At 31.0% G+C, this 57,671-nt stretch carries 65 protein-coding genes (2 of these 65 only partly in view); 49 read left to right on the forward strand and 16 right to left on the reverse strand.

The features are described from left to right. The 14 genes from ACQKNX_RS07985 to ACQKNX_RS08050 form a co-directional block, all read right to left on the reverse strand. A protein-coding gene (locus ACQKNX_RS07985; RefSeq protein WP_427428425.1) for an ATP-binding protein crosses the window boundary here: on the reverse strand, positions 1 to 56 show its 5' portion. It extends 1,084 nt beyond the left edge of the window; only the first 56 of its 1,140 coding nucleotides appear in the window; it begins with the start codon at positions 54 to 56; its stop codon lies off the left edge, out of view. A 125-nt stretch (positions 57 to 181) separates the two neighbouring features. Continuing rightward, positions 182 to 730 (reverse strand): hypothetical protein, encoded by a 549-nt coding sequence (locus tag ACQKNX_RS07990; protein ID WP_427428426.1) that lies wholly within the window; start codon positions 728 to 730, stop codon positions 182 to 184. A gap of 42 nt (positions 731 to 772) precedes the next feature. Beyond that, positions 773 to 1,183: a hypothetical protein gene (locus ACQKNX_RS07995; protein WP_427428427.1), complete on the reverse strand. Its 411-nt coding sequence runs from the start codon at positions 1,181 to 1,183 to the stop codon at positions 773 to 775. A 459-nt stretch (positions 1,184 to 1,642) separates the two neighbouring features. Further along, complete coding sequence (locus ACQKNX_RS08000; protein WP_427428428.1) at positions 1,643 to 2,275, reverse strand: hypothetical protein; 633 nt, start codon at positions 2,273 to 2,275, stop codon at positions 1,643 to 1,645. A gap of 78 nt (positions 2,276 to 2,353) precedes the next feature. Beyond that, positions 2,354 to 2,716, reverse strand: coding sequence for a hypothetical protein (locus tag ACQKNX_RS08005; RefSeq protein ID WP_427428429.1), 363 nt, complete (start codon positions 2,714 to 2,716; stop codon positions 2,354 to 2,356). A 37-nt stretch (positions 2,717 to 2,753) separates the two neighbouring features. Continuing rightward, positions 2,754 to 2,924, reverse strand: a complete 171-nt coding sequence (locus ACQKNX_RS08010; protein ID WP_427428430.1) for a hypothetical protein — start codon at positions 2,922 to 2,924, stop codon at positions 2,754 to 2,756. 37 nt (positions 2,925 to 2,961) lie between these two features. Beyond that, positions 2,962 to 3,147, reverse strand: a complete 186-nt coding sequence (locus tag ACQKNX_RS08015) for a hypothetical protein (protein ID WP_427428431.1) — start codon at positions 3,145 to 3,147, stop codon at positions 2,962 to 2,964. 39 nt (positions 3,148 to 3,186) lie between these two features. After that, a complete protein-coding gene (locus ACQKNX_RS08020; RefSeq protein WP_427428432.1) occupies positions 3,187 to 3,312 on the reverse strand; it encodes a hypothetical protein in 126 nt (41 codons plus the stop codon). A 58-nt stretch (positions 3,313 to 3,370) separates the two neighbouring features. Next, on the reverse strand, positions 3,371 to 3,898 hold the full coding sequence (locus ACQKNX_RS08025) for a hypothetical protein (protein WP_427428433.1): 528 nt from the start codon (positions 3,896 to 3,898) through the stop codon (positions 3,371 to 3,373). Between the two features lie 14 nt (positions 3,899 to 3,912). Further along, positions 3,913 to 4,296, reverse strand: coding sequence for a hypothetical protein (locus tag ACQKNX_RS08030; RefSeq protein ID WP_427428434.1), 384 nt, complete (start codon positions 4,294 to 4,296; stop codon positions 3,913 to 3,915). Between the two features lie 262 nt (positions 4,297 to 4,558). Then, positions 4,559 to 4,765: a hypothetical protein gene (locus ACQKNX_RS08035; protein ID WP_427428435.1), complete on the reverse strand. Its 207-nt coding sequence runs from the start codon at positions 4,763 to 4,765 to the stop codon at positions 4,559 to 4,561. Positions 4,766 to 4,834: 69 nt separating this feature from the next. Next, positions 4,835 to 5,047 (reverse strand): hypothetical protein, encoded by a 213-nt coding sequence (locus ACQKNX_RS08040; RefSeq protein ID WP_427428436.1) that lies wholly within the window; start codon positions 5,045 to 5,047, stop codon positions 4,835 to 4,837. Between the two features lie 31 nt (positions 5,048 to 5,078). Next, positions 5,079 to 5,396 carry a hypothetical protein gene (locus ACQKNX_RS08045; RefSeq protein ID WP_427428437.1) on the reverse strand — a complete coding sequence of 106 codons (318 nt, stop codon included), beginning with the start codon at positions 5,394 to 5,396 and terminating at the stop codon, positions 5,079 to 5,081. A 438-nt stretch (positions 5,397 to 5,834) separates the two neighbouring features. After that, positions 5,835 to 6,161 (reverse strand): hypothetical protein, encoded by a 327-nt coding sequence (locus ACQKNX_RS08050; protein WP_427428438.1) that lies wholly within the window; start codon positions 6,159 to 6,161, stop codon positions 5,835 to 5,837. Positions 6,162 to 6,876: 715 nt separating this feature from the next. Here ACQKNX_RS08050 and ACQKNX_RS08055 point away from each other — a divergent pair. The 12 genes from ACQKNX_RS08055 (at position 6,877) to ACQKNX_RS08110 (ending at position 13,243) form a co-directional block, all read left to right on the forward strand. Continuing rightward, a complete protein-coding gene (locus ACQKNX_RS08055) occupies positions 6,877 to 7,494 on the forward strand; it encodes a DNA-directed RNA polymerase subunit alpha C-terminal domain-containing protein (protein WP_427428439.1) in 618 nt (205 codons plus the stop codon). 109 nt (positions 7,495 to 7,603) lie between these two features. After that, positions 7,604 to 8,068, forward strand: coding sequence for a hypothetical protein (locus ACQKNX_RS08060; RefSeq protein ID WP_427428440.1), 465 nt, complete (start codon positions 7,604 to 7,606; stop codon positions 8,066 to 8,068). A gap of 39 nt (positions 8,069 to 8,107) precedes the next feature. Continuing rightward, the gene (locus ACQKNX_RS08065; RefSeq protein WP_427428441.1) at positions 8,108 to 8,299 is read left to right on the forward strand and encodes a hypothetical protein; all 192 of its coding nucleotides are present in this window, start codon (positions 8,108 to 8,110) and stop codon (positions 8,297 to 8,299) included. A gap of 94 nt (positions 8,300 to 8,393) precedes the next feature. Continuing rightward, the gene (locus ACQKNX_RS08070; RefSeq protein WP_427428442.1) at positions 8,394 to 8,630 is read left to right on the forward strand and encodes a hypothetical protein; all 237 of its coding nucleotides are present in this window, start codon (positions 8,394 to 8,396) and stop codon (positions 8,628 to 8,630) included. A gap of 71 nt (positions 8,631 to 8,701) precedes the next feature. Then, positions 8,702 to 9,133 carry a hypothetical protein gene (locus tag ACQKNX_RS08075; RefSeq protein ID WP_427428443.1) on the forward strand — a complete coding sequence of 144 codons (432 nt, stop codon included), beginning with the start codon at positions 8,702 to 8,704 and terminating at the stop codon, positions 9,131 to 9,133. Then, positions 9,126 to 9,275: a hypothetical protein gene (locus ACQKNX_RS08080; RefSeq protein WP_427428444.1), complete on the forward strand. Its 150-nt coding sequence runs from the start codon at positions 9,126 to 9,128 to the stop codon at positions 9,273 to 9,275. Before ACQKNX_RS08075 ends, ACQKNX_RS08080 begins: the two co-directional genes overlap by 8 nt. A gap of 351 nt (positions 9,276 to 9,626) precedes the next feature. After that, entirely contained in the window at positions 9,627 to 10,292 is a 666-nt protein-coding gene (locus ACQKNX_RS08085; RefSeq protein WP_427428445.1) for a hypothetical protein, read from the forward strand. Positions 10,293 to 10,294: 2 nt separating this feature from the next. Then, complete coding sequence (locus tag ACQKNX_RS08090; protein WP_427428446.1) at positions 10,295 to 10,537, forward strand: hypothetical protein; 243 nt, start codon at positions 10,295 to 10,297, stop codon at positions 10,535 to 10,537. Between the two features lie 3 nt (positions 10,538 to 10,540). Further along, entirely contained in the window at positions 10,541 to 10,861 is a 321-nt protein-coding gene (locus ACQKNX_RS08095) for a hypothetical protein (RefSeq protein WP_427428447.1), read from the forward strand. Positions 10,862 to 11,011: 150 nt separating this feature from the next. Beyond that, complete coding sequence (locus tag ACQKNX_RS08100; protein WP_427428448.1) at positions 11,012 to 11,212, forward strand: hypothetical protein; 201 nt, start codon at positions 11,012 to 11,014, stop codon at positions 11,210 to 11,212. Between the two features lie 149 nt (positions 11,213 to 11,361). After that, positions 11,362 to 11,805 (forward strand): hypothetical protein, encoded by a 444-nt coding sequence (locus ACQKNX_RS08105; protein ID WP_427428449.1) that lies wholly within the window; start codon positions 11,362 to 11,364, stop codon positions 11,803 to 11,805. Positions 11,806 to 12,106: 301 nt separating this feature from the next. Next, positions 12,107 to 13,243: a hypothetical protein gene (locus ACQKNX_RS08110; protein ID WP_427428450.1), complete on the forward strand. Its 1,137-nt coding sequence runs from the start codon at positions 12,107 to 12,109 to the stop codon at positions 13,241 to 13,243. A gap of 1,611 nt (positions 13,244 to 14,854) precedes the next feature. Here the strand turns inward: ACQKNX_RS08110 and ACQKNX_RS08115 are convergent. Continuing rightward, on the reverse strand, positions 14,855 to 15,061 hold the full coding sequence (locus tag ACQKNX_RS08115) for a hypothetical protein (protein ID WP_427428451.1): 207 nt from the start codon (positions 15,059 to 15,061) through the stop codon (positions 14,855 to 14,857). Positions 15,062 to 15,448: 387 nt separating this feature from the next. On the opposite strand from ACQKNX_RS08115, the gene ACQKNX_RS08120 reads away from it, so the two are divergent. The 23 genes from ACQKNX_RS08120 (at position 15,449) to ACQKNX_RS08230 (ending at position 36,247) form a co-directional block, all read left to right on the forward strand. Further along, positions 15,449 to 15,685, forward strand: a complete 237-nt coding sequence (locus ACQKNX_RS08120) for a hypothetical protein (protein ID WP_427428452.1) — start codon at positions 15,449 to 15,451, stop codon at positions 15,683 to 15,685. Between the two features lie 201 nt (positions 15,686 to 15,886). Then, the gene (locus tag ACQKNX_RS08125) at positions 15,887 to 18,535 is read left to right on the forward strand and encodes a hypothetical protein (RefSeq protein WP_427428453.1); all 2,649 of its coding nucleotides are present in this window, start codon (positions 15,887 to 15,889) and stop codon (positions 18,533 to 18,535) included. A gap of 228 nt (positions 18,536 to 18,763) precedes the next feature. After that, positions 18,764 to 19,111, forward strand: a complete 348-nt coding sequence (locus tag ACQKNX_RS08130) for an HU family DNA-binding protein (protein ID WP_427428454.1) — start codon at positions 18,764 to 18,766, stop codon at positions 19,109 to 19,111. A gap of 205 nt (positions 19,112 to 19,316) precedes the next feature. Then, positions 19,317 to 19,508, forward strand: coding sequence for a hypothetical protein (locus ACQKNX_RS08135; RefSeq protein WP_427428455.1), 192 nt, complete (start codon positions 19,317 to 19,319; stop codon positions 19,506 to 19,508). A gap of 11 nt (positions 19,509 to 19,519) precedes the next feature. Beyond that, positions 19,520 to 20,752 (forward strand): hypothetical protein, encoded by a 1,233-nt coding sequence (locus ACQKNX_RS08140; RefSeq protein WP_427428456.1) that lies wholly within the window; start codon positions 19,520 to 19,522, stop codon positions 20,750 to 20,752. 315 nt (positions 20,753 to 21,067) lie between these two features. Then, a complete protein-coding gene (locus tag ACQKNX_RS08145; RefSeq protein WP_427428457.1) occupies positions 21,068 to 22,183 on the forward strand; it encodes an HNH endonuclease in 1,116 nt (371 codons plus the stop codon). Positions 22,184 to 22,222: 39 nt separating this feature from the next. Continuing rightward, the gene (locus ACQKNX_RS08150) at positions 22,223 to 23,053 is read left to right on the forward strand and encodes a hypothetical protein (protein WP_427428458.1); all 831 of its coding nucleotides are present in this window, start codon (positions 22,223 to 22,225) and stop codon (positions 23,051 to 23,053) included. Positions 23,054 to 23,063: 10 nt separating this feature from the next. After that, positions 23,064 to 24,812, forward strand: coding sequence for a hypothetical protein (locus ACQKNX_RS08155; protein ID WP_427428459.1), 1,749 nt, complete (start codon positions 23,064 to 23,066; stop codon positions 24,810 to 24,812). A gap of 68 nt (positions 24,813 to 24,880) precedes the next feature. Continuing rightward, positions 24,881 to 26,374 (forward strand): hypothetical protein, encoded by a 1,494-nt coding sequence (locus ACQKNX_RS08160; protein WP_427429170.1) that lies wholly within the window; start codon positions 24,881 to 24,883, stop codon positions 26,372 to 26,374. 60 nt (positions 26,375 to 26,434) lie between these two features. Next, a complete protein-coding gene (locus ACQKNX_RS08165) occupies positions 26,435 to 27,844 on the forward strand; it encodes a hypothetical protein (protein WP_427428460.1) in 1,410 nt (469 codons plus the stop codon). A 34-nt stretch (positions 27,845 to 27,878) separates the two neighbouring features. Then, positions 27,879 to 28,409: a hypothetical protein gene (locus ACQKNX_RS08170; protein WP_427428461.1), complete on the forward strand. Its 531-nt coding sequence runs from the start codon at positions 27,879 to 27,881 to the stop codon at positions 28,407 to 28,409. A 52-nt stretch (positions 28,410 to 28,461) separates the two neighbouring features. Then, on the forward strand, positions 28,462 to 29,478 hold the full coding sequence (locus ACQKNX_RS08175; RefSeq protein WP_427428462.1) for a hypothetical protein: 1,017 nt from the start codon (positions 28,462 to 28,464) through the stop codon (positions 29,476 to 29,478). A gap of 72 nt (positions 29,479 to 29,550) precedes the next feature. Then, the gene (locus ACQKNX_RS08180; protein WP_427428463.1) at positions 29,551 to 30,018 is read left to right on the forward strand and encodes a hypothetical protein; all 468 of its coding nucleotides are present in this window, start codon (positions 29,551 to 29,553) and stop codon (positions 30,016 to 30,018) included. Positions 30,019 to 30,029: 11 nt separating this feature from the next. After that, positions 30,030 to 30,422 (forward strand): hypothetical protein, encoded by a 393-nt coding sequence (locus ACQKNX_RS08185; RefSeq protein ID WP_427428464.1) that lies wholly within the window; start codon positions 30,030 to 30,032, stop codon positions 30,420 to 30,422. Continuing rightward, complete coding sequence (locus ACQKNX_RS08190; RefSeq protein ID WP_427428465.1) at positions 30,419 to 30,676, forward strand: hypothetical protein; 258 nt, start codon at positions 30,419 to 30,421, stop codon at positions 30,674 to 30,676. The genes ACQKNX_RS08185 and ACQKNX_RS08190 overlap by 4 nt, the downstream gene beginning before the upstream one ends. Beyond that, complete coding sequence (locus ACQKNX_RS08195; protein ID WP_427428466.1) at positions 30,663 to 31,334, forward strand: hypothetical protein; 672 nt, start codon at positions 30,663 to 30,665, stop codon at positions 31,332 to 31,334. Before ACQKNX_RS08190 ends, ACQKNX_RS08195 begins: the two co-directional genes overlap by 14 nt. Continuing rightward, on the forward strand, positions 31,331 to 31,876 hold the full coding sequence (locus ACQKNX_RS08200) for a hypothetical protein (RefSeq protein ID WP_427428467.1): 546 nt from the start codon (positions 31,331 to 31,333) through the stop codon (positions 31,874 to 31,876). Before ACQKNX_RS08195 ends, ACQKNX_RS08200 begins: the two co-directional genes overlap by 4 nt. Beyond that, a complete protein-coding gene (locus ACQKNX_RS08205; protein WP_427428468.1) occupies positions 31,873 to 32,631 on the forward strand; it encodes a hypothetical protein in 759 nt (252 codons plus the stop codon). Before ACQKNX_RS08200 ends, ACQKNX_RS08205 begins: the two co-directional genes overlap by 4 nt. A gap of 31 nt (positions 32,632 to 32,662) precedes the next feature. Further along, on the forward strand, positions 32,663 to 33,631 hold the full coding sequence (locus tag ACQKNX_RS08210) for a hypothetical protein (protein ID WP_427428469.1): 969 nt from the start codon (positions 32,663 to 32,665) through the stop codon (positions 33,629 to 33,631). 83 nt (positions 33,632 to 33,714) lie between these two features. Continuing rightward, complete coding sequence (locus tag ACQKNX_RS08215) at positions 33,715 to 34,212, forward strand: hypothetical protein (protein ID WP_427428470.1); 498 nt, start codon at positions 33,715 to 33,717, stop codon at positions 34,210 to 34,212. A 1-nt stretch (position 34,213) separates the two neighbouring features. Continuing rightward, a complete protein-coding gene (locus ACQKNX_RS08220) occupies positions 34,214 to 34,720 on the forward strand; it encodes a hypothetical protein (RefSeq protein WP_427428471.1) in 507 nt (168 codons plus the stop codon). Between the two features lie 79 nt (positions 34,721 to 34,799). After that, positions 34,800 to 35,804: a tyrosine-type recombinase/integrase gene (locus tag ACQKNX_RS08225; RefSeq protein WP_427429171.1), complete on the forward strand. Its 1,005-nt coding sequence runs from the start codon at positions 34,800 to 34,802 to the stop codon at positions 35,802 to 35,804. A gap of 155 nt (positions 35,805 to 35,959) precedes the next feature. Next, a complete protein-coding gene (locus ACQKNX_RS08230) occupies positions 35,960 to 36,247 on the forward strand; it encodes a hypothetical protein (protein WP_427428472.1) in 288 nt (95 codons plus the stop codon). A gap of 150 nt (positions 36,248 to 36,397) precedes the next feature. On the opposite strand, the gene ACQKNX_RS08235 is transcribed toward ACQKNX_RS08230, so the two are convergent. Then, positions 36,398 to 36,838: a hypothetical protein gene (locus tag ACQKNX_RS08235; RefSeq protein WP_427428473.1), complete on the reverse strand. Its 441-nt coding sequence runs from the start codon at positions 36,836 to 36,838 to the stop codon at positions 36,398 to 36,400. Positions 36,839 to 36,991: 153 nt separating this feature from the next. Between ACQKNX_RS08235 and ACQKNX_RS08240 the strand changes: the two genes are divergently transcribed. The 14 genes from ACQKNX_RS08240 to ACQKNX_RS08305 all read left to right on the forward strand — a co-directional run. Then, positions 36,992 to 37,204 (forward strand): helix-turn-helix domain-containing protein, encoded by a 213-nt coding sequence (locus ACQKNX_RS08240; protein ID WP_427428474.1) that lies wholly within the window; start codon positions 36,992 to 36,994, stop codon positions 37,202 to 37,204. 273 nt (positions 37,205 to 37,477) lie between these two features. Next, on the forward strand, positions 37,478 to 37,705 hold the full coding sequence (locus ACQKNX_RS08245) for a helix-turn-helix domain-containing protein (protein ID WP_427428475.1): 228 nt from the start codon (positions 37,478 to 37,480) through the stop codon (positions 37,703 to 37,705). Between the two features lie 76 nt (positions 37,706 to 37,781). Continuing rightward, the gene (locus tag ACQKNX_RS08250; RefSeq protein ID WP_427428476.1) at positions 37,782 to 38,285 is read left to right on the forward strand and encodes a hypothetical protein; all 504 of its coding nucleotides are present in this window, start codon (positions 37,782 to 37,784) and stop codon (positions 38,283 to 38,285) included. Between the two features lie 103 nt (positions 38,286 to 38,388). Then, positions 38,389 to 40,248 (forward strand): hypothetical protein, encoded by a 1,860-nt coding sequence (locus tag ACQKNX_RS08255; protein ID WP_427428477.1) that lies wholly within the window; start codon positions 38,389 to 38,391, stop codon positions 40,246 to 40,248. 853 nt (positions 40,249 to 41,101) lie between these two features. Next, on the forward strand, positions 41,102 to 42,775 hold the full coding sequence (locus ACQKNX_RS08260) for a zinc-ribbon domain-containing protein (RefSeq protein WP_427428478.1): 1,674 nt from the start codon (positions 41,102 to 41,104) through the stop codon (positions 42,773 to 42,775). Positions 42,776 to 42,940: 165 nt separating this feature from the next. After that, positions 42,941 to 49,240, forward strand: a complete 6,300-nt coding sequence (locus ACQKNX_RS08265) for a phage tail tape measure protein (protein ID WP_427429172.1) — start codon at positions 42,941 to 42,943, stop codon at positions 49,238 to 49,240. Beyond that, the gene (locus ACQKNX_RS08270) at positions 49,240 to 50,025 is read left to right on the forward strand and encodes a phage tail domain-containing protein (RefSeq protein WP_427428479.1); all 786 of its coding nucleotides are present in this window, start codon (positions 49,240 to 49,242) and stop codon (positions 50,023 to 50,025) included. Before ACQKNX_RS08265 ends, ACQKNX_RS08270 begins: the two co-directional genes overlap by 1 nt. A 23-nt stretch (positions 50,026 to 50,048) precedes the next feature. After that, positions 50,049 to 53,042 carry a phage tail protein gene (locus ACQKNX_RS08275; RefSeq protein WP_427428480.1) on the forward strand — a complete coding sequence of 998 codons (2,994 nt, stop codon included), beginning with the start codon at positions 50,049 to 50,051 and terminating at the stop codon, positions 53,040 to 53,042. Positions 53,043 to 53,058: 16 nt separating this feature from the next. Beyond that, complete coding sequence (locus tag ACQKNX_RS08280; RefSeq protein WP_427428481.1) at positions 53,059 to 53,256, forward strand: hypothetical protein; 198 nt, start codon at positions 53,059 to 53,061, stop codon at positions 53,254 to 53,256. Positions 53,257 to 53,350: 94 nt separating this feature from the next. Next, complete coding sequence (locus tag ACQKNX_RS08285) at positions 53,351 to 53,716, forward strand: hypothetical protein (RefSeq protein WP_427428482.1); 366 nt, start codon at positions 53,351 to 53,353, stop codon at positions 53,714 to 53,716. A gap of 43 nt (positions 53,717 to 53,759) precedes the next feature. Continuing rightward, positions 53,760 to 56,024, forward strand: a complete 2,265-nt coding sequence (locus ACQKNX_RS08290) for a BppU family phage baseplate upper protein (RefSeq protein ID WP_427428483.1) — start codon at positions 53,760 to 53,762, stop codon at positions 56,022 to 56,024. Between the two features lie 25 nt (positions 56,025 to 56,049). Next, positions 56,050 to 56,373, forward strand: coding sequence for a hypothetical protein (locus tag ACQKNX_RS08295; RefSeq protein ID WP_427428484.1), 324 nt, complete (start codon positions 56,050 to 56,052; stop codon positions 56,371 to 56,373). Position 56,374: 1 nt separating this feature from the next. Continuing rightward, a complete protein-coding gene (locus ACQKNX_RS08300) occupies positions 56,375 to 56,542 on the forward strand; it encodes a hypothetical protein (RefSeq protein ID WP_427428485.1) in 168 nt (55 codons plus the stop codon). 18 nt (positions 56,543 to 56,560) lie between these two features. Next, positions 56,561 to 57,671, forward strand: partial view of a peptidase G2 autoproteolytic cleavage domain-containing protein gene (locus ACQKNX_RS08305; RefSeq protein WP_427428486.1) — the 5' portion only. It continues 611 nt past the right edge of the window; the window shows 1,111 of its 1,722 coding nt (coding positions 1-1,111); the start codon lies at positions 56,561 to 56,563; its stop codon lies off the right edge, out of view.

A 57,671-nucleotide genomic window follows, 5' to 3' on the forward strand; every position in this document is an offset into this window, starting at 1 on the left:
CAATATGACCCCTCTTGTCTCAGCGATATAAACTCTTGAATTAATTGGTTAAGCATTCTTCTCTTTACCTCATCTTTTTTATTGTATTCTTTATACAGATTCTATCTATCATACATTAATTCAAGAGATTCATAAATACTATTATGCAAATGACAATCTGTACTATAATATTCAGTTTTTATTAAACATCTAATGCAGTATGAACACTTTTTAGCTTTGATTCAAATTTAGTATCTTTTAATAACCCACTCCTATATATTTCACAAATCAGAGAACCTAATTCATCTGCCCAAGATTCACTTTGTTCAAAATAGAACTCCATTAGATTATAATTTTCAAATAAATATTCCTCGAAAGTACATTTGCAACCTGAACTGACATATTCTTTGTAGATTTTGCTATCTTTCATACCATTTACTTTAATGCGTTTCAACAATTCAGGTAAAATTAAATGAATAATTGCATCGTTATATGTACTAATCATATATGGTTTATGACATTGTGAAATGTAATACTCCGCCTGTTCAAGTAATGTTTCGTTTGTTAATTTAGGATAAATCTCATTTCGAGCATAAGAATTCATCCTGAAAGTTTGATATTCGTCTGGTGAAATACTCTTGTTATCAAATTCAGATACATGCTTCTTTGACCCATCTTCGAATAACACATACTTCAATTCATTTTCCTGTTTCAATTTTTCTTCATATTCCTTTGGCAATTTAAATGTCATTACAGTTCTCCTTCTTTACTTATATATTTGTTTTTATAAAATCTATCTTTTATACTGCTTAATGAAGTTCGATACTTTACTTATAAGGTTTAAATTGTTATCAATCTTACATTCGCCATTTTTATTTTTCATATGATTTAATTTAAAGTCTGTAATCATCTGATTAGACTTCTGATGATAATCATCACAATAGACTACGTCATCTTCCAATATCAATACAATGCAATCAGTATCATCTATTGGTTTAATTACACGTTCAATCTCGAATTGAGACTCGTTTAATTCAATAATTTCACCTGTTTGATAATGTAAGCTACTTTCAAATTCAATATCTTTATTCTCGCTATGCTTTATTTGCTCTAACACTTGAATAGGATTCCCATACTCAATGTATGGGGTTGTATATAAAATCGGCTCAATAAACCTATGATATTGTTTAATCTTATAATTCATATCTTCCTCCGTTTTTTTAATATTTATATTTTATGTAATTTCAACATTAATTCCAATTGATTTAAGACGGTCTTTACTACTTCTGGACACTTTATACCTCTACACAATATAACGCCTTAAATCTTTATTATTTAACGTTATATCGATTGCAAAATCCATTGAAAATATAATACATAGTCAATCAATCCAATACTGTTATTTTGTATTGTCACAAAGCCTTTAAATTCCCTAGTCGTATTTCATGCAACCTTTCAAGACTAAAATGCAATCTTTCTAGACACGATTACTAACTTCTAAGGACAGGATTACGAGTAAAGGTTGCATGAAATACGGTGTATAAAGAATAAGATACATAATATACAAAAGATACAATAAGAAACAGTATATACGCCCACAATTTCCTAATCGGAAAATGCGAATCGTAGGTTAATTTTCTTCTTTCTCTTCTACTTTTTCTTCTCATTTTATATTAAATAAATTTACCCTATAGTGATTATTGTATTTATCAAATATATTGTCATCGAATGGGTTGTCAAAATGTACTTGGTGTTTTGTTATGGATATTAACTTTTCCTTCTTTAATCGGTTATTATATCTAGTTAAAGTTTTATCACTTATTTTTAAATCAGATAGTATTGTTTCGTATGAAGGAAAGCAGTAGTCTTTCGATATCACGTTTCTATTTATGTATGACTCGTAATAATACATAAGTCTATAACCTATCAGTCCAATTCTATCTAGGTATAAATTCAAGTTTAAAGGTAGCTGAGTAAACCAATTGTCATCGTATGGTCGTAACAATGTAACCTTTAATTCCTTATTGATAGGAAGTTTTATTACTTTTTCTTTTATTAAGCCTTGATTATGTAATATATTAAATGAATTCTTTATTGTGCGATTATCTGTTATCCCTAGACCATCTTTCATTTTGTTGTGATTTATATTTATCACATTATTATTCTTATCATGAGATCGGAATTTCTGATAAAGTAAATACGCATAAACAGCGAATGACTTTTCATCAACATTAAATCCTATATTGCGTACAATTTCAGTTGGTATCTGTAGCCATATTAATTTCTCCTTAATCATATATTCAATTTCCTTTTATGTATTTTCTATTTTAAATATAAAGTGCAAAATTAATCAATCTCTACTACTTTCATCTCATTAATTAGACATTTCTAATTCTGACCATTTTTCAAATCCTGAGTTTGATGGTGACTCAAAATTCTCCAAAAACAAGTGTTTATTCCACTTACAAACTTGTCTAAAAGCCGATATATAGCCTTTAAGAGTTGTATCCTTAAAGCCGTTCTCCCTTAAAAGCTCTAAAAGTTCATATATGTGTTCTGTTTTTAGTTGTTTTGTGCATGTAATTCCGTATTTCCACTCCACGTATACAGCGAGCTTTGCAAATTGACTTTCACTCCCACCGGCTTCACGTTTTTCATGAAATTCACACATAAGCGTATTCCCTATACCACCTTTGGTATAAACTTCCTCTAATGCATCAAAATAATCCTTTTTCATTAATTCTACTCCTTCATATTTCAATAATAGATGTGTTTTATTTAATTGAACTTTCTTTAATGTCAAGAATTCTAAATTCCGAAGAATCCTCTTCCCAATCATCTTCATAATCGCCATCAAATGCTTTCTTCTTAGCCTCTTCCAATGAATTAGCCTCAACCAACATTATACGATTAGACTTTTGCTCATACTGAACTTCGAATTTCATAATCGTTTTCTCTCCCTTTAATAATAGTTCTATTTTATTAATCCTCAAAATACTCGTCAATTAAAAGTAAATGTGAAATTTGAAATGCTTTCTCATCATACTTTTTTATTTTACGTATCTTTTCGTTTGGAAAACTAATTGTAAAGTTAATTTTTGCACTATGCTCTGATTCGCCAATTGATGAATATGTGCCATTTTTAGTTTCAATAATGTAAATATCCATTTCGATTTCTCCTTTCAATAATAACTTCATTTTATAACATCAATGTTTGGCGGTAATAGTCCACTGTCCATTGTTAAAACTCACATCAATATTTTTATAACCTTGATTAATAAAATTCTGTACGATACGACCAATTTCACTTTTTACTTTAGTACTTGTTTGCATATTTACCCCCTCCTTTAAAATCACTGTTTTATTTTATATCGAACTAATAATAAAGGATCTATAACTTATCATCTGTAATATCAATAGGCACATCTTTATTTATATTCTCTTTTTTCTTTCTTTTAAAATTATCCCAAAAGCTTCTTTGTTTTTGTGCTTCATCTTTTTCAATATAACAAGAGCGACATAAATACTCTCCGTTGTCTCCTAAGGTATTAAGGTGTAACTTTGGTAATTGATTTTTCTTTGCTATACATGAACGATGCTGTCCGCTTGAAAGTGTCATATGCCCACATGCATTACTATGAGCATAAATGCCTGTACGTTTAGTTGCTGAGATATCACCACCATCTCTCATTTTTTCTAAAAGTCCGCGACAATACCCAACACGAGCTTTATAGTGGTAGTTATATGGAGAATTGCTTTTAGCATTTTCTTTTTCATATTCTTCATCGGTTAATTCAAATGTGCATCTACCTGTAGCAAGTTTATAACAATCATGTCTACTAAATGTAAAACAATATGATTCTTTTCTTGGGTCAATTATTACATCATGTTTTTCAGTCATAATTTCACCATCTTTCATCTCTTATAACAAACCTATTTGAAGTGCTTTGCAAATTGACTCAATGGAGTACCTTTTGTATAAAAATCATCTAAAGCATCATAAGCTAAGTCAATTATTGTCATTATATCGCTTCCATAGTTTGAGAAAATATAAATGAAAGCTTCGTTATCATCTAGATAATCATCTTTGTTTAATGGGTCTTTAAAATACATAACCTGATATGAAACATCAATACCTCCATCGAAACCTTCCACTCCATATCCTATTACATCAAAAATTATATTAATAACACCAATTACTTCTACTTCATCGAAAAAGTTTATTTCTAAAGTATACGAAGTGATATATCCTTCCATTGAATGTTTTTGAAATTCACTTAGGTAATCATCACTAACTCCAAATCCGATATCTGCCATAAAGTATCTCCTTATCGTTTTTTAATGATAGACTTCTTTGACTAAAAATCATCATATAATTCTTCATTTTCAGCTAAATCTGATTCAAGTTGCTCATAGTCACTTTTGCTCATCATTAGCTCAGATATACAGTTTTTATCATTTTTATTTCTTTATATTTCGCTTCTGCATCTTTCTTCGAAGTAAAATCTAATGTAATAAATTTATCAGTATTTAAATCTAGGAACTAACAACATTCTTCATTTATACTCACCTCTGCGAACTACTTTTCTTCTAACGAAAACTGTTTAATTTCACTTACTTCTTTACAAACTTTAGATATATCTTCAAGCTGTGAATTCGTAAAACTGCCATCTAATTCAAAAGTATCCATCAGAAACTCGCTATAAATGTCTTTGCTATTCGCAATTTCATAAACTCTTTGTAAGTCATTCTCGTTTAAATCCAAAATTTTTTCTTTAAAATTCATAATATTTAACCTCTCATTCTTATAGATTTTTTAGTTGTTGATCTTTTATAAAATGCTGATATTATTCAACTATTCTCCATTAATCATAAGTTCAAATGTTTCTGTTGTACCACAAGGAATCATTGGGCAACAAAATAATTCAGTATCATTTTTATTCTTTTTTCGTTTCATAATTGCCTCAAAAAGCTTTTCATTAATACGAATTTCTGTAATATCATAGCCAAAGTCTAAGCACTCGTTAATACTTCTTTTGATTTCATAAACATTGAATTTTTTAACCATAATCATTCCTCCATTTTTTATTATTACTCAATTAACGTAACTCAATTTGATTGGGTAACTTCTCCAACATTTCTTTAAACTCTGCTAAGTTTTCATATTGATAATGTTTTTCTGCACCATTAATAAATACATATTGAGCATTTTTGAAATCATCCATTATCTCAATCGTTACTGTAACGTTAGTAAAATCATAGCCTTCTTCTAAATCACTGTTCTCTTTAGCGAACCATTTGACTATTAAAGGTTCTGTGATTTCTTTTGTATAGAAATGTAATTTTTGATCCTCATAGAATCTAAACTTAAATCCTTTTTGCAGTAACAAATGTAAGATGCGTTCTTTCGTTTCCATTATTCATTCCTCCTTATTTTTTATAATATTATACTTTTATAGATTAATTTTACTTTACCTGTTAATGGTATACAACTCCCAACTACAAATTTAAATTAGTATTTATAGTTAGTTGAAGCTACCATTTTTCTTAACCTAAGATTACCATACGGTTGAAATTAAAGTCAATAAAAATTGTGTATTTATTTAATCATTTACTACAACTTTCTTTTTCAAAATACTTTTAGTATAAGTTTCTACTAATTTCATTTTTTTCAAAATCATACAATTAATAAATCAAGATTCTATTTTTCTATATTTTTCGTAATCAAAAATTTTACAAATTCTAATTTTCAAAATGTAAAATTCTACGATTTTGATTTTTTAATTCTACAGTTTTGATTTTTACTTAGATAAAGCAACCACAATTTCATCAGTGATTATCACTAAATCACGAAATTAGTTTGCTAACAGCTTCATATACCCCTTTTGAAGTTCTTTCATTTGATCTTTATAGTAATCAGTTTCTTCCTTAGTAAAGGTTGGTGCAAATAAGGGTGGTACTTCAATTTCATCATCTGAATTATTTACTGAAATTTCGTATCGAGCAAAATCGTATTTATCCACTAATTCAAACCCATACTCTGTATTTATATTATTTATACATTCCTCTCTAACTTCATTGCTCATTTGCAATAGAGTATTATACACCTCGTATTTATTGTAATTTACTCCTGTACCATACTCCGTAGAATTGTTAACAACCAATTTTAATTGATTCATCATTTTCATTATCTCCTTTTAAATTTATATATTTAGTAACTTAAATTGTACCATACAACTTATCTTGATTAATTGTAATATTAGATTATTTTTAATACTTTATTCATTTTATTAATAAAAAATTACATTTTTATGTATTTTGTTATTCAAAGTTCCGAACAATAGTACAAAACATCAAGTGTTTTCTAGGCTTTACATATATATTTGACTTTTTGATAAAATTTAACTTACTTATAAGCTATAAATAAATTATACATAAGATACTAGTAAGATACAATAGTATTTTTTTACATTTATTTTATTATTCTTGCTAGATGCTTCATTCTTTACACTTTCATTTCTTTTATAATGGGTAGCGAATATTAGCTAATACATCGATCTGTGCAACTATTCAATTTGAAAAATCTCTTTTAATATGAAGAAACTCATTGCAGTTACCTAAATTGATCTCAAAATAGCCTTACCCCTAAACGTTTATAAAAAATCTTTTATCCACTTTAATTAAATAATTACATAAAAGTGTTGACGGATATAATAAACGGATGGTAAGATAAAGACAGTTAAGAAATACAAACAAATACATAAATCAAGTAAGTGCTTTGTAAAGTCACCTAGTCGCCAAGACCACTACCAAGTGTGAGCGTACAATGTAAGAAAGTAGCGACGATATGAGCATAGGTTATTTTATAAAGTGCTTACTTAATAGGAGGAACTTAAAATGAAAAAATTTAATGTTGCTGAAAATATTATAGTTGTTACTTCTCAAGGTTTTAAAAACTCTATTCAATCGGCTGTAGATTTTACATCAAGAGAGTATAACTCATATGGTCAAACTAGATATGATCGTTCATTTATTGCTACTATCGTAACATTCAATCCAGTAAATAAAGAAGTTGAATACTTCGCTGTTCGTGAGTTTATAGACACAGACAATACAAAACGTATTAACGAATTAATTGAAGATACAATTTCTCGAATTTCATCTAAAGAAGAATATATACAAAATGAATTAGTTGCTATTATTAAAGCTTCAGAATTTGAATATTATGGACATGTTGGATATGTCGATAAAGCAGAACAAGAAAGCCGAAATTTAAAAATAGAAAATAAATTCATGTCATTATATATCGATATCATTAGTCAAGCAAACGATGACGACCGTCCTATTGATTGTTTAGAACTTTCTATTCGTTCATTTAACTGCTTGAAACGTGCTGGATATGATACAATTCAACAAGTTAAAAATGCTACTCTTGACGAAATGATGCGAGTTAGAAATTTAGGAAGAAGTTCTTTAAATGAAATAGAACAGATTTTAAATATTAAATTTGCATAGTCAAACTAACTCGTCACAGCGAGTATAAACAGACATTAGGCTGTGAGCGTTCCCACCCTTCCGTGGGAGGTTGTAAGAAAAAATACATAAACACTTAGGAGGGAACAAAATGAAATTGAAAAATAAGATTAGCGCTCTATCTGGTATGACAGCAAAGGAATTACAAGCGGAGGCAAACAAGGAAGGTTTAGCTTGGTATAACCGCGAAGAAAAACGTAAGATGCGTAAAGATGAAATTATTAGTATGTTAACAGCTTATTTTACTGAATCTAAATTAAAAGAAATAAATACACAATGCAGTGAATTAGAAATAGAGAATTCAACAACTGTACAACTTGTTTCTTACTTTAAAGAACTGGCTTCTAGTGCAGTATCAACAGCTAAAAACGATTATCAGCAAGCTACACAACAATTAAGCAACGTTAAACAGTTATTATCAGATGCAATGGTAAAGCTTAATGACAAGTTAACAGACAAGCGAAACAAGCTATTAGCGCACAACTGGAATCTTACGATCAATAATATTAAATGTATAATATCAACAGCGGAGCGAAAAATTAGCGCTGTAGTTTAAACACTAATACTATTTTATAAAAATTGGAGGAATTGAAAAATGAAAACTTTAAAAAAAGAAGTTCTTAAAAATGGAATTACTATAGAGTTAGTCGAATGTGAAGGTAATTATCAAGTTGTTACAAGTGTTACCAGTTATCCAGAAACAATTACCTTCCTTGACAAAGCTATTTCAACATTTGAGAAACGTATAAAATTATATTCTAGATTTTCAAAATGTGTTATAAATTAAGTTTCAGTAATAAGTAAATATTATAAAATGGATATGTACCTTCGACAATATGTGGTAAAATTAAACAAAATATACCTATTGGAGGAAACATACTATGAAAATTAATAATTTAGAAGTTACATCTACCCTACTTGCCTATGACAGATGCCACAAAATTTATTTATTGGAAAGTGAAAATGATAGAAATGAAGCAATAGATACAGGTTATGAAATTATAGGAATTGATCAATTAGAAAAAGTATGGAATAATTCATGTGGCTTACGTTTTATCTGTAATTGGACAACTACGACTACATATGTAGCACAGGATGGAAAATTAGTATTGTCATAAAACAGTGGGAGATGTTATCTCCCCTTTCTTTACAAAATAATAAAATAATTATAAAAGGACGGTTAAACAAAATGAAAATTAAAAATATCTTATTATCAACTATTATTGTATTATCACTATTCACTCTATCAACAATTAGTGCCGATGCAGTTGCAAGGGAATCTAATACTACAATCAATAAATGTACACAGGTAACTACAAATGGTCTTAAAACTAATCAAACTGAATTATATTACATGTACAGTAATGATACCGGACATTATTTCCTTGATCCAAAAGCTGAATTTGAAAATGTTATTTATGTTGGTTTAAATGATTACTTAGTTGATAGCAATTTTAAAATAGATACCCCTTCCCTACACCACGGTAAAAAGTTTATTGGTACATTTACAGATGATACACTGTGGGAATTAGTGAAAATCGAAGAAGTTAATAATTTAACCATTTTAAGCAAAACCCCTACCCTACTTAAAATGAAAGTGAGGAGTTATGAAATTGATTAAAAAGTTAACTATTGTTATCGATAATTATTTTTGGATTGATGATGAAGCAACGCCAGAAGAAAAAAGATCATACTATAAATTTGGAATTACATTTAATACCCTATCAATAGCTATGTTCATATTGGTAAAAGGTTTCTTATAACTTTTAATTAAATAATTACACAAAATTAATTGACTAAAAAGGGTGGTCGTAGTATTATTAATTTAAGGAAATAGTAACGAGTCAATTAGTTGACTGCTTAAAATCTAATCTAAGTAAATAAACAGTAACACCTAATTATACATAGTTATTTATTTAGATTAGATTTTAAGTCCGAAAACAGTTAAATAAAATATGCTTTTTATTGAAAGTTTTAAAGTAACTCTAGTAGTTGCTTAACTTTTAAACGCTAATTAAATAATTACACATAATATGAAGGTGGTTAAACAAATGAGACTAACCCATAAACAATCAGTTATTAAGGCTAACATTAAATCTAAGGAGATGAATATAATGACAACTTTAACGATTACAAATAAATTCGATTTAATCATTGATCTTTTTGCAGAGGCATCGACAAGTGTCAACTTCGTAAAGTCTTACCGTGATATGTCGCCAGAAGAACGTGTACAGGTTGATAATGAATTTATGAACCAACTTATCAAACATAAAGTGAAGATCAATGCAAGCGAATTAGAAGCGTTTATTAGTGAGTATCCAAATAGCTATATCATCCCTATCCTATCAGACTATACAACAAATAATCATTTTGCTCGTTTATCTGAAATTGATATTACTGCAAATACAATTAATGAGCGTAAAGGTCAAAAAGTAACTATTCTAAAGTTTAATGATTTCGGCTTCCCTATTGTAATTCATACGACTATTACAAGTGCAGAAAATAAACCGTATGCACAGTATAGCGAGTCATTAAATATTATTCACAAACCGAAACGTAAAAGAACTAATTACAGAAACATTATTATAGGTAGTGAACAAATATCGATTTATGATGGATGGATTGATATAGATAACAAAGCCAGTCATACAATTAGTACTGATAAGGATGTTACCGTAACTCAATCTATGTACGGTTGTTTTGATCCTAGCTTTATTACCGATGCAACAGCGACAACAAATAAAGAACCTTTTGCAAGTTTAAATATTAAGGAGGCTTAACCATGTCAAATATTAATGTGAAAATTGTAACTGAAACAGCTTCTATAATGTTGACGAAAGACAATACAATGTTAGATTGTGTATTCATTAATGAAATGTTTTTTCACTCTTTAACATTAACTGAACAATTAATGATTGCTAGCGTATATAAAGAAACTTATAATGCTACTGGTTGCCTTTTCACTGCTAAAGAAAAGACAGAGCATACTATTATACAATTACAATCTAAGTTGTTGACAGTGTAGCTTATGACTACACGTAAAGAGTTTCACGGTCACATTAGTTTTATGGATCGCTTACTCATCTTTAAACAAAGTATTATAGATAAAATAGATGAGCATTCCCCTCCCTTGCAAAATAAAGCTAAGTTTGAAAAATGGAGATGTGTACCGCTTCAACAAGGTTTAAATGTACAATATATAACGGCTAGTGAATATGATATAGAAGAAACCTTAAAAGGTTTGGCATTGCTAAATGGTCAAGTGGTTGAATTGATTAGAAAGTCAGATACAGAATATAAGGTTACATTTAAAAATAACCGAGTGTATAAGATAATTAAATACTTTTGAGTAGTTAAAAGTTATAAGTACTCTTTTTTGTCGTGAAATTTAATTAAATAAATAAACAATAAAGTATTGTTTTTTATATTGTTATCAGTTATACTTAATTTAACAAATAAAACAAGTGCTACCTAGTAGCCATAAAGGGGATCATTAATCATGATGAACGCAACTACAACTTTTAGACAAAAAAATAAAACTCGTTTCTTTTTAGAAAAAGTAAGCCCTCAATCTTCAGAAACTAGAATTTATGACAATGTACGCCTATGTAATGTTGCACACTTCTCTAATACATGGGACAAGGAAGAGAAAATAGAATATGTAGAAAAGCTAAACAAAAAATACAATTGTGAAATCTAATAATTGATTTAAATCAAAAGAGTGTCCATTGATACTCTTTTTCCTTTCTTAATAGTTGCATTTTATTTAAATAAATACATAAATAACTTGAAATATAATTCAGATATTGTATAATAATACAAATACATAAATTAAAAGGAGTTTTTATAATGACTAGAAGAACAAAAGAAGAAATGTTTAGAATGAAAAATGACATTACATATTATTTATTACAAACAAAACTTAATCCACATAATGCACATGAATTAATGATTAAAGAGCATTTAGAAAGTGGTCGAATGATTCCCTACTATATCAAAGGAGTAAAGGATTTTATCAGTGTTTCACAGGATTTAGCTTTAGAATTAAACAAAGAAGAGTTAATGCGAAAGAAAGATAAAGAACAATATAAACAAAAGCAAGATACAGTAAGTTACATTCTTGAGTTATCATTAGAAGAAATAAAACAAATATATAAAGAAAGTAAAAACAAAATTCCTAAACATGAATTCTTAGAATTGCACACACTCTTAATGATTAAAGCAGTCGAAGGAGAAGTTAAAAAGAATGATGTAAATACTACACTAGTTAATCTATTCCAAAGGATATCGTAAATGAGAGCCAATACGGTTCTCTTTTTCTTTGTCTGCTATAACACTCTCAAACAATTTGAATCATACAACTACCCTACTCATCTTTTAATATGTGTATTTTATTTAAATAATTATATATATCTTGACTAGCTACTTAATACAATGCGAGATATTATAGTATAGGGAAATTTAGAGCCACTTTAACCGTGGTTTCTTTTTGCGTTTAAATTATAAAGAAAGGGATGATATTTATTTGAATAGGATTTGAGATGATAAATTACACCGCTTCCCTACCCTGCTACATAAATTACATAAGAAAAGGATGATTAATATTAAATTAGATAACATTAAAGTTGGAGACGTATTTAAGAACTACAAGGAATTGTGTACTGCATTAGATGAAATAGTTAAAGGTGGAGACAGTAAGAAATATCAACTCATTGATTGGGAAAGGTATTTCACTTATGATAAACAAGGTAATAAATTTATAATAAAAGAAATACATGAATCGGTAAAAGCTAAACAGGATAATAGGAAAAGTAATAACCTACTTCCCTTTATTGATGAAATGGAAATACTTCTATTGGATTTATTAATAAGGAAGTACGATAATCAAACAGTATTATCCAGTAGTAAATTAATGTTAGAGTTATGTATAATTAATCCTAACTATCACAAGTACTTCATGGATCGTAGCAAGCTATCTAAAATGTTAGATATGGATATCGGTTACGTTATAGACTTTTATGATACAACCAATGCAACGTTTAAGAGTGCATTGAATACAGTCACCAAACGTTTAACGAGTAAGAAACTACTAATACATGAAACAGTCATGATGGTTAAATTTATTGATACCTCTATTCAAATAACCCCTACTGGTCATGTGAATTTTAATGATGTATTTGCTTATGATGAAGCTACTGATACATATATAAATAAAAATATTAAACCTAAAGAGATATACAGACCTGCAACAGACGAAGAAAGAGAATATATATTAAAAGTTGAAAGGTTTATACTGGAGAGTAAATATAAGGCAGACAATATACAAGAGGTATTTTTAAGTGGTAAAATAAATAATTATTATCAAGATGTATCAGATATACTGCTTAAGAAACTAAATATCAAGAAAGCATATAAAGCAAACAGATATACATATGATGTAAATGAACTAGCTAAACAGAAACACAAATTATTATCTAAGTATCAATTGCGAGAAACACAAGACCAACTCAATTTAAAAGTTAGGTTAAGGATAGATGAAAATAGCAATAAGCGATATGAAAAAGCAATAGAACAATTAATAAAGCTAGGTCACACAAAGAAAGAATATAGAATAGAAAATGACTACGTTGATAATATTAATACTATAGGTAACAGCCTAATAGATATACATAATGGTGATTCATTGAAGGTTGATATAGTAGAATGTGAAGTGTTAGATAGTCTATTATAAAAGTTGACACTTTTAGACCTCACTACTATATATTACTAATGGTTCTGAAACTGTCAACAATTATAAAAAATAGATGAATCGTGACTATACATTACATAGTAGCAAGGTGTTACTTTATTTTAAAAAATAATTAAATAATTACATAAAACTTATTGATTTTATATGGATGGTATTGTATAATTAAGATAGATAAAGGAAAGGAGTTGAAAAACAGTGGATATAGAACATGTTATCATGATTGCGGGTTCTCTAGTGGCAATCTTAAAAGGAATTACTTCTTCCTTAAAAGACATACACGATATGAGGACAAGCAAAAAGCGACTTCCTTCTAAGCCTCAGCAAAAGCAGAAGAAGAAAAGTCGCAAGTAGTACGAAGGGGGAAACCCCTTCTCTATTGATAACATATTAACATATCCGCTTACATTATGCCAAACAAAATCGGTTATTTAAACATATTTTTTATTCTATTCATTCCGTTCATGATGTATCAATGGATTGACTTCAGCAATTTGAGTGCTCCAGATTGGATTGTAATTGGCTTGTATTGTGTTGTAGTACTATTATTTATAGTTAGAGTTGTAATTGTAATTAAACGAGGTAAGGATGTATAGAGATGATGAATAGTGAATTGATACTTGAGTAGCCGTATCGGTTACTCTTTTTTTGTTGGATGGATAGGAAAAGTTATACACAATTATAGTTAGTTATCAACAGGTTATCCACAACTTATAAACAGGTAGGAATGTTGGATGCTGTAATATAAAGACCTCGACCACACACGAACTGTTATATATCGAATATAACAAATGTATCCACCACTGCTGATTTATATAAAGTTAAAATTGTGAATTAGTAATATTATAATTATCCAGTATAGTACGTACATATGTTCGTATTATGTAGTAGTGTTAAGTAGTGTGTAGTGGTATATAGTGGAAATTATAAGGTAAAATAATATACATTATATCCTTATAGACACTGGATATGGGGGGGGTATGTTTACATCTTGAAATATTTAATGGTCATGGAATTGTCTGCTACCACATCTATCCACAGACCGTATCAAATATTTCATCACTATTTCCCCTCTCTCAACTTTAATAATCCAATATACCTAAAATTAGTACAACTTACCTATTTTCAATTATTCATCTTACTCGTTTTTGTATTCGTAAAATATCGTACATATCCATATAAATACTACATATTGCACACTAGGAATATAGTCACGATTCATCTGTTTCAACCTAATTCCACCCTATTTATCACTCTATAACCCTTATAAACATTGTATATTTACGAGTAAAGTTACACGAGTATATATCCCCTACTCATTTGAAAAGCTCATATAACCATATAAACATTGAGTATTATCCTAACTTTCATCAATATTTGATCTCACAAAAATAGCTCGAATATTAACGATAAGTCCATGTATATACCCTTATGATCATTGAATAATTCAACTATAAATCAGTCAAATAACACGATGATTCACGAATAGATACTTTTCCCTTAGTAATCGTCAATTCGAGCTTAAATATATATGAAGTTTTAATAAATAATCAACCTTAGTGATTCACTGATAATAAAATTCCTACATTTATAATATTAATTTGATATAAAATTATCTTTATCTTCTATCACTCTTATTGTATATTCCAATATTTTAGATTTAGGCAGATCATCTTTAGCACACATTGCTAATAATTGTAGTGAATCCTCTGGTCTAGTTATAGATAATTTACTTATTAGTGTTAGCAATATAGCAGAATTTTTATCATCATCTTTCAAACTTACTATTTCCATGTTTTTCATAATTATTGCCACTCCTCTTTAACTATATTTAATATAATTATTGGTAAATTTTCTATAAAATGCAATAAAAATTACCAAAAAATATAGATTTTTCTACATTATTACCTGTGTAGTGAATTTATAATTTACCTCATTTCAACTCCAATTTTATATATATATTATCTACTATCATATGTCTGACATCTTTGAGAGTTACTTATATATCATACAACATTTGATAAAATATTTCTAACACATAACTTATAATTCAACAGATTTCGACAATATATTTACATTTAATAGAAAATAAATTTATTTTAATCTACCACTGTCACTTTAAAAATTTATGGGATATTATTAGGATGTAAAATAAGAAAATAAATACATAATATAAAGGAGAATTAATCAATGATGAAGAATTACGAAACAATTAACGCAGAGGTATTTGAAATGAATAAGGCTAAAGGAGATCATTTTAGTAACTATGAAGTAATGCATTATCTAGAGGAAGTTATCAGTATGCATATGAATAAAGATTATGAATTAGATGCTTACAATGATATTAAACATTATGGAAAAGTTAAACGTAGTCATTTGAAGAAAATTAAGCGAAATATGTTTAACTTACATAATGAAAAGTTTTAATAAGAATACATATTGAAATTATATTACTTGGAAATCATACAGCGTTGTAAGATGAGTTATGGCACTCAATATAGAGAGATTATTAAGTCTTCTTAAGTCAATTGGAATTAATTAAAAAACGTATGATGAAATAGTTGAAGTTAAGTTTTAATAATAATTTTATAAATACATAATTCGCAGTTTGAAGGGAGATTTGATTTATTGACAAACGCTTTAGAAAAACAAGTTTACATATATAGCATTGGTACAGAGTGCTTCTATACAGATGCAGAGTATAAAATACATAAGAGATTATTGAAATGTCATATGCTAAAGAAAAGAATCAAAACTGAAATCGATAAATGCAATGATAACAAAAATATAATAAATAAAGAATTAAACGAATTAAGAGAAAAAAATGACAGTCTTGAAAAAGTTCCCGAATTATATGTTTATGAAAAATTACTTAAAATGAGACTTAAAGAACTACGTAAAAGAAGCAAAGTTGTAAATGATCACATTAAACTTAATAAAGAGAAGCTAAAGAATGGATTTGGTAATTTCAAAGGTGTCCGTGAATTAAATAATGATACCTTAAATAATAATAAGAAAATTGGAATGTTTGACTCTGCTTTGACTCGCACAATTGGAATGAAAGTAAATGAATTATCCACTGACTTATTCGTTATTAGAGCATTTTATTTCGAGATACTTAATAACATCATTAATGATGGTTTTATTTATAACGGAGAGAAATACATTTATTTCTCTTCTAGTGCAGGTCAGATCAGAACTAAGAAAGCTGTATTTATTAAAGAGAGTCTATGGGACAGTCATGAAGGTGCATTAACCTGCGGACTAAGTATTAAAGAGATAAATGATAAGGGTGGATGTAATGTTAATAAACTTTTAGCTTACAAGGCTTTAACTGCTTCAGCAAGTGTAAAATGGTATGACTTTGATATCGATAAAACTATTGTTGTGCCAGACTTAGAAACAAGCGTTAATGCCCTATTTGACTACATTGACAGAAATACATATGAGATAACAAGAAAAATGAGAAGTGTAACAATTGAACATACAGATGGATGTGGGATGATTTTACCAAAGAAATCTAAGAAGTCATTTATGGTTAGGTTACCTTATGTGAAAGGTTTACTAGTCCCCTTCCCTTTTGATGATTTCGTCAAAGAAGATAACAGAAATACTAAAGTGAAGGATATTTACGGTAAGGTATGGGACATCATTGAAGATGATATTCAAGTAATATTCACTAAGTCTCAATTTAAAATGAAGTCATATTATGATGATTGGGATGATTATAAGAAAAGATTTAAAGATAATAAATGCCAAGCTGTAAAATTGAATGAAGAAGATATCGGAGAAAATGCCACACTTAATTATCAAATGCTACAAACATTAACTGATATTACAGATAAAGAATTAAAGGTACTAGTAGAGCCTACTGTAAAGGATATTTTATCAATAGGAGAAGATAAAGATACTATGCTTAGAGTTCTAGGTGCGACGAAAAATAATAAACGTAAAAATTATTATCAGGAATCATTAATGTTGTATCCAGAAATGTTAAACGACGAACATTCAAAAAAGATAATTAAAGATAAGAAGAAGTCTATGGTGAATGATGCTAGAGCAGGTAAATTAAGAATCAACGGAAAATACATTTATCTAGTCCCTGATCTCTATGCTTTTTGCGAAAGACTATTTTTAGGTATAGAAAATCCAAAAGGACTACTTTCAAACGAAAATGTCTATTGTAATGTTTATGAAGAAGGAAAAGTAGATATACTACGTAGCCCGCATCTGTACAAAGAGCATTGTATAAGAAATGTAGTAAAAAATGAAGAAATGAAAAAATGGTTTGTTACTAGTGGTATTTATACTAGCATTCATGATCCAATATCTAAGATTCTTCAATTTGATAATGATGGTGATAAGGCATTAGTTATTCAAGATGATTTCTTCGTTGATATTGCCGAAAGAAATATGGATGAAATTGTACCACTGTATTATGAAATGGAGTCAGCAAATCCTCAAGATATTAATAATGAAAACATTTATGATAGCTTAATATTAGCTTTCAAGGCTAACATTGGTGAAGTAAGTAATAATATTACTAAAATTTTCAACTCATCAACCTCAATTGATTTAACAGTTGTGAAGTGGCTAACTGCTGAAAATAATTATATAATTGATTTTGCTAAAACGCTATATATGCCTAAACGTCCTAAAGAGGTTGAGGATAGAATCCTGAATTCTATTAAAGGTAAAGTTCCATACTTCTTTATGGAAGCAAAGAAAAAAGAAAAGATTAATGTTGAAGCGATTAATTCAAGTACAGTGAACAGATTAAGGAAAGTCATTCCTAATAGAAATATAAAATTTGAAAGTGTCGCAGGTATCTTTGATTATAAATTGTTAATGAGTAAAGATATTGAGTATGTAAATAGAAAAATTGTGTGTACATATAGAAAATTAGATCGATCTAAAAAGTGGTTAATTAGAGATTCTAATATGAAAGATAGAAATGAAGGACTACTTTATGTATATAAATACATTAAAGATGAATTATCGAAGATTGAAAAAGATGAAAATAAAATTGCTAACGTTTTAGTTAAGGAGCTTTATTACAATTCCAACTCCCCCAATAAAGACACTCTATGGAATTGTTATGGGAACATCTTATTAGATAATATTCGTGAGAACCTGAAGGGAACTAAACAATGTGAATCTTGTGGTATCAGAATTGTGCTTGTTAATAATAAGGTTAAATACTGCGACCAATGTGCTAAAGAAATTAATAAAGATAAAACCAAAAAGAGAATGCGAAATTCTAGAATAAATGTTTGAAATAGAAATCACTTTAAGTATTGATATACCAACAACTGACACATATTTGAATGTACTTAAATATTACAAAACGTTGTTATATCAACGTTCATAGGTGTTTTTGAAGAATTATCGTTAAAGGAAGAATAAGCTAAAGTACAAGTAATAATGGTAATTGTCTTCCCTCTTTATTTTTATAAAAATAAATACATAAAACAAATTTGTATGGAGAATAGGAGAAATTAAATTATGACAAAATTAAATGTAACAGAATTAAGCAAACTAACAAAAGAAGCATTAGAGGTAAAGGGTATTGAATTAGATACTAAGAAATCTAAAGCTACAGTAGAAACAGTATTTGAAATTATTCGTGAACAATTAATTGAGGGCAATAACATCGATATTCACAACTTTGGTAAATTAGAAAATAAGACACGTTCGGCACGTAAAGGATATAATCCTAAATTACTTAGTGAGTTAAAAGAACAAGGAGTTCCTGAAGCAGAAGCTAAGAAACAAGCTGAAATTGACATTGTTGAAAAACGAGCATTAGGCTTCAAACCTCTGGGTAAATTAAAGAAACAACTTAATCCTTAATTTTCAATACATAACGTAATCGTACAAACGTTTTAAATACAATATGGAGTTAGAGTTAGGGTTCTCCCCTACCCTTCTCTATTCTTTATATTTCAATTAAATAAATCCATCTGTATAATCCGAACAATTAGTTCCTTGAAATTTTGCAGATGGATTTATATTTTTACTTTAAAAATTACATGTGGAGAACAGGAGAATATAAATTATGGCTAAAGAAAATAAAGGATTCGGTTTTAATGGAGAATTAACAAAAGAAGATGGTAAGTATTTTATTACTGAAACCGTTAAAGGCATAGAATCAACTTATGATTTATCAGCAAAATTAGATGAATTTCTAAATAATCATGTAGCTGTGTCAGGTAAATTAGAAACTGCTATTGAACCAATTGAAGATTAAGGAGTGATTGAATGACTTCTTATGATTTAAAGCGTAAAGAATCAGAGAGTTTCAAAGATTATCACGTCCGATTGTACTCTAATTTAGATACTTACAGTATTTCTTCTGATGATGCCACAATTCTTTTAAATAAAGAATACGGATCTAATTATAGTGAATCTAAATGGCGAAAGGATTACGGTCAGTATATTAATTGGAAAGATTATATCGAGTCCAAATTAACTGGTGAGAGTGAATTACCTTCATATAGACAAGCAAATGAAATCAAAGGTGACGGCACTCGTTCATCTGACAAGCTTATTCGTATTGGTGAAGGTGAAAATTTAGATTCTAATGCGATGCTAGAAGCTCATGGTTTCAATATTGAAGAATTTGAATTAGTGAATGCTAAAAATTCCATTTGGAATCAATCAATTGATAAAACCTTATATTCAAGCAAAATTACAGTTAAGCCTAAGACAGTTAAATTTGATATCAATAATTTTATTGAAAAGATGAATAAAGAAATTAAACCTATACATATTAAGCAACCTACTGAGTCTACAGATAGATTATTAGTAATTCCTTTTGTAGATTTACACTTCGGCATCAATACATGTGAATATTATCAGAAGAAGTTAAATGAAACATTAACTTGGATGGAAAGTAGAAAATTCGATACTATCTATATCCCTATCGGAAACGATTTACTTCATAATAACGATCATAACGGTAAAACTGCCAATGGTACACAAATCGAAACGGTAGATATGGATAAAGCGACTGAAGAAGCATACTCATTCTATACCATTATTTATGAAAATGCTTTAAAGAACGCTAAGAATGTAGTATCAGATTATATTCCAGGTAATCATGACTCCGATATTTCTTGGATGTTCGTTAAAATGTTATCAAAGCAGTATCCACAAATTAAATGGGATACATCTAAAGAAATTAAGAAATTATTTAAATGGGAAAACATATTACTAATTAACCTACATGGTGAAAAAGGATTAAATCGAGTTAGTAAAACTCTGTTAACGGAATATCGTGATTATGTAGTAGGAGCTAAAACAGTTGAAATACATAGTGGACATATTCACGCAGAACGTGTTAAAGACGAGTTTGGCATTCTGGTACGTACATTACCTACTAGTGCTAAAACTGATGATTGGCATAGAGATATGAGCTTTGAAGGATCAGTTAAAACTAGTCAAATATTCGAGTATGACAAAGATAAACTAAAGGATATTCATTACGTATAGGTATTACATATGAAAAATTTAATATTTGAAGTAAGATTTACGATGTTCTTATACATACAGCAGTCGAAAATTTTATTAAAACGGTTATTTTATATAAATTAATAATTACATAGTTATATTCATAAACAACTCTTCTTTTAGCATATCTAATAAGGTTACTCCCCTTTCCTTCGTAGATATGCAATAAAGCAGAGATGCTATTGAGTAGGAATATTAGGAAGTCATGAGCCTAATATGAGTGTACACATTCCTTATACTCCCCTACTCTTTTTATTTTTTAGGAATAAAAATACATAAAGGAATGATGTATGAAGAATGGCTAAGAAATTCAGTTTTGAAGAAGTGAAAGCTCACTTTGAAGCTAATGGATGCATCCTTCTATCTAAGGAGTACATTAACTCTAAGACAAGTTTATACTACATTTGTGAATGTGGAGAAAAAAACTTTATTAAATTTGAACTATTTAAAAAAGGAAGCAGATGTAGGAAATGTAGCTTTATAAAAACGGCAAATAAAAAAAGAATTGGATATAAAGAAATTAAAAAGATATTCGAAGAAAAAAGTTGCATCCTTATATCTCAAGAATATAAAAATAACAAAGAACCATTAGAATACATATGTAGATGTGGCAATTTAGCTACGTCGTCCTTATTAGGATTTAGAAAAAGTGGTAAATGTACTAAATGTGCGAATAATCAAAGAATGAGTTACGAAGATGTAAGTAGGAAGTTTAATGATGCAAATTGCATATTATTGTCGAAAGAATACATAAACAAAAACACTAAATTAGAATTTATATGTTCGTGTGGAGAAAGACACTCAACTACTTTGAGTTCATTTTCAAAAAGTTTGAGATGCTATAATTGCAGGAATAAAGCTATTGGCGAATCAAAACGTCATTCATATGAGTATGTAAAGGAAGCTTTCGATGAAAAAGGACTAACTTTACTATCTAAAGAGTACATAAAGGGATCAATGTTATTAGATTACATATGTGTTTGCGGTAAACAAGGCAAAATAAGATTCAACGATATGCAAAAAGGTGTAAAGTGTAGAGATTGCAGTAATAAATATTTATCTGAACTTTTTTCTGGTGAGAATCATCATAATTATAATCATGATTTATCAGAAGAAGAAAGATTAGATAAGCGATCTTATACTGAATATAGATTATGGAGAAATCAAGTGTATGAAAGAGATGATTATACTTGTCAATGCTGTAAAGATAGAGGTTATTCAATAGTAGCTCACCATAAAGACGGATATCATTGGTGTAAAGAACGTAGAACAGATATGGATAACGGAGTAACTTTATGTGAAGATTGTCACTTACTTTTTCATACTTTATACGGTAGAAAAAATAATACAGAATATCAATACAATGAATTTGAGAGCAAATACATAAATGGTGAATTTAGAGATGTCGTATAAATGATGTCTTTTTTATTTTGTAGTAAGGAGGTTTTAATTTTGGATAAGATAACATGTAATTGTTGTGGAAAAGAAAAGAAGCCTGAAGATTTCTATTCATCCCCCTCTAAATTCATGAAGTATACTGGTAAAGTTGGAGTTTGTAAAGTCTGTATATGGAACTATGTAGAACCAACTGAAACAGACAATTACAATATTGAAGTAGTTAAAGATGCACTTAGAATGATAGATAAACCCTACATTCAGGATTTATGGGAATCTGCTATAAGTGAAGCAGAAGCAAGAAATACTAAATCTAACTACTTCAAATTATATATGAAAAATATTGCTATGCCTCAAAACATCTCATTATCTTGGAAAGACAGTGATTTTGCATCTACTAACAATGATAATGCAGTCAGCACAGAGCCTAGTGGAGCAGATATTGAAAATGACTTCAATGACAAAGATGATAAAACGTACAACAAGAAATGGATGGGTGAGTACTCCCCTTCAGAAATAGATTATTTAGAAGGTTATATTAACGGACTACATAAAGATTTTAAAATTGTTACAGAAAATCATAAGGATTATGCAAAGAAAATAGCTAAAGCTAGTCTACATATGGATAACTGTTTCAGAGATGTGCTTGAGGGTGTAAGTGGAGCAGATAAGCGTTATAAAGATGCTAAAGATGTATTTGATACACTTTCTAAATCAGCTCAATTCTCCGAAAGTCAACGTGGGCAAAATGAGGTTGGATTAGGATGCTTTGGTCGAGTATTTGAATTAGTTGAAACTAAAACATTTATTCCTGAACATATCCCTACTGAACAAGATGACATCGATAAAATGTTAAATGACTTTGGTCACATCTTGAAATCATTGTGAGGTGAATTGAATGTCATCTTACAAAAACTATAGTAATAAAAGTAGAAAAATAAAAGATAATAACTACAATGACTTCGACAATTCAGCTAGTTATGATCCTGCAAAATTAGAAGAAATAGACATTGAAGAATGGGTCAAGTTTATATCATATTACCGTTACTATGTAGATGAATTCGCAATTAATATCTTAGGGTTGAAGTTATATCCTTTTCAACGTGTAATTTTACGAGCAATGGCTAGACATGAAGAATCAATGTTTATAGCAAGTCGTGGATTAGGTAAAAGTTATCTCTCAGCCGTATTTTTCATTTGTATCGCAATACTTTACCCATCAGTAAAATTAGGGATAGCATCAGGCAAAGGACAACAATCCCGTAACGTAATTGTCCAAAAAGTTAAAGGTGAATTATATAAAAATGAAAATGTTAAACGAGAAATCGAGAATATTAAAACAGGTTCAGATGACTGCTCTGTAATTTTTAAGAATGGTTCGGAGATACGAGCAATTGTATTAGGGCACGATGGTGAAAATGCTCGCTCATGGAGGTTTTCGCAGATTTTAATCGATGAAGCACGTTTGGTTTCAGATGACATAATATCCGAAATTTTAGTGCCGATGACCAAGACTAGGCGGAATACTGTCATTAACCTGTCTATGATTTATGGGGATAAGTTGCCTATCGAAAAAGGTAAGATTATCTATATTTCATCTGCATATTTAAAAACATGTAACTTGTACCAACGCTTCATGACTCACTATGACAGTATGATGAAAGGTAGTAAAGAATATTTCGTTTGTACTCTCCCTTATCAAGTAGGAGTAAACGCAGGTATTTATTATGAAGATGACATATTAAAAGAGAAATCTAAACCTAGTATGACATCAGATAAATTCGCATACGAGTATGAGGCAGTTTTTGTTGGAAATAGTAACGATAGTTATTATCCATATGACTTAACTGAAAGTGTGAGGAATTTATCTAAAGCTGAAGTTAGGCAACCTAAGAAAGCAATTAATTCCTATGTAATTTCTCATGACGTAGCTATTTCAGATAGACCTGATAGTGATAATGCTTGTACTTCAGTTATTAAGATCAAGGAAAAACCCAATGGCTCTTTAGTTAAAGAATTAGTTTATATGAAAACCCATAACGGTATGTCGTTACCAGAACAAGCTAACTATCTACGCAGATTACTTTTGAAATATGATAACACTATTAAATTAGTAATTGACGTTCGAGGGAACGGTGAGGCATTACCTTCTTTGTTAGCTGAGACTTGGGAGTATACTAATGATAATGGAGAAGTTATAGAGTTTCCTCCTTTGATTCCTGACGGAGAAAATGCAAAAAGGTACTCCAATATCAAAAATTCAGTACCTCTTATAAGAGAAATTTCTGCAACAAATCAATTAAATAACTCGATGTACACTTACATGAAGACTTGTTTCGAGGATAAGAGTATAAGGTTACTTGTTAGTTCTGCACTTGTAGATTCTGATTATAAACAAGGTAAGATTACTGATGATGAATTCAGCGCACACATTAATACTGACTTATTAGTTCAAGAAATGAGTAACATTAAACAAGAGATTAGTGGTCATAGTAATATTCTATATAACAGGATTGCTAAAGGCACTAAGCGAGATCGTGTTACAAGCTTAGGTTATGGAATGTACTTTATTAGAGAGCTAGAAATAGAAAATAAAAATAAAACAGACAATGTTTACGAAGAAGACGATGATATTGTCTATTACTGAAATAAATACACAACACTCCCCTACTTTATATTGGAGGTGAAATATTGAAGGAATATGAAGTAAATGATATGCAATTTCAAACTAATGCGTATAACGACTACCTAATGGATTACGCATCTGGATTTATAGGCGGACTATTTAAAGAAGGAATTATTAAAGAAATTGAAGCCGAACAATTAAAGAAAATGTTTTCAAGTCCTGATAGATTCCAAGAAGAGTTGGCAAATATAGCTGAATACTTTTACATACGTAATGGCGAAGTACGACAATTATTTGAATTAGTTGAAGTGTTGCCTCAATTGAATTTCTATATTGAATCATTTGAAAAAAGGACAAATTCAGATAAGCATTTAAAATTAATAAACAAATCATTGCATAAAATCAAACACAAAACTTTAACCCGTGATTTAATGAAACAAAATGCAACTGTAGGAAATGTTATTGGTATCTTTCTTGGGGACAAATCAGCCCCCTACCCCTTTGTATTTGACAATATGAAATATATATTCCCTATTGGACGTAATCATAATGGAGAATGGTTATGTGTAGTTGATATGTCATGGTTTGATATGATGTCTGATTTAGAACGTAAACTATATTTCAACAACTTATCCCCTTTTGTCACAAATGAAGATTACGACAAATACCAGAATGATGCGCTTAACAACAGATATAAAGAATTACCCTATGAGCGTACATTCTGTCTACGTACTGGTACTACTAAACGTAATCAAGCTATAGGTACGAATTGGGCTACAGCAGGTTTGCTTGATGTTTTACATAAGAAAAAATTAAAAGATGTTGAGCAATCTGTTGCTAACAAAATCATTAATGCTGTTGCAGTTTTAACTATTGGTAGCGAAAAGAATCCTGAAAAATATGCGAACGATAAATTACCTAAAGCAGTTAAGCAAAAAATACATTTAGGGGTTAAGTCAGCGTTAGAGCAAAACCATAATGGTGGAGTATCTGTTGTTACAATTCCAGAAACAGCAAAATTAGAATTCCCTGATTTAGATACTGATGGATTAGATGGTAATAAATTTGATCAAATCAATTCGGATATTAAATCTTCTTATGGTATGAGTGGAGCTATGACAAATGGTGAAGGAGCTAACTTTGCTACAGCTAAATTAAACCTAGAAATTTTCTATAAACGTTTAGGTGTAATGATAGAAAATATCGAATCAGAAGTTTATCAAAGGTACTTTAATTTAATCTTACCTGATAAAGAAAAAGATAATTATTTCATTGTCTATGATAAAGAAATGCCTCTGACACTTAAGGAGAAGGTAGACTACATGTTTAAGTTAAATGACAAAGGTATGTCAATTAAATACCCTGTTGAAGCTGTAGGTTTAAACTTCGAAACGTATTTACAAGAAACTCTATATGAAACTGAAGAATTAAAGTTACAAGAACGTTTGAAACCATTTGCTACAAGTCACACCCAAAGTTCTGATTCAGAAGAAAATAATGGTCGCCCTACTACTGAAGATAGCGATATAGAAAATGAAAGTACTCAAAAAAGTAAAGCTTCAGATGGTAATACTTCTAAATAATTAAATACATAGAAATTAAACTTTAAAGGTGGTGAGAATATAAAAAGAGGAAATTTTAACATGCAGTTAAATAGGTTGTATTTTGATGAAAAAGATCCTACAAAAATGTATTGTAGCTTTATTATTTTGGATTTCGAAGTGTCTGGAAATGGAGTTATTGTTTCAGAAGATGTTGCGTTAGATGGTTCTAAATCATTAAAGAATATGCCAATTGTAACAAAGTTTAATGGTGACGATTTTGGTAGTCACGAGTTTGTTGAAGAAGTAGTCGACGGTAAAAAGAAAATTAAGCGTGACACTATTCCTATCGGTGTATTTTCTACAGAAGGTTACATAGAAGAAATAGAAATAAACGGTGAAATGAAACGAGTACTGATGGCTGATGGACTATTGTGGTACTCACGATTTATAGATGCTTGTGACCTACTACATAAGTGGATTGAAGAAGGCACTAAAGTAAACATGTCTTGTGAATATTTGTATAAAAATATTTCAATTATTGATGATATTGAATACCATCTTAAGCCTATCTATTTTGATGGACATTGTATTTTAAGTACTAAAGTTAAACCTGCATATGATTCAGCTACCATTATCGATACTTCTGAATTTAATATGTTGGTAGCGCAAGCAATAAATCAAGAAAAGGATAAGGAGGATAATATTTTGGTAGAAGAAACTAAGGATGAAAATTTAGAAACAAACGAAGAAATTGAGCAAGAGAAAAATATCGACACTCAAGAAGTACATAATACTGACGCTCAGATTAACGAAGAAGAGACAAAAACTCAACTTAACGAATTGTCTCACGATGATGTTCGTAGCCAAATTCGAGATCAAGTAAAAGCACATATTCAAGGCGAAGAATGGTTATGGGTAGTTGATGTATTTGTGAGTTATGCAATAGTTCATGTTGAGTATGAAGATGAATGGAAGTATTACAAATACAATTATACCATCTCAGGTGAAACAGTGATAATTGACACTGAATCACAAGCCGAAGTCAAAGAAAAACGAGAATGGGTAGCTATTACAAATGAATTGCAAGTTGAATTAGATACAGTTAAATCTGAAAAGGACGCTCTAGCTACTAAATTTAACAGTGCTACTGAGACTATCATCTCTTTAAATTCTACAATTGATCAGTTAAAGCCTTTCCAAGAACAAATGTTAAACGCTCAACGTGAATCTAGATTGACTACTCAAACCGAAACGTATGAGACTAAATTTAATGCAGTAAATGCAATGGACGCTTTCAAATCTGAAGAAGTTCAGACTTTAATCATGAATTCTATTGAAGATAATGATGAAGGTAAGAATGCGTTACTAAAATTAAATGAGATTCTATTCGATTCAATTAAAGTTGAAAAAGTTAAGATTCAGACTAATGCTATTGCAGGTATTGCTTCTAAACGTGAATTTAACAACGTAGTAGAGAATGATGATTTTAATTCAAAATATAAATATTAAAAATACATAATTAAGAAAAGAGGAAATTATTAATATGGCAACTAAAGCATTTAAAGCATTAACAGAAAAAGACTTACACACTGTAGGTAACGTTACTTCATCTCATGATTACCTACAAGATATTCCCCACGGTGCAATTATGACTGCGGACGTAGACAATTTTACATTAGTAGAATTAGGATTCAATGCAGAAGGTGAACGCACCGCTACTCCCCTATCTGATAAAACTAAAAAAGGATTCCTAGTAGCATCTCCTGAGCGACGTTATTTAGGTGAAAACTTAGGTGAGTTTTACAATGGGAAAGGTGAGCGTGGTCGTATCTTAGTGCAAATTCCTTTTGTACGTTTCGATGCTTCAAACTTCGATGATACAGCAGTCAAAGGTTCTGGTGGAATTAAAGCAGGTCAATCAGCTCACTACGATACAAGTACTAAAAAGTATGTTATTTCAGACGGTACACACGCTGATTTTGCTACAGCAGGTAACAAGTATACAGTAATTTCTGATGAAAAAGATATCATATACACACTTGGTCAACCTACTGTTAAATTTGAAATTCAATAAATTAATATAATAAATACACAATAACAATTAACGAAAAGAGGAATTATATAATATGGCTTGGAAAACAGATAAATTAGATGAGTTATTTACACTGGTATTAAATGAAAAAGAATCAACTGAAACTGAAGAAGTTGAATTAAAACGATATATTAATGAAGTGTTTGGTGGAGGTATGCCTTCTCAACATGAATTGCATCAATTTAACAATTTAGTAGTTAAGAGAGCAGATGAAATTGCTCGTCCAAAAGCTACAGAAATTTTATCGCTATTAGCTGATATGCAAAATGCAGGAGGTGTATCTGTATTCCAATACACTATTCCAAAAGAACATAAAATTAAAGCGATTTGGTCTGCTAATGGTTCTTCTGTCGACCATGTACGTGTAGAAGGAGATGAAACTCGTACTGCCTCTCCTACTTCTCTACAAACAGGCGTCTACTACGAGGTAAAATCTCTAGTTGCTGAAGATGTAGAATACTTCCGTAAATTAGTTAACAATGTTGCAGAAGCAAAGGTTCGTCTATATTGGGATACAATTTCAAAATTATTCACAGAGGCAGTTGCTAATGGTGATATCCCTACAGCTAACGTTGTAAATGGTGCAAACTTAACTTTAGCTCAATACAATAAATTAGTTTCTACTATTGGTCGTATCGGCAATGGTCAATCAGTATTTATTGCTGATACTGCATTAATTGATCATTTCGCATTCCAACAAGCTACCGATAATACATTCAGCAAAATCTTAACTGAAGATTTAAAATCTGAACTAGCACATTCATTAAACATCGCTCGTATTGGACGTTCTACTGCTGTGTCATTAGTGAATCCATTCGTAACAGGTTCTAAAAATACTGTGACTGAATTACCTGTCAACGAAGGTTATATGTTTGCAGGTGGCGTAGGCTTAAAACCATTTAAAATTATCGAGTTCGGTGCATTAGAGCAATATACTGACTTTGACCACAAATTAAAGCGTGTAGAAATTAACCTTAATCAAGAAGTTGCTATTGAATTTGTTCAAGGTGATGCAGTAGGTTACGTGAAAGATACTGCTTTAACATTGTAATAAATACATAATGGGGAGATTTAAAACCTCCCCTACTTATAAATATATGGATAATAGGAGGATATTATTAACATGTCAAATTTAATTAAATTAGAACGAGTGCGTCAAGGTGACTTTCTTGTCAATTATGACAATGGTTTGACTAAAAAATCTATTACTTTTATGGGAGCTAAAAATGGTCGTACAATTCCGCAAGCTATTCCGCAGGAAATATATGACTGGTTGATGTACAGTACAACTACTTTTCGTGATGGTGAATTACGTATTGTAGATGAGCAACCTAACGTCGAGGAGATTAAAGCTTATATCCCAGATAAAGAGGAATACGAAAACAACTCACATACTCGTGAAGATGTAACTAAACTGTTAAAAGGTAATATTAATAAGATGAAATCCGAACTTAAAAAAGTTACTTCTCGTTCTGAAAAAATGTTCATTAAGCAAATCGCTGATGAGTTAAATACAGATGGAGAAGGTTTGCCGAAGGGTAAAAATGACTTTATTGAAGAATGGATTAAAATTCAAACTGAAGCAGAATAGTAGGTGAAAATATGCTTACATTCGATTTAATTTGGGAGACGTTTTTAGAAAATTATAAGGTTGAAGACATAGACCTCCCTCACCCTGATCAAATTCCATCGGTTATTCAAAATGCATCAAGACTTTTAAATAACCGAATGAGAACTAAGGCAGTATGTAATTTTGCATCTGAAATAGTAGAGGGATTATCAAATGAAGATGACTTAATTCTCTTAGCACATTACATAAAGTTAGTTCAATTAACTAATTCAAAAGTATTCTACGAAAAGTTATATAATCCATTTTCCGCAGATGTTGGTGTAAGGAATTTTAAAACTCAATTGGATTCGTTAAATAATTCTGTTAAGGAACAAGAAAATCTTATAGATGAAATCATTTTTAATGCTATGGAGGATTTCATATGAATTATAAAAACATAAAAGTAGATATTGAAAATGATTTCTTTCCAGATGGACTGGAACCGATTCAGATATATTTAAGATTTCTTAAAAGAAAAAATAACGCCACTTTACACCTAATTGAAGATTATATGGGAGTACCCTTAGATTCAAATGATAAATTACTTGAAATCAAAAATAACATCTTAGATGTCAGTGGAAGTTTAGGTCGCCTTCCTTATCAATTACTGATTGTGAGTGATGAAGATGAGAGACTTTAGCAATTATCATCGTATCGACGTAACTAAGAAGATAGAAAATGACTCCTTATTCTTATTAAATCGTTCATTAAATGGATACTCAGCTTATGACGTTAAAATCAATTACGATAAATTAGCAAAAGTTTTAATGAGTCAAAAATGGGATGCCGACGGAGAAGGTATGAAAGTTATTGGTCATATTGTTGACATTGAACGAGGAAATTTAATTGAATATGACAATGAATATTGGCTAGTTGTAACTAAACCAGAAGACAATAGAATTTATAGAAAAGCAGAGGTTCGTTTATGCAGTGCTAGATATCCTGTTAAGCTAGAAGATAAAAAGATTCAAGTCGGAGTAGATACTCTAGATAGACCTGTTTATGACATTATTACAGGAGAAGTTATACAGTTACCTTGCGTAGTAAAAATGAATGATGCTTCTACAGCTATTGCTGATGTGAACGAACCTGTAAACTTGTTAGCGAATCAAGTAATGGTTACTATACCATACACTGAAGCCCCTTCTATTGAGCTTAACGAACAATTCGATTTATATAACGAGACATATCGTATTATTCGTATTGATCCATCATCATCGATTAACAAAGTAGGAATATTAAGAATAACTGGTGAACGTGAAGGTCGAGCTAATTCTGGTGAGGAGGTAATTGATTGAAGCTAAAGGAATCTTTAGAAAAGCTATACAAGCAATTAACAACAGATGAAGAACTACTTAGACTTCTTCATTATGTTCCTAAAAACGCACTTGATAATCCGTTGGACAAGGCGAAACAAGATGTACTCAGTAAAACTAATAAATATGATATCATCTCAAAAGTATTGACACCTTCGGATAAAACCTACGATTTAGTATTAGATTCAAAAATGTCACGCATTTGTTTTTACACAGGTACTCGTAAACCTCAAACAAGTTATAGTGGTTCTTCTAGACGCTTACAAGATAATCCTTACGCTTCTGACCAGATTTATAATTTCGATGTGTATGTACATGTAGATATTGATATTGTTGATTTTCGTATGACTTGGATTTGTGACAGGATAAATGAATTACTACTCCTCAACTCGATTACCGATGTTGGGGATTTTATTTTGGCATTTTCCTCCCCTATTAACAACACTCCTAAAGGATTTATAGGATACAAACTTGCATATACGACTACTTCATTACAAGAAGCACCAAAGAGAACACACACATGATGATTGATTTAGATAATGTATACGGTAAGCCTAAATACATAAATAACACTCCAATACATCCTGTGAAAATGGAGAGCATAGTTGAACTTTATGAAGCTTCTACTTGTTTATTAATTCCTAAAAATTCTATGAGTGACCTAAAAATTATTAAGATGTCATATTTGTCATTTCTAATTGCATTAAGTCAGAATCCAGATGCAAAACATTTATCTGATAAGTTAATTACGTTAATCAAACTGACCACAAGAGGTAACGATATTCAATTTTATTTAGATGAAAAGAATAAAATTTTTATCTCTATAGATGATACTTACACAATACGTGAACGTGATTTTGATAAATTTAGAGAAATTATAGCAATCCAAAATTTAATAGACACTAAGGATAACTCACTAGGAAGTGACTTTGATAAAGCAAAAGCAGACGCAAAAGCATATTTGTCAAAACGTAATGGAAGAATGGCAGACTTAGAACAACAAATTATTGCATATAGGTGTGTTCAAAAACTACCTTATGATGAGATAAAAAATTTAACTATTTATCAATTTAGAAAAGAATTAGAAAGAATTGACTTAATTAAATCTGCTGATGTTCTTCAAAATGCTCAATATTCTGGAATGGTTTCATTCAAAGAAGGTACAGTAATACCCCATTGGCTTGATCATATCAAAGATAAAAATCCTGATGATGATATTGTTTTAACTGGAGAACAACTTAAACAGATTAACAAAAACAATGGAATAGTAAGTAAATAAAATACATAAAACGAAAGAGGTTAATTTTATTATGACAGAAAATCTTTTTGCTGTTTCAACGGCAGACGCACTATTAATTGATTCATCAAGTGATACGCTTGTTATCAAAGCTAAAGCACTATTAAATTCAAGTATGGAACAATCAATGCAATCAACTGATCTTAATGCAGGACGAGGATCTCAACTTAAATTTGTATATAACTACCAAAAAGTTTTAGCTTTCCAAATTGAAGCCGCAGATTTCTCCCCTGTTTATTTAGCACTACAAACAGGTTCAGAAGTTAAGAATAAAATGAGTAAGTACTTTACTGAAGAATTAGTGACTTTCGATTCTACTGGTAAGGGCACTTTATCTCAAACACCAATTGGTAATGTGTATGTAGAATCACCTGCAAACCACGTTACGAAAACTCCAACAGGAAAAGAAATTACAGATATTTCTTATGCTGATAAAGAATTAAAAGTAGTATACCAATTCAATGCACAGGTTGATGAACTTACTATTGGTGCGAATGACTTCCCTAGATCTTATAAATTAGTTTTAATTTCAGATATTTTCAATGCTGATGGAGACAAGGCTTATGAGCAACAAATTGAAGTTCCTCGTTATAAGCTAGATGGAGCTTTGTCAGTTAACTTAGCACACGACAGCGTAGCACAATTCACATTGAATGGTAAGGCTTTAACAGATAATGACATGTATGCAACAGTAAAATGGCTCCCTGTAAACGGTACAACTGTCAAAGTATCATCATTAGCAACTGATGTTTCTGAAGTTACATTAGCAGTAGGTGAAAAACAAGCTGTCCTCACATTAGGTCTTCGTGGTGGCGGTTACAGTAATGTTATTATGAAGAATAGTGATCTTACATTTACATCCGATGACGAGTTAATTGCGAAATTTGTAAATGGTGAAATTACTGCAATTGGTACAGGTGAAACAAATGTTAAAGTATCCGACGGTACTTATACGGATGTAATTGAGGTTGTTGTATCTTAATTAAATAATTATATAATTTGATATCGGGGTATACCGATTGGTATGCCCTTTTTTAATTATAAGTGGAGAAAAGGAGAATTTAAATGGCAAAATTGAAACTTTCTGATGTGAAACAACGGGTTAAAGAATTACACAAAAAGCAGAAGTTTTACTTAGACAAAGAAGATGATGTTTTTATCGAATACTACCCTAAGTTTTCAGAGAAAAAAATTAATCAAACATTAGAAGAATTATTTATAACTATTACGTATTGTCAAGAAAATGAAATAGACAATTTAAATTCAGACGATAAGATTATGCAATACTTACAATTCCTAGTCATTAAGCATTTTACTTCACTAAAAGAAGAGTTAGATAAAAAACCATTTGATATTCATTTCAAAACTAAAAATGAACTTGAAGAAACTGGTTTGTATCGTATTTTCCTAGACCATATGTTTGATCCTGCTGAAGTATATGAAGTGTTAGACAGAATGAATGATGTTGTGAAATTGGGTACAGATATCGCAAATGAGCTTGAACGTAATCCTCAAAATGAGAATTTAAATAATTTAAAAGTTGTAGATAAGTTGGTTAATTAACATGGTTCAGTTTAAGGACTTAAATCAACTTCAACGATATATGGAACGTGGAGACATTATTAATACCATTTTCAAGGATAAGAATATTGAAAAAGTATTAGCTAAAGAAATGTCTAAAGCAGTTCGTGATGTAGTTTACGCTAGATATACTCCTAAACAATACATTAGACGTGGCGATGATGGTGGTTTAAGCGATATGAGAAATATGCATATCACAAAAGTTGAAGTCGATGGTGGCAAAGTTAGAGTTCTATTTGAAAACTTAACACTTGGACAAACAAGATACCTTCCTATTTATGAGCACGATTACGATTCAAAGCATGGTCAATTTATTACTGACATTATAGAGGATGGTTATAAAGATTCTGGTGATTGGTACAGACGAGGTGTTTGGAGTGAATCAAGACCATTTGTACAAACCACCATTGAACGTATACAGGCTAACCCTGCCCCACTAATCAACGCCATAAAAAGTGCATACAGAAAAATTGGATTTGAAGTGAAATAAACTTCAAGTCTTTTTTTATTTCATTCTTTTGAAAGGAGAATGTTATTTGACTATTAAAGAACAAGATATTAACAAGAATATGCTACGTGACAGAGCAAGAAAACTACCTGAAGTGACTGATGAAATGTGGAATGAAGTCAATAAAGAATACAGAGATTTGGTTAGTGAATACATTTCATCTCAATCACACTCCCCTCAAACCAAGAAACAATACTTATCTATGTTGCGTCAATTCGGATGGTTTGTTTGTGATTCATTAAATAATAAACCAATTTACAAGATTAAGAAAAGAGACATCATTAGATACCTATCTTATTTACGTGATAATCGTAAAATGTCTCCGTCTGCAATTGGTACTCGTAAAGCAGTTATCTCAAGCTTATGTAACTATATAGAAAACGTAGTAATGGATGACTATGAAGATGGCGAAGAAAATCCTTACAAACATTTCAGAAACTTTACCCGAGGCTTACCCCCTATCCCGAAGAGTCAAGTGTATGAAAAGGTTAAAGTTTCATTACAAGAATATGAGGAAATGATGAAAGTGTTAGAAGACGATGAGAACTACTTAGGTATGGCTTGGTTAGCAGTAGCATTTAATGTAGGTGCTCGAAGAAATGAGATTATTCAGTTTAAATCGGAAATTGCAAACTATGAAGTCCCAGAAGATGCTACATTTATCATGTCACATAATGTCCGTTTGAAGGGTTCAGGAGAAGATGGAAAAGTAGAGCCTTACATGATTAATTTAGAAGCATTGAAATACATAAAATTATGGCTTGAAAAACGAGGATATGAGCATGAGTACATTTTCACTAAAAAATATGGAAATGAAATAAAAGAAGTAGAAAGTGAATGGGCTAACTATTTCTGTTCAAGCGTATTATCGAATATTTTAGGAAGACGTATAAATCCTCACTTATTTAAAGCCTCATGTGTTACTTACCTTTTGGAGCAAGGAATTGATATGAAGTTAGTCAGTAAATTCGTAGCTCACCATTCGGACATTTCAACGACTATTGCACATTACGATTTACGTGATCACGCCGAAGAAAAGAACAATATCTTTGGTAATAATGGTTAAGGCGTGAGATTAAATAATTGAACTATTCCCCTATTTCAAATGTAGGGGTTTACTTGAATAATTTAATAATAGTCGAATTTTATAAAGTTTACAGAAATCTATACAGGACAAATATTACCTTTTTAGTTATAATAGAGTAAATAGGAGGTGTTAATATGAGTAATCTAGTACATTTTGATAGAGTACTTATTATGGACAACGATACATTTGATATTGATACTAAAGGAATTTATACTGAAGAGGATAACAAGTTGATTGTTAATATCCATAAAAATGAAGCTACTACTCATGACAAATTTGCAGAATATCATAACAATAAAAATGTAGAATTTATTGATGTTGCTTTCGAAGTAGGTAACGAATGGAAAACATTTAAAAAAGTAAAAGTAGATTCAGGCGTTGCAGGTAGTGGATGGATGGTTGTCTTGGGATTGAATAATTAAATTACACTTGACCTTGCTTAAAAAGTAAGGTCTTTGATTTGTAATTTTAATTAAACAAATACATAATTTATATTGAATATTAACAATCTGTATGTTATCATAAATATAAAGGAAGAGGTAAGAAACAGCTCCTCTCACCTCCCCTACCTATTAATGAATATCTAGAATTTCTACATTAGTAATTGTAGATACTTCCATATTAAAGTTAAAACAATAACAGTCATCTTTGAATTTGAAATCGCAAATTTTTATATTGACTGGTGTAATCAAGTTATCAATTATATTAATTAAGTCATCATGTACATCTTTGATAAGTACGCAAAACTCGAATTCAGCCTCCCCTTCAGATAGGACATTGAAAGTGAAATAATTAGTGAATTCGTATGTAAACTCTGGATGCTCATCTACTGTCATGTTAAAGTTTTCAATACTGAAGTCAAGATTGTTTTCTTCATCGTAATTGTAGTCTTGATAGAGTGTCTCGAATGATTTCAATATACCATTCTCATAAATTGGCTTGCCTAGTAATTCAACCTGTGATGGGATATTCCCTTTTGCGATAAGTTTGATTGATACGATTAATGTGTTCATTTTCCATGTCCCCTTTTCTCTATTTTGCGATTTACCATACATAATTACGTTTTGCGTAACTTACGCTTAGTGTAAATTACTTTTAACGTAATTGTCAACATGTTATTTTATTTATAATTTGAAACTTGTATAATAACTTAAGAGGTGTATGGGATGAATATTGAAATCAAATTAAAAGAACTTCTACAAAAATTAAATATGGAGCAAAAAGTATTAGCAGAGCTAACCGGCTTATCATCTAGAACAATATCCGAATTAGTAAATAATAAGACAGAAAGAATTCCTAAAACAGCTTTAGTTAAAATAGCAAATGCTTTAAACATAAGTGATATAAGAGAGCTAATCGATTTTACAGATGAAAAGTAATTTAGACTTGAATCCAAATTTCATAATTATCTTATCTGTATGTATTTTTCTATATTCAAGATTGATTAGTTATGAAATTTAGTAAATGAGAACTATGGCAACAAAAATAATACTGAATATAAACACCCTCTTTTTTCATTAAAAAATATTATTTCGTATCAAAAATATAACATAATTACAGAAATACGTAAATATGTAATAAATTGAATTCTATTCCTCATGTACATATAATGAAATGTAGTAGATTTATACATACATTTGAGGTGTAGAACATTGATAAAATTAACAATAGATAAGGCGGCTAATTCTAAGGGCGTTAGCTCTCAAAAAGAATTGAAAGAATTGGTCTTAGAGAAAACTGGAGTGGAATTAAGATCGGCCACAATTTCGGACTTATACAGAAACAACAAAAATCAAATCAACAGAGAGCACCTTTTTGTAATTATGGAAGCCTTAGAAATAACAGATTTCAATGAAGTACTTACAATAAAAAGAAGATAATTTTGAATTTGTTTCCTTAATTCCATAATCATGTTAATATTATCCTAAGGAATATAATGTTCTTGGAGGTGTGTTTATGAAATTAAGGAATTATTTTTTATTATTGCTTCTTTGTAGCAGTTTATTTTTAGTTGCATGTACAACGGATAATGAAAGTGCTAAGGCTCAGGATAGTAATGAACAAGAAGTAGACTTAACTGAATTCCCTACGGGTGTACAAAGCGGTGATATTACAGTTGGATACTATAATATTTTGATGAATACTTTATCGAAACAAATTGATGTTTCGGAAGCAGTCAAAGAAGATGTAGACAGTGAAGGAAAGAAAGAATTATACAGAGAATACTTATTATATTTAAATGGATTAAATTATCGCCCTGCAAATGATAATGAACAAGAAATAGATAATTACTTCTCTTCTTTTTTATTAAATACAAAGCTTTGGGCTGAATCAAGAGTAAAGCATCTGGACACCAAATCAGATATAGATAACTCTGTAGCAAGTAACTATTTTACTGATGCGAAAAATGATATGTTGATGACAATGGAAATTATGGAAAAGTATAATTTATCCGATTAATATAGCATTACTATTACAATATTAAATAAGTTCTACGATCACCAACACCCTAATTTTGGGGTGTTTTTTATATTGTCAAAATTTATAAAGGAGGAATTTTATAATGGCTACTAAGTCCCCTATCGAACTTTTGATTGCGTTAGGCGTTGCTGATAATAAATCAAAAAGTAATATTACATCATATTTAGATAACCTCAAAAAAGATTTAAAGCTTGATGTAGAAATTAATGCTTCTAAAGGAAAAAGTAATGGATTCGAAAGTATGCGTAAAGAAATTGAATCCTTACAAAATCAAGTAAAAGAATTAAACAACCAACTAGCTAACGTAAGCGTTAGCAAATCTACTCCTGTTAACTTATCACAAGGTGTTAAACGAGAAGTCGTAGAATCAATGAATGCTATCGATCAGCTTTCTAAGCATGTCAAATCCAAAAATGGCGAGATTTCATTTACATCCGTAAAAGACGATACTACAGGGTTAGAACGATTAAGTGAAGTTGTCACAAGAGTTAAATCTGGATTAAATCAAATTCAAACTGTAAAATTACAACCTTTATACAGTGGAAATGATATAGTCGGATTTAAACAAATAAGCGAACACCTTTCAGATATCAGTTCTAAGGATTTAACTAGAAACATAAAAAAAGGAATCGATGAGTTAAACAAATTTGCGAGACAAGGTGAATTATCTACTAATCAGTATGAGAAGTTTAGAATCAGTATTAACTCCTCTATGGATAATACTCAACTAAATAAAGTCTTGGAATCAATGAGAAGTATTAACAAAGAAGTATCTCATGATAATAAGATGCAGAATTCAATGCAAAATATTAATAAACAAGCCATTGAATTATCCTCAAAGTTAAATCAATTCACTAAAGATAAAAATAATGCATTTGACCCTAATGTCGTTGATAAATTCTTAAATAGATTAGATAAGTTAGCAGGTTCAAATTTCAATACTGTAAAAGGTATGAAATCAGCTAATAGCGACTTCTCGAATATAGAAAAAGAAATAAATACATATATTAAACTTCAAGATAAATATAAAGAAACAATTCGATATTTAGAATTGTTACAACGTCAAGGCACAATTACGTCTTCAGCATTTGCTAACTTTGAAAAAGATGCTAAGTTAGCCACTACAACTGCTGAATTAAGTAGATTAAATAAATCAATAAATGATTTTAGTAAGACTACAAAAGTAGATAATCAGATAACAAATGCATTTAAAAATATTGGAACAGAAGTTGAACGTTTAAATTTCAAGTTAAAAAATGTAACAAATAGTTTTAATATTTCTTCTAACAATTCAATACTAAGTCGAATTAAGACTGATATTGATTCAATTAGCAATATGAAGATCAATAGCCCTAAAGATATTGAGAAATTAAATAAACTAATATCTGAAACAGGTAAGAATATTAGCCAACTTGGTCAAGAAGGAAATAATCTTAAGCAATTTGAAACTAAGACTCGTGAAATAAATAATCTACTTCAGAAAATGAAAGATTCTGGATTACTTACTACACAAGAAATGAATAAATTTGCAAATTCATTATCAAGGATAGAGTCTGGTAATTTAGCTCATATTAATAATTTATTAACACAGATGGGCACTAAGTTTGACCAGATAAGTAGTAAACAGAAAAATGTAGATACTTTTGAAAAACAGCAGAATTCCTTAGTAAGACTTAATTCCGAATTAACACGAACTGAGAAATTATTCCCTCGTTCAATAGATAAAAATAAAGTTACAGAAATAAGAGCAGAAATTGAAAGATTAAGTAAATTAAATATATTAAATCCTACCGCATTAAGAAATAATCAAAAAGACATCGATACACTTAAAGAAAAAGTAAAACAGTTTGGTGCAGAATCAACCCAAGCAGGTAGAAATTCTACTGGGGTATTGGATGCCTTCAAAATTGCAATGGAGCGCTTCCCCATCTGGATTAACTAGCCAAAGTCCAGAATAAACTCTTCTAATTCGGTGGAAACCCTTGATGGATAATACCGAGCGAAGCAAACATATCTATTGCGATAATACATATGTACGAACGTGTAACGACTATGGAAACCGCCTATCAGTCTATTGTGATAATAAATTAGATATGGACAAGGAAGTACAGTACCGCCAAGTGGTTCAAGTTGTGAGTAATCATCACGTAATACTTGATTAAAGTGGAAACGGAGAGCCTAGAAATAGGATGATATAGTCTCAACGTCTATGGAGACATAGAGAAGTCTTATTGACTGTTTAGAAATAACGACTCTAAATGAAGATATAATTGGGCGGCAAGTACGGCATTTTATGGCACGATCAGAACAGCTAAAGAATTTGCTTCTATCTTAATTGATATCGATTCTAAATTAGTATCTATTCAAAAGGTTACTGGTGATGGTACTGATATGGGAGCAATATTTGACCGAGCTACTCAGTCAGCAGAAACCTTTGGTTAACACAATAGCCCCTTATAATGGCGACATTATATTGAACACCGAATATCGGGGGAACTCTACCTTTTCTATTTATAATAGAAGACAGGACAATCGCCGAAGCGTCAATCAAAGAAACGCTCGAACGACTGACAAGGTGTAACTCATAATTAAAATTAATCACATTCCACTATTTATTAAAATAAATATATAAATTCAAAATTTACATATTGTAACAAGTTATTTAATATGGTAATATTTAGATATAGGGATAGATAAGGAGTAATTACCCGTATCGACAAGTAAAGCATCCTAACTTTACTTCCCTATTTATTATATTTAGGAGAATATAAAATTACTGTAGGAGGTAATTAATTATGTATAAAGAAGAAAAATACACAAATATTAAATTTAATGATGAGATAGATTTAAATAAAGTTAGTAAACTGAAAAACAATGCAATGCTCAAACACTCCCCTCACCTATTTGAAGAATGGGACTTCGAGAAGAATGATGAATTAGGCTTAGATGTTTATAAGGTTACTAAAGGTAGTGATAAAAAAGCTTGGTGGAATTGCCCTAAGTGCAAGAGTAGTTATCAACGGAATGTAGAATTGCGAACTAGAGGTCAAAATTGCCCATATTGTCACGGCAAAATGATCAATCATACTAATTCACTCGCAACTAAAAACCCTACCTTAGCAAAAGAATGGCACCCTATCAAGAACGGAGATTTAACTCCTCATGATGTGACAAAAGCAGGTAGAAACTTAGTTTGGTGGACTTGTAGTTTAAGTCATGAATGGCAAGCAACTATCGGAAGTCGGAGTAAAGGTAATGGATGTCCATACTGTTCAGGGCAAAAGGTAAATAACACTAATTCTTTAGCTACATTAAATCCCCAATTATCTAAAGAATGGAATCTTCCAAAGAACGGTAATTTAACTCCACATGATGTAACATGCGGTTCTAAGGAAAAAGTATGGTGGAAATGTAATATGTACGATAATCACGAATGGGTGGCTGAAGTATATAGTCGTAATAGTGGGAAAGGGTGTCCTTACTGTTCTGGGCGAAAGGTAAGCGAGATTAATTCACTCGCAACATTAAGACCGGATTTAGCACAAGAATGGCACCCTACAAAGAATGGTCATTTATCCATTCATGACATTACTTCAAATAGCGGTAATCAGGCTTGGTGGATAGGTGATTGTGGACATGAATGGCTTGCCAAAATATCCAATAGAAATACACTAAATTCAAAATGTCCATATTGTTCAAATTCTAAGGTTCTCAAAGGCTTCAATGACATGTGGACGACTAATCCAGAACTCGCCTCCCTACTCAATGATCCTGAGGACGGATATAAATATACTTTTGGCACAGATGTAAAATTAGATTGGGTTTGTAGAGACTGCGGAGATTGCATTAAGAATAAAAAGGTACATCAAATGCAAAAACAAAATATTAGATGTAATAGTTGTTCAGACGGATTTTCTTTCCCTGAAAGAGTTTTGTACCACACTTTGAGGGAACTATCTACAGATTTCATTTATGAATTAACTTTCACGTGGTCGCAAGGGAAACGCTATGACTTTTACATTCCATCCTACAAAATGATTATTGAGGTACATGGAGAGCAACATTATGAGGAAACAGGTAGAGGTCGACTACTCGTTGAAGAACAAGAAAACGATAGATTGAAAGAGCAATTAGCTAAAGAAAATGGTATTGATTTATATATTGTTATTGATGCACGATACAGTGAATTTGATTATATAAAGAAAAATATAATAGATAGTCGTCTATTAAATATCTTCAATGCTGATCTGAATTGGAATCAAATATTTACTAATTCTCAAAAAAGTGTAGTTTTTGAAGCTATAGAGATGTGGAATAAAGGATATTCTGTACCTTATATATCTAGTATCATTCAGAAAAGCAGAGTATCTACTTCAAAGTATTTGAGTAAAGGTGTCAAAATGAATCTATGCAATTACACTACGAAGGAATCTACAAAAAGGTCATGGGAGTATAGAAAAATACACTAAATTTCGATGAGTAGGGTTAACTCCCCCTACTCTATTTTTATTGATCTCCTTACTAAACAGTGGAATGTGATTAAAGGTGGATTATGAGTTAATGATACAGTCTAGACCGTCTGATGAAATAAGCAGAGTTAAAGTACTAGGAAACTAGCGGTATAATCGCAAAGCATAAGTAAAGCTCTTGATGCGTACATAGAATTTGCTCGTCAAGGTTATAAAGGTGATGAATTAGGTACCCTCGCTGATGCAGGATTAATAGCATCTAACGTAGGCGAAATCACAGCTCAATCAGCGTCAGAATATTTAACTTCAAGCTTAGTGCAATGGAAAATGGAAGCCAAAGACGCTATGAAGATTATAGACAGTCTTAATAATGTAAGTAACAACTATGCAACCACTACTGAAAAGGTTTTTCGTGGTTTAGCAAGGTCATCAGCTACTGCTAAAGCCATGAATTTAGATTTCGATCAAACCACAGCTATAATCGGAACTCTAACTGCAAGTACGAAGCAAAGCGGTGACGAAATCGGTAACTTTTTGAAGAATGTGTTGCCTAGATTAGTAAGTGATAAAGCGCAATCTACCCTATCTGGCTTAGGTATTTCACTTGAAGATGAATTTGGTAATTTGCGTGATGTAGTAGAGGTATATAGTGAAGTTGCAGAAAAAGTAAAAGGTATTTCTGATATCGAAAAAATAGCGGTAACAGAGGGTTTAGCTGGTAAGTACCATATTTCTCGTATGCAAGCATTCCTTGATGATTTAGGTTCTGCTGATTCGATGTACCGTTCTATGTATGAAACGTCTAAAAATAGTGCAGGTTCAGCTTCTCGTGAAAATGAAATTTACATGAGATCGTTAGAAGCCCGTATCAGTTTGGCTCGTGTTGAAGTAGAAAAGTTAGCTGTCTCAATTGGCGATGCATTTTTAACTGATGGAATGATTGCCTTCTTACAAGGTACGGCTTCATTTTTAGAAGTAATGACTAAAACAGTTGGAGTTATAGGAGCACTACCTATTGCATTAGGACTCGGTTCAACGGCATTGCTCTTAATGAGTACAAGAGCGAGAACTTTAGCAACTGATATGTTATTAGTGGGAACTACGTTCACGAAAGCATCAATACAGAGCAAATCTCTATCAGGTGGAATACTCGCTGTAAAAACTGCAAGTGAGGCAACAACAGCAAGTACTGCTAGATTAGGTATTGCTCTAAAAGGTCTAATTGCTTCTACAGGAATCGGCTTGGCTTTCGTGGCAGTTGGTATCGTTTTAGAGAAAATAATAAGTGCTATGGGTAATGCAAGACAAAAAGCAGAAGAGTTAGAATCTGCAAACAAAGAGATGTTAAATTCCTATGGTCAAAATGCTGATAAAATTGATGAATTAGTAAACCGTTACGAAGAGTTAAATAAGGTACAACAAAATGGTGAACTTGATAATACTCAACTTGCAGAATACAGAGATATACAAAACGAAATAGCAACATTAATGCCCTCTTTAGTAACTGGTGAAGATAAATATGGCAATAAATTAATCGGTAGCGCAGAATACATAAGAATCAAGACAGATTTGCTGAAAGAGCATTTAGCTGTAGAAAAAGAAAAAGCACAATTAGAAGAATCTAACACACGAAAAGACCGTATTTCAGCTAATGAAGATTCAATGAAAGACTCCAAAGACGATGTTAAAAAGACGCTCGGTATGTTTACAAATGATGCGCTAGGAACTAATTTGGAACACATGATTGATGCAGAGTACAAGATAAAGTTTGTAGATGAAAAAGGAAATCCATTACTTAAAACTACAGACGACCTTTCTAAGCAATTAGTCGACATTCAGGAGAAAAGAAAACTAGCTGAAACTAACGGTAATACTGAAGTAGTAAATTATTATAAGTCTCTTGAAAAATATGCTGAGAACTACTTAAAAAAATTATATGAATCTGATATTGCTATTCGCCAAAGTAGTTCTTCTTTAAAAAGCGATTATCTTAATTCGTTAGAGCAAGTTATCAGTAAACAAGGTGAATTGTCTGACAGCGCTAAACAATCAGCTAATGAATTGGTAGCTAGTTTGATTTCTGCCAGTGATCCTAATAATGTTGTAAAATTACATGATACCCTTTCCGCCATATTTGGAGATATAAATGCAAATGAACTAACTGAAGATGTTATATCTAGCTTTGACAATCTAAATAAAGCTACATCTGAAAACTTCGATGAAATGGCTACTAAAACTAAAATTAGTATCGGAGCATTAAAGAAAGCCTTATCTAAAGATGGAACACTTACTGATACTCAAATTAATGCAGTTATAAAGGCATTAAATAATGAATTGTCGTCAACGAAAGATGAATTTTCTAAATTATCACCAGAAGTAAAAGGAACAAGTAAGACTCTTGCTGAAATGAAGGCACTTGCAAGAGAAAGTTCCGAGGAAGTTGACGGTCTAGGCGAATCAGCAAGTCAATTACCAGAAGTACTCCAAAAGCAAATTGATAAACTAAAAGATTTATCATCAGTCCAAGAACAAATTGTAGGTATTTCTGAAGCACAAGTTAAGGCAATTTCAGATTCGATCACAGTTATTGAATTTTTAGGTAATGTATCTGAACGTACCGAGCAACAGGAATTATCCTTAGCAAATTCATTAGAATTACTATCTGCACTATATCCCCAACTTACAAACTTGCTAAAAGGTACATCTAAACAACGAGAACAAGCTATTGGGATTATTAACTCTGAAAATAAAGCAAATCAAGCATTGCTCAAAGCTTATGAATTATCTGCTCAAGGTAAGATGAATGCAGAAGGTAGAGCTACTATTGCCCACCTAGAGGAAACTAATAGACGTATTAATAATATTAACGCTGAAATTAGAGCCTTAGATACTTTACAAGCCAACTATAATAAAATTATTAACTCTATGAGTAAAGATAAAGGTGTCATGACTGATGCTGACTATCTCCGTCAAGAAAAATTAGCACAACAAGCAAACAATAAAGTCGCATTAAGACAAGCTGAACTTGCTACCCTATCTGGTACTCAATCGACATACGCTACTTCTCTCTCTAATACCAATAAAGCTCTTGAAGAAAATGATAAATCAACAAATAAATCTAATTCATCTCAAAAAGACTCCAACAAAACCACTAAAGATTCAATTTATGTTACTGATGAGTATAAAGCATCACTTGAAGCATTAAACTTAGAAATTGAGAAGCAAGTTAAACTTCAATCCACCCTACCTGAGCACTCTGATGGATATAAACAATCACTTGAAACGCAGATTAAGCTTGAGAAAGACAAACTAGCTTTAATTGAGAAGCAAGCTAAGGCACTTCAATCTCAAATAGCATCTGGTAAAATCAAACAAACTGGTACTGTTTCAAGTACAACTCAAGTTTCATCTAGTTCAAATGGTAAGATACATGGTGCTGATGGAAGAATTACTAGTATGCAAACTGCAAGGAAAAATCCTATTACTGGAAAAAACGAAACTCATCGTGGAATTGATATTGCTCAACCGTTAGGTTCAAGAATTGATGCATTCTACAAAGGTGAAGTCGTGAAAGCAGGTTTTCACAACTCTTATGGTAACGTTGTAAGGGTTAAAGATGAAAACAATTTGGAACACATCTATGCACACCTTTCTAAAATCTCAGTTAAGGTTGGAGATATTGTTGAAGCAGGAGCTAAAATCGGTGAAGCAGGTTCTACCGGAGATTCTACTGGTTCTCATTTACACTATGAAGTAAACAATGCTTCAGGTAAGGTGTTGGATGCTAGTCCTTATTTTAATCCAATTAGGAATGGTACTAAAAAAGCAGGAACAGAAACTTCATCAAGTGGCGTTTCAACTGTAGACAATACTCAACAGGCAATTGATCAGGCTAAATCTGATTTAAATGGACTTTATGGCGATATATTAGATCAAGAAGAAAAAATCAGTAATCTAGAAAGAAGAGCCATCGATACTTCCCTAGCTAGTTATGAATTTAAAAAATCTAACTACGATAAATTCTTAGAAAATAGTGATAATCGTCTAAATAAATTAACAAAATCATCTCAAGCATATCGTGATGAATTAGTTAGAGCTTCAAATGCGTTGAATGCTAAGAAAGATATAAACAAAGCTGAGATTGAACAGTTAAAGCAATTTATCAATAGTGGTACATTATCTGCAAAAGTTGTTGAAGAATATACAGACAGATTACATGAACTAGGTAAAATTAATAGTGAAATTGACTTTTCTCTAAAAGACTTAGACAATTCAAAACTTGAATCCTATTCAGAACTAGTCGAAGAGATAACATCTAACTACGATAAACAAAGAAGCATCAAAGATTCATCGATTGAATACAATACATTATTGTTAGAGGAATTAGATAAGTCGTCAATATCATATCTAAAATCACTAGATAAAATTAAAGCTACAATGTTAGAAAAACAAAATATCAATCGTTATGAATTAAATAGTCTTGAACAATTAATTACAAACGGAAAGTTATATGGTGATGCATTAGATAAAGCTAAGAATAGAGTTAATGAATTAAATAAAGAAATTAAACAATTACAACTTGATATTCAAGAAGGTAATTTTAATATTATTGTTAATATTAAAACTCAGTCTGACGCTAAAATTGATGATATGCAATTTGAATTAGATAGATCTGATGCCATTCGCAAGATGTTTGAAGAAGGCTCTGCTGATTATGCTAATTACACTAAGAAGATGATTGAGATTTCGAAACAAATGGCTGATCAACATCTAAAAACTCGTGGGGATTTAATTGAAGAATTAAAACTACAGGATATCTCTATAGAGAGACGGAAAGAGATACTGGAATCAATAGAAGATGAGCATTTGGCTTATCTGAATGCAACCTTAGCAATCAAAGATTATAATAAGCAATTAAAAGATTCTATCGAAAATCAACGTAAAGATATCGCTAATAATGTAATAAATGCTTTAAAAGAAGCTTATCAAGAATATCGTGACGAACGTATGAAAATACTTGATGAAGAGATAGAACGTGAGAATGAAAAACATAATCAAATCATGAAACAACTAAACGATGAAATGAATCTATATCGTAAAAATATTGAGGAAAAACTTCGTTTAATTGATCGTCAAGAAGCTGAACGAGATTATAATATGGAAATTGATGATATGGAGAAAGAAAGAAGTAAAATCCAATCACAAATTAACCTACTCTCACTAGATAACTCAAATGAAGCTAAATCTAAGCGTAAAAAGCTACAAGAGCAGTTAGATAAGATCGATAAGGATATTGCTGAGAAACGTCATGATCGTGATATCGAACTACAAAAGCAAGGTTTAAATGACCTACTTGAATCTAAAGAAGATGAAATAAATGGCAAAATCGATGCTCAGGACAAAGAACATGAAGCTGTACTAAAAGCTATTGAACGTCAAAAGAAATATTGGGAAAAGCACTATTCTGACCTACTCAACGATGAACGTAAATTTGCTCAAATAAGAGAAGACATTATGAATGGGCATTTTGATAAAGTTCAAGCTGAATTACAGCAACATATCAATGATTTAACTGCAACTATGCCTCAGTTAGCTGATACTATGGATGGAACTATGCAAGCTGTTGGTATGGCAATTAGACAAAACATTATTGACAACCTTGATGAAGCAATGAAGATGATTAAGGACTTCAATTCGATGCAGATTAGTTCTGGAGGTTTTAATGACGGTCTTGGTTCTAGTGGTGGAATTGGTAGTATTGTTGATGGCTCAGGTAGCTCTAACAGTTCTGGAGGACAATCTTCTCAAAGTAAGTTAGTTTCTGATGCTGACTTAAAAGTCATAATGGCAAAATATATGACTGATGTACTGGCAAGTCAATATAATGATGTTCGTGCAAACAATATCCGTGAAAAAGCTCATATTCTTGCAAAGGAAGGTCGAGCACAAGGGTCTGCTATCGAAGCTAATTCACACTATAACACTGAATTAGCAAAGCTAAGTAAAGAAGATCAAATCAGATTAAGTAATATAGCTTCAAGCAACTACAATGTTTTCGAAAGTACTGAAATGCAAAATGCAATTAAACGATGGGCTAGTTCTCTTAAATCTCGTGCATCTGCATTAAGTGGAGGCATGACTAGTTGGAGTAGTAATGGTATTGATGGTAAAGGCGGTAAAGAAATGATCGTTCATCCTAATGAATTAATCAACTCCCCTCTCGATACTAAAAATCTACTCGATATGTCAAATGTGATGCAACGTGCGACGCAATTCTTTACTCCTGTGTTGAAAACAATGACAAAGCCTGCTAGTTTGATGAGTAATATTTCTAATTCTAGTGGAGGCGATACATACGAAATCAATTTTACTGGAAATATTAATAATACTTCCAAAGATGGTGCAAAGCAATTTGCTACCAACATCATGAATGAAATTAGAACGAAGAAAGGAGGTAAATTCTAATGTTACAATCTATGCATTTTACATACAACGGAAAGTCGAGTCGTGATATGGGGGTTACGTTGGTTCATGAAGGTGGATTATATAAAGATATTTTCCTCCCCAATCGTACCTTAAAGGAAGTAAAAGTTAATGGTAAAGGTAGACCTTATTTTAAGGGAGTGGACATCAATCCACTCTCTTTTTCTTTGTCCTTTTTTATTGAGGAATGGGAAGATAGAAACAATTTAAGGGCAATTTCAAGATGGTTATTTCAAGATTACTATAAGCCTTTAATTTTAGACTTTTCAACTGAGATGATATTTTACGCAATTATCGAAGGAAATAGTGAACTAATACATAACGGTTGTCAAGAAGGTTACGTCACTCTCAATGTTAGATGTGACACATACCACACTTATTCCCCTTTAATCCCTAATTACTTAGAAGTAAGAGATTCGCTATCTGAAGAATTTTTCAATGAGGGTGACTTAGATATTAGACCTCAATTAAAAATCACAAAAATTGGTGATGGTGACATCTCGATTAAGAATGAACTTAATGAACAGGAGTTTATACTTAAAGGCTTATACAACAATGAGGTTGTATTGGTCAACTGTGAAAACGAAGAGATCATGAGTAGTTTTCAGAAATCATTAAATAGATATTTATTTGATAATCATAATGACGTTTGGTTAGATTTCGAAGCTCAAACTTCAGCTAAGTTTACATTCAAGGGGAATTTCGATTGTGAGTTTTATTACGAATATAAATACTTAAATGCTGATAGACCTATATACGATTACTAATTGAGAAAGGAGGAAAATAATATTTGAATATTTTATCATTATATATTGATGACGTCTTATCGAAAAAAGCTATGAAACCAAACATTTACCTATGTAAACCAGATAAGACTAGGATACATAAATTAAAAGATATTTACGATGTTAAACTTCATCAAAAATTAGGTACAGTTAATGAGTTATCTTTCACTATCCCCCCTTATATAGATAGAAATCACGAACTGATAGATAACCCTCTTATAACTAAAGTTAAGCAACACTATTTTGTTGAATTACAATTTAAAAATTCAACCGAGTATTTTGTGGTTTTAAGTCAAAATAAATCAATGTCTAATGACGGAGAATCAATTTCTTACAAGTTATACAGCTCTGCTTATCTACTTAATAATAAACCAATAAAAAGCTACGAAGTCACATCGTATACCTTATCTGAATTAGTCTTCGACTTTCTTACTGAAACAGACTGGTCGATGGGACATATTGATGTAGATTTTGACGTAAATACATCTAATGCTTTAAGACGTTCATTTGAGATAGATTCATCAACAGTACTTCAGTGTCTTTATGATGTAGCAACTAAATTTAATGCACTAATTGTTTTTGATACGGTCAATCAGAAAGTTTCATTCTACAATCCAGATAAATTAGGATTAAATCGAGGATGGAAATTAAAAAAAGGAAGATATTTAGAATCATTTGATGTAGATATTAATATTGATGAGATTGTAACACGCATGTATTGTTATGGATCAGAAGGATTAGAATTTCGTTCTCTCTCCCCCACTGGCTCGAACTATCTTGAAGACTTTAGTTGGTATATGCATCCTTTTAAATGTGATGACAATTTTAATGTAATAACTCATTCTGATTACATGTCAGATGGTCTTTGTATCGCTATAACAAAATACAATAAACTAATAAATACAAAAAAAGGTGAATTTGAATCTTTATCTTCTGACTTGACTGCTAAAAATGCAGAACTAGTTACACTCCAACAGGAATTAAGTGTATTAGAGACTGAATTAACAACCTTTAAATTAGAGTTAGACGCAATTAATGCTACATACGATGAGAAAGCCCCTTCTCGACCAGACTATCAATTAGTTATGTCAAAAATAAATGCTAAGAATGTAGAAATACTAAATAAGAACACTTTAATTACTAGCAAGAAAAATCAAATCAGCGGAATAGAAAGTAAAATCCTTACACTTAAAACTTTATTACTTGTTGAAAATAATTATACTCGCCCTCAATTGTTGGAGTTAAATAAATTTATAATTTCAAAAGACTTCATAGATGATACTATTAGCGAAGAAAAAGACTTATTAGAAGCAAGTATTTCTCATTTCAAAAAAGTAAATGAACCTGCTATAACATTGAATTTAAACATAGTCAATTTCCTTAATGATATAGAATTCATTGCGGACAGAGATAAGATCAATCTAGGTGATATTGTTAAATTACAATCAGAAACTTTAGAAGTTAGTATTTCCTCTAAAATTATCGAGATAATCTGGGATATTGACAAAGATGACATATCATTAACTATTGCTAATGAAAAGGATTTAATTGATGACAATGCTAAATTAGTAGATATGATTTATTCTTCCGCTAACACCTCTACTATGGTCAATATGAATAAGTACAAGTTAGATATTGCTGTTAATGCAAACAACATGGTTACTCAAATTATTAATAGTGAATTTGATACTGCTAAAAATGTATTAGTTGGCGGATATGAGAACTCTAATACAATGAATGAACGTGGATTCTATAGTAGAGATATACAAGATGATAAAGCTTATTTGGTTATTAATAATGGGATTTTAGCCATTACTCCAGATGGAGGGAATTCAATTTCTGTTGCTATTTCTAAGCGAGGTGTACATGCTGAAAAATTAGCAGGGAAATTAATACTTGGTAATAAATTAGTGGTAGAAAGCGATTTAGGCTTATTTACTATTGATGGTGCAGTTCAAACTATTTTTGATGCTAACAAGACAAAGAAAGTTGAATTAGGAAGATATACTGACCCTAATAATTCTTCAACTTATAAATATGGATTAAGAATCTATGACGGTGCACTTGATATAAGAACCTCTTCAAACGCAAATCAAGGAATCCAACTTGATAATAGTGGATTTAGGTCATTTAACTCTAACGGTGTCCGAACGTTCAATGTTAATGCGATTACTGGTCAAGTTGAGATTATTGGGGATTTAACAATCAAGTCCTCCCCTTCCTCTTATCGTGGAGTTGCGATAACTTCTAGTGGAATTACTGGATATAATGCTAGTGGTGGAATTACTTTTGAATTGAATGCTAATACTGGTAAATCGACTATTCAGGAAAACTTTAACATTCAAACAAGTCAGACTCCCAATCGTGGAGTAAAAATGGATGACTACGGAATTCGTGGATATAACTCAAGTGGAACTAAAACATTTGAAATTGATATTTATGGTAATGCTACTTTCAGTGGGAATATTACTGCATCCAATATTAGCGGAACAATTATTAATGGAACAACTATAAACGGAGGAACTATCAATGGTGTTCAAATAAACTCGGCTAATATTGATATAAGTGATAATATCTCTGTAGGCTCACGTTTGGTACTAAAAGGTAATCAATCTGAAATATGGTTTAACAGTTCAATCAATTCTATTAACGCTAACTCAGGTAATCTCAACTTATTTACTTTAGGAAATCTAAACTTACTAGCTCCTAATGTTTATTTAGGAGCTAACTCATATTCTATTATAGACTTCAATGGTGCAAGTTCACGTAATACTCAGAATATCAGTGTTGGCAGTGCATTAGTAGCAACAAGAGCATCTAATGCAGATACAGCATCTTTTGCTACGCAAGCACAAACATCTTATTACGCTGGTGACGCAACTTATGCACAAGATTCAAATGGCGTAAGAGGATTACATATAGCATATAATGGTACATTTGTCTATATCCGTGACCAACGTGGATATAATGTCGCACAACTAAAACGTTCAGATGTATAAAAAGGAGATTACTAATATGAAATATCAGGTAAAATTAAATTCTGGAGATAAATTTAATGTTGTAGATGAATACTTCAATGTAATTGAATTTACAGAGAGAATGAATAATCAGCAAATTTTGTTCGTAAGTATAGGAGGATCATCTCTTAATAAACATACAGTCGTAAGTGTGATACCAATGAACTTAATTACAAATAATGAATCAACTGAATAAGATTGGAGCTGTTATCTTGAAGATAAAAAATTATCAAATTAAATACATAATTGAACTACTTTGTTCTCTAACTTTAAAAGGAAAACAAAGCCGTATGAGAACTAGGTTTATCAAACCTTTAACACTTCACTATGAAGAGAATGTTTTAACCGAATTAAGTAAATTAGCTGAAGATTATGCTCTACGTAATGAAGCTAAGGAAATTATTTACATAGATAAAGATCAAAAAACTATGGAAATGCCACCTGAGTACTTTACAGAGGAACAAATTTTACTTAATGAAGAACATATCATCGAGTTAAATGAGTTTAATAAAATGACACTATTATCGATTGCTGATACCCTACTTGATGGTGATTTTGATGTTAAAGGTGAAATTGCAGATATGTATGATGAATGGTGCGAAGAATTTGAACGAGTAATTAAATATTACAAAGACATTGAGAGTGCGGAGGAGTAACTCCTCCCCTCTCTTTTTTATTTGAATTGAAAGGAGAATTTAGATGTCTTTTAGCAATAAATATCTTCTAGAGGTAGACATAAAAAAAAGGTTATCTAGTAAAGTCCCAACCTTCAAACAGGGCGACAACGGTGTATTGCAATTCAAAGTATTCGATGATGGAAAGAAATATGATTTAACTGATTATACATATTCAGAAATTACATTCAGACTACCTAGTGGTCAATCTATAGTCGGAAACCCTATTCTAGATATAGACGGCATCTTAACATACAACTTTACAGGAGTTGAAATGTCTGAGGTTGGTAAAATTGAAACAGTTCTTTCTATTTATTCCGGCTCTCAAATGGTATCTATCCAACCTTTTACTTGCTTCATTTACGATTCAATGAAGGGTGAAGATTTAAGTTATATAGGAATCCTCCAAGAGTTAATTGCTGAAGTGCAGATATTGCGAACTGAAGTTGCTGAAGCAGTAAATGAGCTAAGTGGAACTTTAGATGAAGCAAATAAAATAAAAGAAGAAGTTAAGAATTTAAATGATACTTTAACTACACAAGAGCAAATTAGAGAAACTAACGAAGCTCAAAGGATTTTAAATGAAAATACACGTATTGACAAAGAAAATACTAGGCAATTCAATGAACAATCAAGAATTCAGAAAGAAGAAATACGTAATACTAATGAGTTGAGTCGTCAGAAAAGTTTAGCTGATATGAACATTATTATTGATGAATTTAAAACTACTGGAACTTACCACTCAAGTGTTCAATATAAAAAAAACAATCTAGTTGAATTTAATGGTCGTACTTACATTGCATTAAAAGATAACAGAAATGTACCAGTTTCAGACACTTCCGTTTGGAGATTATTTGCTGAAAAAGGATCAACGGGCGACAAGGGTGAAACAGGTGCAGGATTAACTATCAAGGGTTCATTAACTGATGTTTCACAATTACCACCAGTAGGTGTAGAAGGCGAAGCTTGGTCTGTAAATGGTGAGTTATATGTCTGGTCAGAGTTAGAACAAGAATTCATCAATGTTGGTAATATTAAAGGTGAACAAGGTGAGATAGGGCTAGATGGTAAATCAGCGTATCAAGTAGCTGTTGATTATGGGTATATAGGTACTGAACAACAATGGTTAGCTACTCTAAAAGGTGAACGAGGTGAAAAAGGAGAATTAGGACAACTCCAAAGATTTGACCATACTTTACCTGCTGAATATGAAGGTCAAGCAGTCATTCAAATACCAGAACCTACTTTCGTAAAGGAAACTGACACAGTATTCTTAATTCTTAATGGATTAACTTTATATGAAGATATTGATTTTACAGTTACGGATACTGAAATTCATTTGGCTGAACCAGTGGTAGATTATTTAAAATCTACATTCTTCTTGAGAATATTCAAAACAATACCTAAAGGTGATTTTACTGGTATTAATGGAGCATTAATTACAAACGGTACTATTACTAGGGATAAATTAAGTCCATCTTTAGAAAATGAGTTAGATATGTTATATGACGTACAAGTTGACTTGGCTTATCATGCTCAACTAAAAGCTAGTACTAAAGCATTAGGTCATGTGATGGTCGATGGAACTACTATAACTATTGATGCTACGGGCAAAATTAGTAGTACAGCTAAAGGATTGGAAGTAAAATATCATTCATCAGCATTAAATGAATTAACTGAAACAGGATTCTATTTCGTGAATAGTTCAACAGACTCACCCTCTGGATATGCCGGAATGGGTTATGTTGAAGTAATTAATTATAATAATAACATTGTCTCTCAAGTATACTATTTTGCAGGCAGTAGTACAGCTAGTGCTACATTTAGAAGACTTAGACACTCTGGTATATGGGGTGCTTGGACTAGATTAGACCCTATAATATCAAGTACTTTATTATCTTCTGAAACTACTATATCTGCTTCGTCATTAGCAGTTAAAACACTAAATGATAATAAAGCGAACAAAACACAGGTGGGAAAAACTACGTTAGTATTAGCTACTGGATGGAATCACTCTGGAGATTTTGCTAGTTATCGTAAGGATGAATTCGGAACAGTTCATGTTTTTGGACAAATACATAAAGGAGGAACACCATCCTCTGAAACAGTAGCTACTTTACCAGTAGGATTTAGACCTGTTCAAAATATAGTTTTCCCTGTATCAAAATGGAATGGTACAGCGTACTCATTTGCTACTGCACAAGTAGATACTTTTGGAGCAATATTAGTACCAAATACATTTACATCGGGAACTACTTATTTATACTTTGGATTTAGCTTCATTACTTAATTTTATATAAGGAAGGAGAGAAATAATGGAGCGTAGAGAATATTATGATATAGATGATAATGGATTTATATTAGAGAGATATTTGGGTACTTTTACGGAAAGGTATACTCCAGATGATAATTTAGATCCTACATCTAATTATTGTTTTGAGACATTACCCCAACCTTTATTATTCTATAAACCTAGATGGAATGGTCTTGATTGGGAAGAAGGAGAATCTGATGTTGAAAAGACAATTAGAGAAGAATTACTCCTTATTGAATCAACTACTCCTTCGAAAGAAGAATTAGAGGACTCAGATTTTAAAATAAAAACAATTACATTATTAATGGAAATGGAGATTATATAAAATGGAAGCACACTTAGATGGGTTAACATTAGTACAAAGAACATTAGTAAAAGCTTATGCTACTAGTATTATGGGTAAGGTGCGAACTATTGACGATGTAAAACCAGAAAACCTAAAATCGTATGTGGAATTAGAAATCGCAGAAAGACTAATTACCACATTATCATAAAAGTAAGGTGGTTATATAATGACTAGAAATAAGATTACTAGATATGAACTAGATGACGATTTATATGCCTTGATTGAAGCAGGTGGAAGTGGAACATCTAGTAACATATATCAAAATCGAATTAATAAATCAGAAGAAGCTAACGCTATAGGTTCTTATTTATTAGCTAAATCTGTGACATGGATAAATAGAGTTTATTTTGTTAATACATCAACTAAAACTCTAACCGTTACTAGTACTACAGGATTAAATATTGGAGATACTTTAATTTTAAGAAACAATACAACATTTACAGAACTACAAGTACAAGTTGTATCGACAACTACTAACTCTGTTACTGTAGATATAGATACTCCCTTACTAGTAGCAGGTATTAACTTTGCATACGTACTAGGTGGTAATAGAACTAATCAGTATGCAGAAGGATTTAACACTATGTCTACTGGAAATAGTTCCCACACAGAAGGAGATAGTACTATAGCTAGAGGAAGTTATTCTCATGTGGAAGGAACGTATTCAGTAGCTGATGGAGTAGCATCTCATGCTGAAGGTTCAAGTACTCAAGCTACAGGTCACTATTCTCATTCAGAAGGAAACTCCAGTATTGCTTCAGGAGCATCATCTCACGCTGAAGGAACTTCTACTACAGCTCAAGGGGTTAGTAGTCATTCAGAAGGTAGTGCTACAAAAGCTATAGGTTCATATTCTCATGCTGAAGGATTTAAAACAACTGCTGACGGAACTAGTAGTCATGCAGAAGGAAGCGCTACTATCGCTCAAGGTAATAATTCACATGCAGAAGGAGTGTTAAGTCAAGCGATAGGAGATCATTCCCATGCTGAAGGTTCTGGTACTATAGCTAGAGGAACATATTCTCATGCGGAAGGCAGTACTACAGTAGCTGATGCTATAGGAAGTCACGCTGAGGGAGATAATACTACTGCTTCCGGAGACTACTCACATTCTCAAAATGCTAGAACTATAGCTAGAACTTTTGCCGGAACTGCTATGGGCTATTATAACAATGATATGATAGGTACATCTAATGCATTCTATACTACTGCCGACGCATTAGTTATAGGAGGAGGAAACTCTACAACTAAGAGTAATGCCTTCAGAGTAACTTTTG

The sequence above is a fragment of the Lysinibacillus sp. NPDC093712 genome (assembly GCF_050280025.1).
Classification (GTDB): Bacteria; Bacillota; Bacilli; order Bacillales_A; family Planococcaceae; genus Lysinibacillus.

Coding starts and splice junctions, on each gene's coding strand:
- ACQKNX_RS07990 (WP_427428426.1), bottom strand. CDS start 730: ATGACATTTAAATTGCCAAAGGAATATGAAGAAAAATTGAAACAGGAA.
- ACQKNX_RS07995 (WP_427428427.1), bottom strand. CDS start 1,183: ATGAATTATAAGATTAAACAATATCATAGGTTTATTGAGCCGATTTTA.
- ACQKNX_RS08000 (WP_427428428.1), bottom strand. CDS start 2,275: ATGATTAAGGAGAAATTAATATGGCTACAGATACCAACTGAAATTGTA.
- ACQKNX_RS08005 (WP_427428429.1), bottom strand. CDS start 2,716: ATGAAAAAGGATTATTTTGATGCATTAGAGGAAGTTTATACCAAAGGT.
- ACQKNX_RS08010 (WP_427428430.1), bottom strand. CDS start 2,924: ATGAAATTCGAAGTTCAGTATGAGCAAAAGTCTAATCGTATAATGTTG.
- ACQKNX_RS08015 (WP_427428431.1), bottom strand. CDS start 3,147: ATGGATATTTACATTATTGAAACTAAAAATGGCACATATTCATCAATT.
- ACQKNX_RS08020 (WP_427428432.1), bottom strand. CDS start 3,312: ATGCAAACAAGTACTAAAGTAAAAAGTGAAATTGGTCGTATCGTACAG.
- ACQKNX_RS08025 (WP_427428433.1), bottom strand. CDS start 3,898: ATGAAAGATGGTGAAATTATGACTGAAAAACATGATGTAATAATTGAC.
- ACQKNX_RS08030 (WP_427428434.1), bottom strand. CDS start 4,296: ATGGCAGATATCGGATTTGGAGTTAGTGATGATTACCTAAGTGAATTT.
- ACQKNX_RS08035 (WP_427428435.1), bottom strand. CDS start 4,765: ATGAATTTTAAAGAAAAAATTTTGGATTTAAACGAGAATGACTTACAA.
- ACQKNX_RS08040 (WP_427428436.1), bottom strand. CDS start 5,047: ATGGTTAAAAAATTCAATGTTTATGAAATCAAAAGAAGTATTAACGAG.
- ACQKNX_RS08045 (WP_427428437.1), bottom strand. CDS start 5,396: ATGGAAACGAAAGAACGCATCTTACATTTGTTACTGCAAAAAGGATTT.
- ACQKNX_RS08050 (WP_427428438.1), bottom strand. CDS start 6,161: ATGATGAATCAATTAAAATTGGTTGTTAACAATTCTACGGAGTATGGT.
- ACQKNX_RS08055 (WP_427428439.1), top strand. CDS start 6,877: ATGAAAAAATTTAATGTTGCTGAAAATATTATAGTTGTTACTTCTCAA.
- ACQKNX_RS08060 (WP_427428440.1), top strand. CDS start 7,604: ATGAAATTGAAAAATAAGATTAGCGCTCTATCTGGTATGACAGCAAAG.
- ACQKNX_RS08065 (WP_427428441.1), top strand. CDS start 8,108: ATGAAAACTTTAAAAAAAGAAGTTCTTAAAAATGGAATTACTATAGAG.
- ACQKNX_RS08070 (WP_427428442.1), top strand. CDS start 8,394: ATGAAAATTAATAATTTAGAAGTTACATCTACCCTACTTGCCTATGAC.
- ACQKNX_RS08075 (WP_427428443.1), top strand. CDS start 8,702: ATGAAAATTAAAAATATCTTATTATCAACTATTATTGTATTATCACTA.
- ACQKNX_RS08085 (WP_427428445.1), top strand. CDS start 9,627: ATGACAACTTTAACGATTACAAATAAATTCGATTTAATCATTGATCTT.
- ACQKNX_RS08090 (WP_427428446.1), top strand. CDS start 10,295: ATGTCAAATATTAATGTGAAAATTGTAACTGAAACAGCTTCTATAATG.
- ACQKNX_RS08095 (WP_427428447.1), top strand. CDS start 10,541: ATGACTACACGTAAAGAGTTTCACGGTCACATTAGTTTTATGGATCGC.
- ACQKNX_RS08100 (WP_427428448.1), top strand. CDS start 11,012: ATGATGAACGCAACTACAACTTTTAGACAAAAAAATAAAACTCGTTTC.
- ACQKNX_RS08105 (WP_427428449.1), top strand. CDS start 11,362: ATGACTAGAAGAACAAAAGAAGAAATGTTTAGAATGAAAAATGACATT.
- ACQKNX_RS08110 (WP_427428450.1), top strand. CDS start 12,107: ATGATTAATATTAAATTAGATAACATTAAAGTTGGAGACGTATTTAAG.
- ACQKNX_RS08115 (WP_427428451.1), bottom strand. CDS start 15,061: ATGAAAAACATGGAAATAGTAAGTTTGAAAGATGATGATAAAAATTCT.
- ACQKNX_RS08120 (WP_427428452.1), top strand. CDS start 15,449: ATGATGAAGAATTACGAAACAATTAACGCAGAGGTATTTGAAATGAAT.
- ACQKNX_RS08130 (WP_427428454.1), top strand. CDS start 18,764: ATGACAAAATTAAATGTAACAGAATTAAGCAAACTAACAAAAGAAGCA.
- ACQKNX_RS08135 (WP_427428455.1), top strand. CDS start 19,317: ATGGCTAAAGAAAATAAAGGATTCGGTTTTAATGGAGAATTAACAAAA.
- ACQKNX_RS08140 (WP_427428456.1), top strand. CDS start 19,520: ATGACTTCTTATGATTTAAAGCGTAAAGAATCAGAGAGTTTCAAAGAT.
- ACQKNX_RS08145 (WP_427428457.1), top strand. CDS start 21,068: ATGGCTAAGAAATTCAGTTTTGAAGAAGTGAAAGCTCACTTTGAAGCT.
- ACQKNX_RS08155 (WP_427428459.1), top strand. CDS start 23,064: ATGTCATCTTACAAAAACTATAGTAATAAAAGTAGAAAAATAAAAGAT.
- ACQKNX_RS08160 (WP_427429170.1), top strand. CDS start 24,881: ATGCAATTTCAAACTAATGCGTATAACGACTACCTAATGGATTACGCA.
- ACQKNX_RS08165 (WP_427428460.1), top strand. CDS start 26,435: ATGCAGTTAAATAGGTTGTATTTTGATGAAAAAGATCCTACAAAAATG.
- ACQKNX_RS08170 (WP_427428461.1), top strand. CDS start 27,879: ATGGCAACTAAAGCATTTAAAGCATTAACAGAAAAAGACTTACACACT.
- ACQKNX_RS08175 (WP_427428462.1), top strand. CDS start 28,462: ATGGCTTGGAAAACAGATAAATTAGATGAGTTATTTACACTGGTATTA.
- ACQKNX_RS08180 (WP_427428463.1), top strand. CDS start 29,551: ATGTCAAATTTAATTAAATTAGAACGAGTGCGTCAAGGTGACTTTCTT.
- ACQKNX_RS08185 (WP_427428464.1), top strand. CDS start 30,030: ATGCTTACATTCGATTTAATTTGGGAGACGTTTTTAGAAAATTATAAG.
- ACQKNX_RS08190 (WP_427428465.1), top strand. CDS start 30,419: ATGAATTATAAAAACATAAAAGTAGATATTGAAAATGATTTCTTTCCA.
- ACQKNX_RS08195 (WP_427428466.1), top strand. CDS start 30,663: ATGAGAGACTTTAGCAATTATCATCGTATCGACGTAACTAAGAAGATA.
- ACQKNX_RS08205 (WP_427428468.1), top strand. CDS start 31,873: ATGATGATTGATTTAGATAATGTATACGGTAAGCCTAAATACATAAAT.
- ACQKNX_RS08210 (WP_427428469.1), top strand. CDS start 32,663: ATGACAGAAAATCTTTTTGCTGTTTCAACGGCAGACGCACTATTAATT.
- ACQKNX_RS08215 (WP_427428470.1), top strand. CDS start 33,715: ATGGCAAAATTGAAACTTTCTGATGTGAAACAACGGGTTAAAGAATTA.
- ACQKNX_RS08220 (WP_427428471.1), top strand. CDS start 34,214: ATGGTTCAGTTTAAGGACTTAAATCAACTTCAACGATATATGGAACGT.
- ACQKNX_RS08225 (WP_427429171.1), top strand. CDS start 34,800: ATGCTACGTGACAGAGCAAGAAAACTACCTGAAGTGACTGATGAAATG.
- ACQKNX_RS08230 (WP_427428472.1), top strand. CDS start 35,960: ATGAGTAATCTAGTACATTTTGATAGAGTACTTATTATGGACAACGAT.
- ACQKNX_RS08235 (WP_427428473.1), bottom strand. CDS start 36,838: ATGAACACATTAATCGTATCAATCAAACTTATCGCAAAAGGGAATATC.
- ACQKNX_RS08240 (WP_427428474.1), top strand. CDS start 36,992: ATGAATATTGAAATCAAATTAAAAGAACTTCTACAAAAATTAAATATG.
- ACQKNX_RS08250 (WP_427428476.1), top strand. CDS start 37,782: ATGAAATTAAGGAATTATTTTTTATTATTGCTTCTTTGTAGCAGTTTA.
- ACQKNX_RS08255 (WP_427428477.1), top strand. CDS start 38,389: ATGGCTACTAAGTCCCCTATCGAACTTTTGATTGCGTTAGGCGTTGCT.
- ACQKNX_RS08260 (WP_427428478.1), top strand. CDS start 41,102: ATGTATAAAGAAGAAAAATACACAAATATTAAATTTAATGATGAGATA.
- ACQKNX_RS08270 (WP_427428479.1), top strand. CDS start 49,240: ATGTTACAATCTATGCATTTTACATACAACGGAAAGTCGAGTCGTGAT.
- ACQKNX_RS08280 (WP_427428481.1), top strand. CDS start 53,059: ATGAAATATCAGGTAAAATTAAATTCTGGAGATAAATTTAATGTTGTA.
- ACQKNX_RS08285 (WP_427428482.1), top strand. CDS start 53,351: ATGAGAACTAGGTTTATCAAACCTTTAACACTTCACTATGAAGAGAAT.
- ACQKNX_RS08290 (WP_427428483.1), top strand. CDS start 53,760: ATGTCTTTTAGCAATAAATATCTTCTAGAGGTAGACATAAAAAAAAGG.
- ACQKNX_RS08295 (WP_427428484.1), top strand. CDS start 56,050: ATGGAGCGTAGAGAATATTATGATATAGATGATAATGGATTTATATTA.
- ACQKNX_RS08300 (WP_427428485.1), top strand. CDS start 56,375: ATGGAAGCACACTTAGATGGGTTAACATTAGTACAAAGAACATTAGTA.